35 protein-coding genes and 1 pseudogene are annotated in these 43,029 nt (G+C 71.2%); 9 read left to right on the forward strand and 27 right to left on the reverse strand.

From position 1 onward, the window contains the following. A partial coding sequence (locus CLM62_RS00055; RefSeq protein ID WP_257003593.1) for a protein kinase occupies positions 1-1,037 on the reverse strand: 1,037 nt, incomplete at its 3' end. Between the two features lie 176 nt (positions 1,038-1,213). Next, on the reverse strand, positions 1,214-3,484 hold the full coding sequence (locus CLM62_RS00060; RefSeq protein WP_095747804.1) for a serine/threonine-protein kinase: 2,271 nt from the start codon (positions 3,482-3,484) through the stop codon (positions 1,214-1,216). A gap of 170 nt (positions 3,485-3,654) precedes the next feature. Between CLM62_RS00060 and CLM62_RS00065 the strand changes: the two are divergent. Beyond that, a pseudogene (locus CLM62_RS00065) lies at positions 3,655-4,583 on the forward strand (serine hydrolase domain-containing protein). A gap of 121 nt (positions 4,584-4,704) precedes the next feature. Here the strand turns inward: CLM62_RS00065 and CLM62_RS00070 are convergent. After that, positions 4,705-6,411, reverse strand: a complete 1,707-nt coding sequence (locus CLM62_RS00070; protein ID WP_095747805.1) for a glycerol-3-phosphate dehydrogenase/oxidase — start codon at positions 6,409-6,411, stop codon at positions 4,705-4,707. Between the two features lie 316 nt (positions 6,412-6,727). On the opposite strand from CLM62_RS00070, the gene CLM62_RS00075 reads away from it, so the two are divergent. Beyond that, a complete protein-coding gene (locus CLM62_RS00075; RefSeq protein WP_095747806.1) occupies positions 6,728-7,939 on the forward strand; it encodes a nucleotide sugar dehydrogenase in 1,212 nt (403 codons plus the stop codon). A 699-nt stretch (positions 7,940-8,638) separates the two neighbouring features. Here CLM62_RS00075 and CLM62_RS00080 read toward each other — a convergent pair. From CLM62_RS00080 to CLM62_RS00095, 4 genes are all read right to left on the reverse strand, one after another. Continuing rightward, positions 8,639-9,763, reverse strand: coding sequence for a GuaB3 family IMP dehydrogenase-related protein (locus CLM62_RS00080; RefSeq protein WP_095747807.1), 1,125 nt, complete (start codon positions 9,761-9,763; stop codon positions 8,639-8,641). Positions 9,764-9,889: 126 nt separating this feature from the next. Further along, complete coding sequence (gene guaB / locus CLM62_RS00085; RefSeq protein ID WP_095747808.1) at positions 9,890-11,395, reverse strand: IMP dehydrogenase; 1,506 nt, start codon at positions 11,393-11,395, stop codon at positions 9,890-9,892. 153 nt (positions 11,396-11,548) lie between these two features. Further along, complete coding sequence (locus tag CLM62_RS00090; RefSeq protein WP_095747809.1) at positions 11,549-12,136, reverse strand: sigma-70 family RNA polymerase sigma factor; 588 nt, start codon at positions 12,134-12,136, stop codon at positions 11,549-11,551. Between the two features lie 588 nt (positions 12,137-12,724). Then, entirely contained in the window at positions 12,725-13,336 is a 612-nt protein-coding gene (locus tag CLM62_RS00095) for a response regulator transcription factor (RefSeq protein ID WP_003948568.1), read from the reverse strand. Positions 13,337-13,716: 380 nt separating this feature from the next. Between CLM62_RS00095 and CLM62_RS00100 the strand changes: the two genes are divergently transcribed. Then, positions 13,717-14,046 (forward strand): WhiB family transcriptional regulator, encoded by a 330-nt coding sequence (locus tag CLM62_RS00100; protein ID WP_095747810.1) that lies wholly within the window; start codon positions 13,717-13,719, stop codon positions 14,044-14,046. Between the two features lie 82 nt (positions 14,047-14,128). On the opposite strand, the gene CLM62_RS00105 is transcribed toward CLM62_RS00100, so the two are convergent. After that, positions 14,129-15,034: a LysR family transcriptional regulator gene (locus CLM62_RS00105; RefSeq protein WP_095747811.1), complete on the reverse strand. Its 906-nt coding sequence runs from the start codon at positions 15,032-15,034 to the stop codon at positions 14,129-14,131. A gap of 80 nt (positions 15,035-15,114) precedes the next feature. Between CLM62_RS00105 and CLM62_RS00110 the strand changes: the two genes are divergently transcribed. The 3 genes from CLM62_RS00110 to CLM62_RS00120 all read left to right on the forward strand — a co-directional run bounded on the left by CLM62_RS00110 (position 15,115) and on the right by CLM62_RS00120 (position 17,451). Continuing rightward, on the forward strand, positions 15,115-15,783 hold the full coding sequence (locus CLM62_RS00110) for an MOSC domain-containing protein (protein WP_095747832.1): 669 nt from the start codon (positions 15,115-15,117) through the stop codon (positions 15,781-15,783). A 98-nt stretch (positions 15,784-15,881) separates the two neighbouring features. Further along, entirely contained in the window at positions 15,882-16,655 is a 774-nt protein-coding gene (locus CLM62_RS00115) for an SDR family oxidoreductase (protein WP_095747812.1), read from the forward strand. 88 nt (positions 16,656-16,743) lie between these two features. Next, positions 16,744-17,451, forward strand: coding sequence for an ester cyclase (locus tag CLM62_RS00120; protein ID WP_095747813.1), 708 nt, complete (start codon positions 16,744-16,746; stop codon positions 17,449-17,451). A gap of 80 nt (positions 17,452-17,531) precedes the next feature. On the opposite strand, the gene groL is transcribed toward CLM62_RS00120, so the two are convergent. From groL to CLM62_RS00140, 4 genes are all read right to left on the reverse strand, one after another. Continuing rightward, positions 17,532-19,157, reverse strand: coding sequence for a chaperonin GroEL (gene groL / locus CLM62_RS00125; protein ID WP_095747814.1), 1,626 nt, complete (start codon positions 19,155-19,157; stop codon positions 17,532-17,534). Between the two features lie 114 nt (positions 19,158-19,271). Then, positions 19,272-19,580, reverse strand: a complete 309-nt coding sequence (gene groES / locus CLM62_RS00130; RefSeq protein WP_095747815.1) for a co-chaperone GroES — start codon at positions 19,578-19,580, stop codon at positions 19,272-19,274. Positions 19,581-19,964: 384 nt separating this feature from the next. Beyond that, the gene (locus CLM62_RS00135; RefSeq protein WP_095747833.1) at positions 19,965-20,753 is read right to left on the reverse strand and encodes a polysaccharide deacetylase family protein; all 789 of its coding nucleotides are present in this window, start codon (positions 20,751-20,753) and stop codon (positions 19,965-19,967) included. Positions 20,754-20,785: 32 nt separating this feature from the next. Beyond that, entirely contained in the window at positions 20,786-21,715 is a 930-nt protein-coding gene (locus tag CLM62_RS00140; protein ID WP_179381878.1) for a polysaccharide deacetylase family protein, read from the reverse strand. A 90-nt stretch (positions 21,716-21,805) separates the two neighbouring features. On the opposite strand from CLM62_RS00140, the gene CLM62_RS00145 reads away from it, so the two are divergent. Then, entirely contained in the window at positions 21,806-22,966 is a 1,161-nt protein-coding gene (locus CLM62_RS00145; protein WP_095747816.1) for a methyltransferase domain-containing protein, read from the forward strand. Between the two features lie 11 nt (positions 22,967-22,977). Here the strand turns inward: CLM62_RS00145 and CLM62_RS00150 are convergent, their stop codons facing one another. The 6 genes from CLM62_RS00150 to CLM62_RS00175 all read right to left on the reverse strand — a co-directional run bounded on the left by CLM62_RS00150 (position 22,978) and on the right by CLM62_RS00175 (position 31,952). Further along, positions 22,978-26,358 (reverse strand): NACHT domain-containing NTPase, encoded by a 3,381-nt coding sequence (locus tag CLM62_RS00150; protein WP_095747817.1) that lies wholly within the window; start codon positions 26,356-26,358, stop codon positions 22,978-22,980. A gap of 85 nt (positions 26,359-26,443) precedes the next feature. Beyond that, on the reverse strand, positions 26,444-27,742 hold the full coding sequence (locus CLM62_RS00155) for an RNA polymerase sigma factor (protein ID WP_095747818.1): 1,299 nt from the start codon (positions 27,740-27,742) through the stop codon (positions 26,444-26,446). Positions 27,743-27,786: 44 nt separating this feature from the next. Then, on the reverse strand, positions 27,787-28,140 hold the full coding sequence (locus CLM62_RS00160; protein WP_095747819.1) for a YciI family protein: 354 nt from the start codon (positions 28,138-28,140) through the stop codon (positions 27,787-27,789). 148 nt (positions 28,141-28,288) lie between these two features. Then, complete coding sequence (locus tag CLM62_RS00165) at positions 28,289-29,344, reverse strand: LCP family protein (protein WP_095747820.1); 1,056 nt, start codon at positions 29,342-29,344, stop codon at positions 28,289-28,291. Positions 29,345-29,437: 93 nt separating this feature from the next. Then, positions 29,438-30,790, reverse strand: coding sequence for an endo-1,4-beta-xylanase (locus CLM62_RS00170; protein WP_095747821.1), 1,353 nt, complete (start codon positions 30,788-30,790; stop codon positions 29,438-29,440). Between the two features lie 91 nt (positions 30,791-30,881). Beyond that, positions 30,882-31,952, reverse strand: a complete 1,071-nt coding sequence (locus CLM62_RS00175; RefSeq protein WP_095747822.1) for a LacI family DNA-binding transcriptional regulator — start codon at positions 31,950-31,952, stop codon at positions 30,882-30,884. Between the two features lie 122 nt (positions 31,953-32,074). Between CLM62_RS00175 and CLM62_RS00180 the strand changes: the two genes are divergently transcribed. Continuing rightward, positions 32,075-34,387, forward strand: a complete 2,313-nt coding sequence (locus CLM62_RS00180; RefSeq protein WP_095747823.1) for a glycoside hydrolase family 3 N-terminal domain-containing protein — start codon at positions 32,075-32,077, stop codon at positions 34,385-34,387. Between the two features lie 33 nt (positions 34,388-34,420). Here the strand turns inward: CLM62_RS00180 and CLM62_RS00185 are convergent, their stop codons facing one another. From CLM62_RS00185 to tsaB, 4 genes are read right to left on the reverse strand one after another with little or no spacing between them, the layout of a single operon-like run. Then, positions 34,421-34,678, reverse strand: coding sequence for a hypothetical protein (locus CLM62_RS00185; protein ID WP_095747824.1), 258 nt, complete (start codon positions 34,676-34,678; stop codon positions 34,421-34,423). Next, a complete protein-coding gene (gene tsaD, locus CLM62_RS00190; protein ID WP_095747825.1) occupies positions 34,675-35,760 on the reverse strand; it encodes a tRNA (adenosine(37)-N6)-threonylcarbamoyltransferase complex transferase subunit TsaD in 1,086 nt (361 codons plus the stop codon). The genes CLM62_RS00185 and tsaD overlap by 4 nt, the downstream gene beginning before the upstream one ends. After that, the gene (gene rimI, locus CLM62_RS00195) at positions 35,753-36,226 is read right to left on the reverse strand and encodes a ribosomal protein S18-alanine N-acetyltransferase (protein ID WP_095747835.1); all 474 of its coding nucleotides are present in this window, start codon (positions 36,224-36,226) and stop codon (positions 35,753-35,755) included. Before rimI ends, tsaD begins: the two co-directional genes overlap by 8 nt. Before the next feature lie 35 nt (positions 36,227-36,261). After that, the gene (tsaB, locus tag CLM62_RS00200; protein WP_095747826.1) at positions 36,262-36,918 is read right to left on the reverse strand and encodes a tRNA (adenosine(37)-N6)-threonylcarbamoyltransferase complex dimerization subunit type 1 TsaB; all 657 of its coding nucleotides are present in this window, start codon (positions 36,916-36,918) and stop codon (positions 36,262-36,264) included. 108 nt (positions 36,919-37,026) lie between these two features. Here tsaB and CLM62_RS00205 point away from each other — a divergent pair, with 108 nt between their 5' ends. Further along, positions 37,027-37,581, forward strand: coding sequence for a hypothetical protein (locus CLM62_RS00205; RefSeq protein ID WP_095747827.1), 555 nt, complete (start codon positions 37,027-37,029; stop codon positions 37,579-37,581). Positions 37,582-37,588: 7 nt separating this feature from the next. On the opposite strand, the gene CLM62_RS49635 is transcribed toward CLM62_RS00205, so the two are convergent. The 5 genes from CLM62_RS49635 to CLM62_RS00225 form a co-directional block, all read right to left on the reverse strand. Then, a complete protein-coding gene (locus tag CLM62_RS49635) occupies positions 37,589-37,765 on the reverse strand; it encodes a hypothetical protein (protein ID WP_179381879.1) in 177 nt (58 codons plus the stop codon). A 197-nt stretch (positions 37,766-37,962) separates the two neighbouring features. Further along, a complete protein-coding gene (gene tsaE / locus CLM62_RS00210; protein WP_095747828.1) occupies positions 37,963-38,475 on the reverse strand; it encodes a tRNA (adenosine(37)-N6)-threonylcarbamoyltransferase complex ATPase subunit type 1 TsaE in 513 nt (170 codons plus the stop codon). Next, a complete protein-coding gene (locus CLM62_RS00215) occupies positions 38,441-39,688 on the reverse strand; it encodes an alpha/beta fold hydrolase (protein ID WP_095747829.1) in 1,248 nt (415 codons plus the stop codon). The genes tsaE and CLM62_RS00215 overlap by 35 nt, the downstream gene beginning before the upstream one ends. 171 nt (positions 39,689-39,859) lie before the next feature. Next, on the reverse strand, positions 39,860-41,017 hold the full coding sequence (alr, locus tag CLM62_RS00220; protein ID WP_095747830.1) for an alanine racemase: 1,158 nt from the start codon (positions 41,015-41,017) through the stop codon (positions 39,860-39,862). A gap of 320 nt (positions 41,018-41,337) precedes the next feature. Continuing rightward, complete coding sequence (locus CLM62_RS00225) at positions 41,338-42,771, reverse strand: NAD(P)H-hydrate dehydratase (RefSeq protein WP_095747831.1); 1,434 nt, start codon at positions 42,769-42,771, stop codon at positions 41,338-41,340. Positions 42,772-43,029 lie beyond the last annotated feature (258 nt).

Raw genomic sequence — 43,029 nt, forward strand, 5'->3', positions numbered from 1 at the left:
CGCGCCGCCCTGATGTCCGCACCGGCGTCGACGGCCCTGGGGGCGAGCTCGGACGACGCACCGTCCACCCGGTTCGCCACGTTCGCCGCGTCCGACCCGGCGGCCGGCAATCCCCCGGCCGCCCGAGCCTCGATGGCGGCCCGCCGAGCGGCCTCGGGATCCACCCCGCCGAACCCGATCGCACCGCCGCCCCCGTGCGTACCACCGGACACACCGGGCCCGCCGGACGGACCGTGGCCACGGGACGGACCGGGACCGCCGGGCCCACCGAATCCACCGGGCCCACGGAATCCACCGGGCCCATCGAGGCCACCGCCTGAATGGGAACCACCGTCCCCCTGGGGATCACCATCCCCCTGGGATCCACCGGCGTCACCGAACTCGCCGCCCCACTCCCCCGCCTCGGCCGGCACCGGGTCGTACCCGCACAGTGCCTCCTCCGCCGCGCCGACCGCGAGGCCGGTCAGCATCACGCGGCCGTCGTCGCAGACGAGCACCGTGCGGGCGGTGATGTTCCGGTGCACCCAGCCGTGGGCGTGCAGCACCCGCAGTGCCGTGAGGACGTCGGAGGCGACCTCGGCCGCCCGGTACGGCGTCAGCGGCTCTTCGGCGAGCAGCGCCGCCAGTGGCCGCGCGGCCACCAACTCGCTGACGATCCACAGCGAACCACCGTCGGCGAACACGTCGAAGACCTGGTCGAGCCGCGGATGGTCGGGGATTCGCGCGGCGGCCTGCGCCGCCTCCACGGCCCGCCGTACGGCAGGGTCGGCCGGCCGCCGCGTGCCGATGCGCGCCTGCGGGCGCCGCGCCCCACGGTCCCGCGAGTCCCGCGAGTCCCGCGCCATGAAACCGTCCGGCAGCCCCTCCGCGTCGAGCACCTCCGCCTCGACGACCTCCGGCAACGGCACCTGCCTGACCAGGACTTCCTGCCCGCTGTAGGTGTCGAAGGCCCGGGTCTCGGTGAGTTCGTACTCGTCGGACGGCGGCAGCGGCAGGCGGTAGCGGTCGGCGAGTACCCGGCCCGCATAGTCGTCCACGTTGCCTCCCCCGGCCGCCCGGTTGGTCAATTCCGTTCGCCTCGCGGCCCGTTCCGCATGAATTCCTGGATGCGTACGGTCCGCAAGCACTCACGATACGTGCCGGAGGCAACCCGCAAAGAGAGGATGCGAGATCTGAGGCCCGATCTCAATGTCCGGGACGCCAGACCGATCCCTCACGGCTTCGGTTCGAAGGTCTCCGCCAGCGTCCGCCATGTGTTCTCGCGCAGCTCGCTGTCCCACTTCGCGGCTTTCGCCGTGTACATCAGCGCATATCCGAGTTGGTCGTCGACGACGAAGCCACGGTCGATGGTCCGGTACTTCGTCCCGCTCTCCACATAGGTGAACTCCCAGTCGGCCGCGTTCCAACCGCGGTAGTCCACCTGCTGTATGCGGATCTTCTTGTACTGGGACCGCGTCATGTACCGCTCCTGGTTCTCCCAGTCCGCCACCGGGTCGCCCTTCGGCGTGGACGTCCAGGCGACGAGCAGCCTCTGCCCGTCGGGGCCGGTGAAACGATCCCCCGCCGAACCCGTGGACTGGTAGTCCCATCCCTTGGGCAGCCCGAGCGAGTACCCCTGACTCCCCTTGTGCGTCGAGGCCACCACATTGTTGTCGGATCCGGCGGAACCGTCCGAGCCCGCTCCACTGCCGTCGGACGCGCTCGCCCCGCCACTCGGCGTGCTCTGCGATCCCGATCCCGTCGTCGCGGACTCGGTCGCCGAGCCGTCCGCACGGGTGCCGCCGTTCTCGTCATCCTTGGTGTCGGCACTCGCGCCGGCGCCCGCCGTCACCTTCGTGCCGCCGCCCTTGGCCCCTTCGGAGCTCTTGTCGTCGCCACCGAGCGTGAGCGCCAGCACGGTCCCGATCACGGCGAGCACCACGACCACCGCGATGATCATGAGGGTCCGACGCGGCACCACATCGGTGAGCGGCGCCCTGGGCACGGGCCGCGGCGGCAGATCCGGCGGCGTCATCACGGGCCACCCGGAACTCCGTCCGCCCGACGCACCGCCCGACGCCGCGCTGTTCGCCCCGCCCGTCGACGCGGCACCCGCTCTCCGCGCGCCCGGCTCGCGGCCCTCCGCACCGGAGACCCCACTCGAAGCCGACGCCGTCGACACACTCGACGCGCCCTTCTCCGAGCGAACGCCCCCACCGGAACCCGAGGTCGCCGTACCGGAGCCGGAACCCGAGGTCGCATTACCGGAGCCGGAACCCGAGGTCGCATTACCGGAGCCGGCGCCCGAAGCCGTCGCGTCAGAGCCGGAACCCACAGCGCCCGTACCACTACCGGACCCCGAAGCCGCCGTACCAGAGCCAGCCCCCGAGACAGCCTCCCCGCTACCGGACTTGCTGCGGGTCGGAGCCGAGGACGACGCCGCGGAGGCCGCCGCCCCCGCCGCCCCGGCGGCCTTCCGCACGGAACGCAGCGCCCCACGGAACCGCTCGGCCGCCTCCTCGCCCCGCTTGCTCCCGCTGCCGCCCGAACTCCGCCGGTCCGCACGCTCCTCGGGCGGCACCGGCAGCGGTACGACCTTCGTCGCGTCCAACGGCGGCTCCGGCTCGGCCGTCTTCGGCTCGGGCGCGTGGATCACCGCGTTGAGCATGGTCCGCGCGCCCGCGTCGTCGAGCCGCTTGGCGGGATCCTTGGTGAGCAGGCCGTAGATGACGTCCTTCAGCGGCCCCGCGTTCTTCGGCTCCTCCAGCGGCTCGGTCATCACGGCGGTCAGGGTCGCGATCGCCGAGCCCTTGTCGTACGGCGGTACGCCCTCGACCGACGCGTACAGCAAACCGCCCAGCGACCACAGGTCGGCCGCCGGTCCCGGCTTGTGGCCGCGGGCCCGCTCCGGGGAGATGTAGGAGGGCGCGCCGACGAGCATGCCGGTCGAGGTGATCGACGGGTCGCCCTCGACCTGGGCGATGCCGAAGTCGGTGAGCACGACCCGGCCGTCCTCGGAGATCAGCACGTTCGACGGCTTCACGTCGCGGTGAAGGATGCCCTCGCGGTGCGCGGACCGCAGCACGTCGAGGATGGCCAGACCAACCTCCGCCGCACGCCTGGGCTCCAGCAGGCCGTCCTCCCGGATGACCTCGGCGAGCGACTTGCCCTCGACGAGCTCCATCACGATCCACGGCCGGTCGTCCTCGTCGACCACGTCGAAGACCGTCACCGCGCTGTTGTTGCGGATCCGCGCGATCGCCTTGGCCTCGCGCAGCGTGCGCGTGATCAGCCGCCGTTTCTCGTCCTCGTCGATGTTGGACGGGAACCGCAGCTCCTTGACGGCGACCGTCCGGCCCAGCGTCTCGTCCTCGGCCCGCCACACCGTGCCCATGCCGCCGCGGCCGAGCACTTCACCCAGCCGGTACCGACCCGCGAGGAGACGCCCACGGCTGTCCTGACGAGTCTCCTGACGAGATGTCCCCGCCCTCTCCGCCTCCGACATGCGTCCCCTCATACAACCCGCCCTGACAGAGCCTCCATTGTCCCTCACCCGACAAGTGCCCAACGCCCCGGGTGCCTCTGGCTGCCCCCGGAGTGCTCCCTACGCGGGGTCCCCGGTGAGCCGCCGTTCCGCCGCCCTGCATGATGGGCCGCGACAAGGGAGTACTCGTGGTGCAGCCGCTTCGGACGTTATTGGCCGTCCCTGTGTCCCTGACCCTCCTCTCCCTGGGCTCGGCCGCCTCCTCGGCGCCCTCGCTCCCGCCTTCGGACACACTCCTTCCGCTGCTGGTCGCGCCGGACGGCGCGCCCGCCGCGGCACTGCTGGCCCGCGAGGAGACCGACACCCGCTACGCCCAGGCCGGCCGGGGCATCGCCCGCACCGACCGCTTCCGGGCGGGCAGCATCACGAAGACCTTCGTCGCGACGGTCGTCCTGCAACTGGCCGCCGAACACCGGCTGAAGCTGTCCGACACCGTGGAGCGGCACCTGCCCGGTCTGGTGCGCGGAGCGGGCGACGAGGGCCGCGCGCTGACCCTGCGCGCCCTGCTCACCCACACCAGCGGCCTGTACGACTTCACCGCGGACACCGGGGGCGTCGTCCCCCTCACCCCTCGTCAGGCCGTACGCATCGCACTCACCCACCCCCTGGCCGACCCCGGCCGCTACCACTACTCGAACACCAACTACGTCCTGCTCGGCCTGGTCATCGAGCAGGTCACCGGCCGCTCGTACGCCGCCGAGGCCGAGCGCCGCGTCATCGCTCCCCTGGGTCTGACGGGCACCTCCTTTCCTGGATCCCGCGCGAATCTCCCCTCCCCACACGGCCGCTCCTACGCCGCCGACGGAACCGACGTCACCGAACTCGACCCGCGGGTGGCCGGAGCCGCGGGCGAGCTGGTGACGGGATGTTTCCGGTGAAACTGCCGTGCGGCACCACGGTGTGGGGGCACAACGGCCGGATCACCGGCAGCTACGTGCGCAGCGCAGCCACGGTCGACGGCCGCCGGGTCCTCACCTTCCGCGTGAACACGACGGCGATGGCTGATCCCCGCGTCGAACCGGCCCTGCTCGCCGCCGAGTTCTGCCCTCGCACCCCGTAGAACGGCCGGGTTCCGAACGAAGATCCCGGTTCGCGCCACTCGTTCGAGTGACGTTCGCCCGAGCCCAGGCAGCAGCGGCCGGATCGGCGGGCCGCGCCGGGACGATCTGCAACGGCACGATCTACAACGGCACGATGTCCGGCGCCCCCAGCCTCGCCGCGTCCGCCGTCAGATCGTCCGGCTGCCGCTGCGACTCCCGCTCGGCCTCCACCCGCTTCTGGTAGTGCTCGACCTCACGCTCGATCTGGTCCTTGTCCCAGCCCAGCACCGGCGCCATCAGTTCAGCCGCCTCGCGGGCGCTGCGCGTGCCCCGGTCGAAGGTCTCGATGGAGATGCGGGTGCGCCGGGTCAGCACGTCGTCCAGGTGCCGCGCGCCCTCGTGCGAGGCGGCGTACACGATCTCGGCGCGCAGATAGTCCTCAGCGGCCTGCAAGGGCTCGCCCAGCGAGGTGTCCGCGGCGACGAGGTCGAGCACCTCCTCCGCCATCGCCCCGTACCGGTTCAACAGGTGCTCCACGCGCACCACGTGAAGGCCCGTCCGCGAGGCGATCCGCGCTCGCGCGTTCCACAGCGCCCGGTAGCCCTCCGCCCCCAGCAGCGGAACGTCCTCGGTCACGCACTCGGCGACCCGCAGGTCGAGTCCGTGCACGGCCGCGTCCACCGCGTCCTTGGCCATCACCCGGTACGTCGTGTACTTGCCGCCCGCCACGACGACGAGCCCGGGCACCGGATGCGCCACGGTGTGCTCACGCGACAGCTTGCTGGTGGCCTCGGACTCGCCGGCCAGCAGGGGCCTCAGACCCGCGTACACGCCTTGGACGTCGTCCCTGGTCAGGGGCACCGCCAGCACCGAGTTCACATGTTCCAGCAGATAGTCGATGTCGGCGCTGGACGCGGCGGGGTGCGCCTTGTCCAGGTCCCAGTCGGTGTCCGTGGTGCCGATGATCCAGTGCCGGCCCCACGGGATGACGAACAGCACGGACTTCTCGGTACGCAGTATCAGCCCGGTCGTCGAGTGGATCCGGTCCTTGGGCACGACCAGGTGGATGCCCTTGGACGCCCGTACGTGGAACTGCCCCCGCTCGCCCACCATCGCCTGGGTGTCGTCAGTCCACACGCCGGTCGCGTTGACGACCTGCTTGGCGCGGACCTCGTACTCCCCGCCCGCCTCCACGTCCTGCACCCGGGCGCCGACCACGCGTTCGCCCTCGCGCAGGAATCCGGTCACGCGCGCGCGGTTGGCGACCTTCGCGCCGTACGCCGCCGCAGTGCGCACGAGCGTCGCCACGAAACGGGCGTCGTCCATCTGGGCGTCGTAGTACTGCAACGCTCCGACCAGCGCGTCCTTCTTCAGGGCGGGCGCGACCCGCAGGGCGTGACGGCGGCTCAGATGGCGGTGGACGGGCAGGCCCCGGCCGTGCCCGCGGGCCATCGACATGGCGTCGTAGAGCGCGACGCCCGAACCGGCGTACAGCCGCTCCCAGCCCTTGTGCTGCAAGGGGTACAGGAACGGCACCGGCTTCACCAGATGCGGCGCGAGCCGCTCCAGCAGCAGCCCCCGCTCCTTCAGCGCCTCCCGGACGAGCGCGAAGTCGAGCATCTCCAGATAGCGCAGGCCGCCGTGTATCAGCTTGCTGGACCTGCTCGACGTGCCGGACGCCCAGTCACGCGCCTCGACCAGGCCCGTGGACAGGCCTCGGGTCACGGCGTCCAGCGCGGTGCCCGCGCCGACCACGCCGGCTCCCACGACCAGCACGTCCAACTCGCGCTCGGCCATCGATGCGAGTGACTCGGCGCGCTGCGCCGGCCCCAGTGTCGCTGTCCTCACTGCTGCCTCCCGCTGTCGGTCGCACCGGTCGCACCCCTGGGGAGTGACCCGGTCCGTATCCCCCATGCCCAAAATTCTGACCGGCTTGCCCGAGTTCAGCCACCACGCGCCCCAGCCTGTGGACAACTTTCACGGACCCGCTGGCAGGCGGACACGCCCCTGCGGGAAGGCCGTCACAGACCCGCGGGAAGACACACGTCATCAATCCCACATAACGGTCATATTTACTCCTAGTGTGACATTGCGCTGGTCCATCCTGTCCACTGGGCTTGCGCACCTGTCCCGCTTCGGCTACTGGGAAGGACGGCCCACCGCCATGCCCGCAGATCTCGCCGTCATCGGACTCGGCCCCTACGGCCTGCCCCTGGCCCAGGCCGCCGTCGCCGCCGGCATCCCCACACTCGGGTACCGGACCGGCCCCGAGGCCGGCTCCCTCAGCCCCGCCGAAGTGCGCCGGATGCTGGCGAGCGGCTTCCGGCCGACGACCTCCCCGGCCGAGCTCGGCCGGGTGCGCACCGCGGTCATCTGCGCCCCCACCCCACGGGACGCGGACGGCGGCCTCGACCTCGGCCAGGTGGAGGCCGCCGCCCGCACCCTCGCCGCACACCTGCGCCCGCACACCACGGTGATCCTGGAGTCCCCCGTACACCCGGGCACCACCGAGGAGTACCTCCGCCCGCTCCTCGAAGAGGGTTCCGGACTGCGCGCGGGCCGCGACTTCCACCTCGCCTACTCCCCCAGCCGCGTCGACCCCGGCAACCGCGACTTCACCCCCGCCAACACCCCCAAGGTGATCGGCGGCCTCACCCCCGCCTGCACCGAGTCGGCCGCCACCTTCTACGGCCGCCTCACCGACAAGGTGGTACGCGCGCGTGGACCCCGCGAAGCGGAAACGGTGCAGCTCCTGGAGACCAACTACCGGCACGTCAACATCGCCCTCGTCAACGAGATGGCCGTCCTCTGCCACGACTTGGGCGTCGACCTGTGGGACGTCATCCGCTGCGCGGAGACCAAGCCGTTCGGCTTCCAGGCCTTCCGCCCCGGCCCCGGCGTCGGCGGCCACTCCGTCCCGCAGGACCTGACCGGCAGCCACTCCGGTCGCCCCCTGCGCATGGTGGAACTGGCCCAGCAGGTCAACAGCCACATGCCCCGCTACGTCATCCAGCGCGCCGCGACCCTCCTCAACGAGCACGGAAAGTCCGCCCGAGGCGCCCGCGTCCTCCTGCTCGGCGTCACCTACAAGCCCGACCTCGCCGACCAACAGGCCACCCCCGCCCAGGAGATCGCGATCCGCCTGATGGAACTGGGCGCCTCCGTCAGCTACCACGACCCGCACGTCCCGTCCTGGAGCGTCCTGGACCGCCCGGTCCCGCGCGCGGACTCCCTGTACGAGGCCGCCGTGGATGCCGACCTGACGATCCTGCTCCAGCAGCATCGGATGTACGACCTGCAGGGCTTGTCGGTGAAGGCGCAGTTGCTGCTGGATACGCGGGGGGCTACGCCTACGGGGGCGGCGCACAGGTTGTGAAGGGGGGCGCGTGGGTGGTTGGGGCTCTGGGGCTGGTGGCGCGGGGCGCTCTCAGATCGGTAGCGTGCGAGGGCGGGTCCCGCTGGCCCGGCAGCGGGACCCGGTTACGGGTGTCCGCCCCTACTGCGCTTGGGGGCGGCCGCTCATTGTTCGGAAATCCACCGGATCCGCCTCATCCGGCGCCGCGCCGCCCGACGGCGGATCCGGTACCGTACAAAAAGGTGGAGCCCACCGCAGCGGACACTGCAGCGGGCTCCTAGCCGGTTTACGGGTGTCCGCCCCTAGTGCTCATAGGGGCGGCCGCTCACCAGCCGTAAATCCACAAGATGCACCTCCTCCGAAACTTCACCATCCGAAGACGGATTCGGTCCCAGCGGGTGGGCTTGCGGTGACGCCCCATGAGTGCGCCCCCTTCCATGACGCCGCCCAGAGGCCCGGTGGACGGTTCATCGGATTTCGGGCCGGGCCCCGAGGGCGGGGTCCGGACCGTGTCCTTGGAAGGGGGCGCCCCAGAGAACTGGGTCGCCGAACACGGACACTATCGCCTCGAAACGCCCCTCAGACGCCCATTCGCCCCGAACGCAACCACGCGCCCCCCACCGCAAAACGCGCCCCACCAGCCCCACTTGGACACGCAAAAGGGGCCCGGACCACACAGGTCCGAGCCCCTCGACGCCGTACTGCCTACCGGCCTACGGCCTACCGCCGATGCTGCGAATCCGCCACCGTCACCTCGACCCGCTGGAACTCCTTCAGCTCGCTGTACCCGGTGGTCGCCATCGCCCGCCGCAGCGCCCCGAAGAAGTTCATCGACCCGTCCGGCGTGTGGGACGGCCCCGTGAGGACCTCTTCCAGCGTGCCGACCGTGCCCAGGTCCACCTTCTTGCCGCGAGGGAGCTCCTCGTTGACCGCCTCCATGCCCCAGTGGTGGCCCCTGCCCGGCGCGTCCGTGGCACGGGCCAGCGGGGAGCCCATCATCACGGCGTCCGCGCCGCAGGCGACCGCCTTGGGCAGGTCGCCGGACCAGCCGACGCCGCCGTCGGCGATCACGTGCACATACCGGCCGCCGGACTCGTCCATGTAGTCACGGCGGGCCGCCGCCACGTCGGCGACCGCGGTCGCCATCGGGACCTGGATGCCCAGCACATTGCGCGTGGTGTGCGCCGCGCCGCCGCCGAAGCCGACGAGCACGCCCGCCGCGCCCGTGCGCATCAGGTGCAGGGCCGCGGTGTACGTGGCGCAGCCGCCGACGATCACCGGGACGTCGAGTTCGTAGATGAACTGCTTCAGGTTCAGCGGCTCGTGCGAGCCGGAGACGTGCTCCGCCGAGACCGTCGTACCGCGGATGACGAAGATGTCCACGCCCGCGTCCACGACCGCCTTGGAGAACTGGGCGGTGCGCTGCGGGGAGAGCGCGGCGGCGGTGACCACGCCCGAGTCGCGCACCTCCTTCAGGCGCTGCCCGATCAGCTCCTCCTTGATGGGAGCGGCGTAGATCTCCTGGAGGCGGCGGGTGGCCGCCTCGACGGGCAGGCCGACGATCTCGTCGAGCAGCGGCTGCGGGTCCTCGTACCGCGTCCACAGGCCCTCGAGGTTCAGTACGCCCAGGCCGCCGAGCTCGCCGATGCGGATCGCGGTGGCCGGGGAGACGACCGAGTCCATGGGGGCGGCCAGGAAGGGCAGCTCGAAACGGTAGGCGTCGATCTGCCAGGCGATCGAGACCTCCTTCGGGTCCCGCGTACGGCGGCTGGGGACGACGGCGATGTCGTCGAAGGCGTACGCCCGGCGGCCGCGCTTGCCGCGCCCGATCTCGATCTCAGTCACGTGTGTGGCCTTTCCCTGATGCGTTCCAGCGTCTTCCAGTATCGCCGACGGGTACGACAAGGGCGGCCCCGGATGCTCCGGGACCGCCCTCGGTCGACTCGAACACGCTCTACGCGCGCGTGGCGGTCACTTGCTGCGGCTGTAGTTCGGCGCCTCGACCGTCATCTGGATGTCGTGCGGGTGGCTCTCCTTCAGGCCCGCCGAGGTGATCCGGACGAAGCGGCCCTTGGACTCCATCTCCTCGATGGTGGCGGCGCCCACGTAGCCCATGGTCTGGCGCAGACCGCCGACGAGCTGGTGCAGCACGTTGCCCAGCGGGCCGCGGTAGGGCACCTGGCCCTCGACGCCCTCGGGCACCAGCTTGTCGTCGGCGCCGACGTCGGCCTGGAAGTAGCGGTCCTTGGAGTACGACTTGGCCTGACCGCGGGACTGCATCGCGCCGAGCGAGCCCATGCCGCGGTACGACTTGTACTGCTTGCCGTTGATGAACTGCAGCTCACCCGGCGACTCCTCGCAGCCCGCGAGGAGGCTGCCCAGCATCACCGCGTCGGCGCCGGCGGCCAGCGCCTTGCCGATGTCGCCGGAGTACTGCAGGCCACCGTCGCCGATCAGCGGGATGCCGGCGGGGCGGGCCGCGAGGGACGCCTCGTAGATGGCGGTGACCTGCGGGACGCCGATGCCGGCGACCACCCGGGTCGTGCAGATCGAACCGGGTCCGACACCGACCTTGATGCCGTCGACGCCCGCGTCGATCAGGGCCTGGGCGCCGTCACGCGTGGCGACGTTGCCGCCGATCACGTCGACGGAGACGCTCGACTTGATCTTCGACATCCAGCTGAGCGCGTTGCTGTTGTGGCCGTGCGAGGTGTCGACGACCAGGAAGTCCACGCCGGCCTCGGCGAGGGCCTGGGCGCGCTCCAGTGCCTCGGGGCTGGCGCCGACGGCGGCACCGACGATCAGCCGGCCCTCGGCGTCCTTGGCGGCCCGGGGGTACTGCTCGGCCTTGACGAAGTCCTTGACCGTGATGAGGCCCTTGAGGACGCCCGCGTCGTCGACCAGGGGCAGCTTCTCGATCTTGTGGCGGCGCAGCAGCTCCATGGCGTCGGCGCCGGAGATGCCGACCTTGCCGGTGACCAGCGGCATCGGGGTCATGACCTCGCGGACCTGACGCGAACGGTCGGTCTCGAAGGCCATGTCGCGGTTGGTGACGATGCCGAGGAGCTTGCCGGCGCCGTCGGTGACCGGCACCCCGCTGATGCGGAACTTGGCGCACAGGGCGTCGGCCTCGGCCAGCGTCGCGTCCGGGTTCACCGTGATCGGGTCGGTGACCATGCCGGACTCGGAGCGCTTGACCAGGTCTACCTGGTTGACCTGGTCCTCGACGGAGAGGTTGCGGTGCAGCACACCGACGCCGCCCTGGCGGGCCATGGCGATCGCCATCCGGGACTCGGTCACCTTGTCCATCGCCGCCGACAGCAGCGGGATGTTCACACGGACGTTGCGTGAGATGCGGGACGAGGTGTCGACCGCGCCCGGGAGCACGTCAGAGGCGCCCGGCAGCAGCAGCACGTCGTCGTAGGTCAGCCCGAGTGTCGCGAATTTACCGGGCACTCCGTCGACGTTGGCAGTCATGACACCTTCCCCAAATGGCCTTGATCGGTGCGGATGTCCATGCTAACGGGAAGCAAGGGTCCCGAATTCCACGGTTCGGGGTGCCTGAGGGCTTCGTATGTTCGTACGGAACCGGCGCGTCGCCCGTTCAACGGCGCCGCCTCCCCGAAGGGCCTACTGCTCGGCCAGTGCCCGGAGCCGGCTCAGCGCCCTGTGCTGCGCCACGCGGACCGCACCGGGTGACATTCCCAACATCTGACCCGTCTCTTCCGCCGTCAACCCCACCGCGATCCGCAGCAGCAACAGCTCCCGCTGGTTCTCGGGCAGGTTGGCCAGCAGTTTCTTGGCCCATTCGGCGTCGCTGCTCAGCAGGGCGCGCTCTTCCGGGCCCAGGGAGTCGTCCGGGCGTTCCGGCATCTCGTCGGACGGGACCGCCGTCGACCCGGGGTGGCGCATGGCCGCCCGCTGCAGGTCCGCCACCTTGTGCGCGGCGATGGCGAAGACGAACGCCTCGAACGGGCGTCCGGTGTCGCGGTAGCGCGGCAGGGCGAGGAGGACCGCGACGCAGACCTCCTGGGCGAGGTCCTCGACGAAGTGCCGGGCGTCGCCCGGCAGGCGGGACAGACGGGTGCGGCAGTAGCGCAGGGCCAGGGGGTGGACATGGGCGAGCAGGTCGTGCGTGGCCTGCTCGTCCCCGTCGACGGCGCGATGGACGAGTGCACCGATGGCCCCGTGGGCAGTGACCGCCTCGTCGTCGCGCATCGGTCCATGGTGCCTTGGCGTCTCGCGATCCGTGGCATCGTGCCCGTTGTTGTGCACCGAAGCGTTATGAGCAGGTGCGCCGGAACTCATCCCCTGCGCCCTCCCCTTCCGCTCGACCGACTCGTCCCCGAGGAACTCCACACCTTCAAGGATGCGGCATCCGCGCCGAAACGAGCAGCGGGCACCGAAGAGGCCGCTTGACCAGCCCCGTAACCGCGCCCCGGAAGGGGGCGCGGCCCGTATCGATATGCGGCTCCGCCGTGTGGGCTCGACCAGCCCCACAGCCCGCAGCCCTGTGGCCGCATGACCGGCGGAGCGCCAGGGCCTGTGTCGGAAGTGGCGTCATCCGCCCGGAGGGCGGGCCGGGCGCCCCGCCGCGATGGGGGTTCCCCCGCTCGAGCGAAGCCGAGAGTGGGAGAGGCTGATGACTGCGTTGGTGCGTGCTCTCGGCGTGCCGGGCGGAAGCTCTCGTACCGGATGTACTTGGGCTTTCGCCCGGTGCGGCGAGTGGGGGCACCTCCCGCGCCCTTGAGGCAGCGGGGGAGCGTGCCAGGCGTCGCCCGGCAGGCGCCACTTCCGACACAGGGCCTAGCGCACCAGGCCCCACCGGAAGCCGAGCGCCACCGCGTGTGCCCGGTCCGAGGCGCCCAGCTTCTTGAACAGCCGCCGGGCGTGCGTCTTGACGGTGTCCTCGGAGAGGAACAGCTCGCGGCCGATCTCGGCGTTGGAGCGGCCATGGCTCATGCCTTCGAGGACCTGGATCTCACGCGCGGTGAGCGTGGGCGCGGCGCCCATCTCGGCGGAGCGCAGCCGGCGCGGGGCCAGGCGCCAGGTCGGGTCGGCGAGGGCCTGGGTGACGGTGGCGCGCAACTCGGCGCGCGAGGCGTCCTTGTGCAGGTAGCCACGGGCGCCGGCGGCGACCGCGAGAGCCACGCCGTCGAGGTCCTCGGCGACGGTGAGCATGATGATGCGCGCACCGGGGTCGGCGGACAGCAGCCGCCGGACGGTCTCGACGCCGCCCAGTCCGGGCATGCGTACGTCCATCAGGATCAGGTCCGAGCGGTCGGCGCCCCAGCGGCGGAGGACTTCCTCGCCGTTGGCCGCCGTCGTCACGCGCTCGACGCCGGGCACGGTCGCGACCGCGCGCCGGAGCGCCTCTCGGGCAAGCGGGGAGTCGTCGCAGACGAGGACGGATGTCATGGCCGCCCTCCGCAGCTGATGCACGTCACCTTGAGCCTCCAGGCTGGTACGAAATCGTCACCTGTGCGGTCGACTGACTCGGACGCCTGCCCGAGCACTTGTTGTTTCAACCGCTCCACACTCTCAACGACGGTCACTCGAAAGAGTTACGGGGCCGTGTGCCATCTTCGGCACTCTACGTGAGGGGTTGGACACGGTGCAGACATGCGCCACGGACCCGCAACGTTTCACCACAACCCATGCCCCATTCAGCCCCATTTCTTCCCATTTACCAGCATCTGAGGCTAGATTCGCAATGAGTCATATTTTCATCTTCTTAGACCGTAGATGTACGGTTGTGGACACCGTATCCGCCCAGAACGGCTACAAGGGGTCACGCAATGGCAGATTTCTCCCGCCTTCCCGGACCGAACGCGGACCTGTGGGACTGGCAACTTCTGGCTGCTTGTCGAGGGGTGGACAGTTCGCTCTTCTTTCATCCGGAGGGCGAACGCGGTGCGGCTCGGAGCGCTCGTGAGAACTCGGCCAAGGAGGTCTGCATGAGGTGCCCGGTGCGCGCGCAGTGCGCGGCGCACGCGCTGGCGGTCAGGGAGCCGTACGGCGTCTGGGGCGGACTGACCGAGGACGAGCGCGAGGAATTGATGGGGCGGGCGCGCCACCGGCTGGTGTCGGCGTCGTCGACCGTCGGGGACAGCGTCCCGAACAACTGAAGGAACGTTTCTTCAATGGTGGGCACGCGCACGCGTGCCCTTCACTTGTGTCCGGGGCCGTCCCGTCGGCCGCCGTCTCCCGTCAGCGGCTCGCCGCCCGCGCCAGCTGCTCCAGCGTCGCCGCCACCGCCGGCACCTGCGCCAGGTCGGGCAGGGTGAGCGCGACGATCTCCCGCCGCACCGCCGGTTCCAGCGTCACCGTGCGCACGCCTCGCGGCCGTACGGACTCCACCGCGAGCTGGGGCAGGACGGCGACGCCGAGGCCTGCGCCCACCAGGCCCACCACCGCCGGATAGTCGTCGGTCGCGAAATCGATGCGGGGTGTGAATCCGGCGCCCTCGCACACCTCGACCAGCTGGCCGCGGCAGCGCGGGCAGCCCGCGATCCACGGCTCCCGGGCGAGTTCTCCGATGGCGACAGACCCCGATGACCCGGTGCGGGCGAGCCGGTGCCGTTCGGGTACGAGGGCGACGAGCCGGTCGGTCAGCAGGGGCCGCACCACGAGGTCGTTCCACTCCTCGGCGCCCGGCGCCCCCTCGTACCGGAAGGCGAGGGCCACGTCACAGTCGCCCTCGCGCAACAGTTCGACCGACTGCGGCGGTTCGGCCTCCTCCAACGAGACGCGGGTGCCGGGGTGATCGGCGCGCAGGGCGGCCAGGGCGGTGGGCACGAGCGTGGAGCTGCCGCTGGGGAAGGAGACCAGCCGGACGCGGCCCGCGCGCAGGCCGGCGATGGCGGCGACCTCCTCCTCGGCCGCGGTGAGTCCTGCGAGGATCCCGGCGGCGTGCCGGACCAGGGCCTCGCCGGCCTGGGTCAGCCGCATCTCACGTCCGCTGCGGATCAGCAGGGGCGTGCCGACGGAGGCCTCCAGGGCCTTCATCTGCTGGCTTACGGCGGGCTGGGTACAGCCCAGTTCGCGCCCCGCCGCCGAGAAGGAGCCGGTGGCGGCCACGGCGCGCAGGACGCGGAGATGACGGGCCTCGATCACATGTCGAGCATAAGCGCACCTTGGGGGCTCCGCAGAAAATGCCGTCGACACTTTGGGTCGTGGTCGCCTACCGTGCGCTCATGAAGCTTCTCTCGGTGAATCTGGGCCGCGCGACGGCCGTGCCGTACGCGGACCAGCCGGAAGGACTGACCGGCATCGACAAGCGGCCGACCGACGGGCCGGTGCGGGTGGCCGCGCCCGGGCCCAAGGGGATCGGGGCCAGCGGGCTGGCCGGCGACTCCGTCTGCGACACCCGGCATCACGGCGGCGACGACCAGGCCGTGTACGCGGTGGCGCGCGAGGACCTGGACGACTGGGAGCGTGAGCTGGGGCGGCCGCTGGCCAGCGGGGCGTTCGGCGAGAACCTCACCACTGAGGGCCTGGACGTGTCCGGCGCGCGGATCGGCGAGCGCTGGCGGGTCGGGGCCGAGGTGGTGCTGGAGGTGACCTCTGGGCGGATTCCCTGCCGGACCTTCCAGGAGCACGTGGGTGAGCGGGGGTGGGTGAAGCGGTTCACGCAGAAGGGGGCGCCGGGGGCGTATCTGCGGGTGATCCGGCCCGGTGAGGTCCGGGCGGGCGACCCGATCGAGATCGTGCACCGGCCGGACCACGACGTGACGGTGGCCCTGCAGTTCCGCGCGGTCACGACCGAGCGGCAGCTGCTGCCGCGGCTGCTGCCGGCGGGCGAGGCACTGCATCCGGAGGCGCTGGAGGCGGCGCGGAAGTACGTGGCGAAGCACGGGGTCTGACCGGCGTTCTCCGGGAGCGGTGTTCGCCCGGTCTTCACTCAGCGGGAGGCCCTGCGCGGAGAGCGGACGGACACAGTCCGGGTCATTAACCTTGCGCCATGACAACGGCTCTCATCACGGGATCGACCGCGGGCATCGGCGCCGCGTTCGCGCGAAGGCTGGCGGCGGACGGGCACAACCTCGTCCTGACGGCACGCGACACCAAGCGGCTGCGGGAACAGGCCACCGAACTGCACGACCGGCACGGTATCGAGGCGGAGGTGGTCACCGCCGACCTGGCGACGGACGACGGCATCGAGACGGTGGCCGCCCGCCTGGCCGACCGCAAGAACCCCGTCGACCTGCTGATCAACAACGCGGGCTTCGGCAACAAGGGCCGCTTTCTCGACGTATCCATGGACGATGAGCTGAAGATGCTCAAGGTGCACTGCGAGGCGGTGCTGCGGCTGACGTCGGCGGCGGCCGAGGCGATGCGGGAGCGGGGGCGGGGCGGTGTCGTCAACGTGGCGTCGGTCGCGGCCTTCGTGCCGCGTGGGACGTACGGGGCGTCCAAGGCGTGGGTCGTGCAGTTCACACAGGGCGCGGCGCGGGATCTGGCCGGGAGCGGGGTGCGGCTGATGGCGCTGTGCCCGGGCTTCGTGCGGACGGAGTTCCACCAGCGGGCCGGGATGGGGACGGACAACGTCCCCGGCTGGATGTGGCTGGACGCGGACAAGCTGGTGGCGGTGGCCCTTTCCGACCTCGCGCGCGGGAAGTCGGTGTCGATTCCGGATCCGCGGTACAAGGCGCTCATGGGCGTCGTGAAGGTGGTGCCCAGGGGGCTGCTGGGCGGGATCTCCTCGAAGACGGGGCGCAAGTACGGGCCGCAGTGAGCCCGCGTGAGCGCGGTGAGCGACGGCGCCTCCGGTGGGAAAATGGGCGTGACGGAAGACCGGACTCAGGGGGGCCGGAGGCGGCGTCATGACGTTCGTACAGCTCATCGACTGCAGGACCAGCCGGTTCGACGAGATGAACCGGCTGATGGACACGTGGGTCGAGCAGACCCAGGGGAAGCGGACCGCGACGCATGCGGTGGTCGGCAAGGACCTGTCGGACGCGTCGCACTTCGTCGAGATCGTGGAGTTCCCGTCGTACGAGGAGGCGATGCGGAACTCGAACCTCCCGGAGACCGAGCGGACCTTCCGGGAGATGGTCGCCCTGTGCGACACGATGCCGACGTTCACCGATCTGGACGTGGTGCGGGACGAGCAGTTGTACGCGGCCAACGCGCGCAGGCTCTTCGACACCTTGGGCACCAAGGGGGAGCTGCCCCCGCTCAACGATCTGCTCGTGGAGGGCTACCACGACCACGATCCCGCCAACGAGCAGGACGTCATCGGCCTGGACGCGTTCAGGCGCGAGGTCGAGATGTGGCGGGCCGGGTTCGACTTCACGTTCACCGTCGAGGACCAGATCGCCCAGGGAGACCGCGTGGCCAACCGGTGGACCTGGAACGCGACCCACAAGGGCGAGTTCCTCGGGATCGCGTCCACCGGCAGGAACGTCACCATGACCGGGACGACCATCCACCGGTGCACCTCGGACGGGAAGATCGCCGAGGGCTGGTGGCAGTACGACCGGCTGGGGCTGATGGGGCAGCTCGGGGCGCTCGACGCGCTGGAGAAGTGACCGCACAGACAGTGACCTCTGTACGGGGGAAGCCCCCGTTCCCTGCGCAGGGAACGGGGGCTTCTCGGTGCGTCGGTGCCTCAGTGGGCGTGGCCGTGACCGTGGCCCGCGGCGGCCGGCTCCTCCTCTTCCTTCTTCTCGACGACCAGGGTCTCGGTCGTGAGCAGGAGGGAGGCGATGGAGGCGGCGTTCTCCAGGGCGGAGCGGGTGACCTTGACCGGGTCGATGACGCCCTGCTTGATCAGGTCGCCGTACTCGCCGGTGGCGGCGTTGAAGCCCTGGCCCTTGTCGAGCTCGGCGACCTTGGAGGTGATGACGTAGCCCTCCAGGCCGGCGTTCTCGGCGATCCAGCGCAGCGGCTCGACGACCGCGCGGCGGACGACGGCGACACCGGTGGCCTCGTCGCCGGTCTTGCCGAGGCCGCCCTCGAGCACCTTGGCGGCGTGGACGAGCGCGGAGCCACCACCGGAGACGATGCCCTCCTCGACCGCGGCGCGGGTCGCGGAGATGGCGTCCTCCAGACGGTGCTTCTTCTCCTTCAGCTCCACCTCGGTGGCGGCGCCGACCTTGATCACGCACACGCCGCCGGCCAGCTTCGCGAGGCGCTCCTGGAGCTTCTCGCGGTCCCAGTCGGAGTCGGTGTTCTCGATCTCGGCCTTGATCTGGGCGACGCGGCCCTGGACGTCCTCGGACTTGCCGGAGCCGTCGACGAGGGTGGTGTCGTCCTTGGTGACCGTGACGCGGCGGGCGGAGCCCAGCACCTCCAGGCCGACCTGGTCGAGCTTGAGGCCGACCTCCTCGGAGACGACCGTGGCGCCGGTGAGGATCGCCATGTCCTGGAGCATCGCCTTGCGGCGGTCACCGAAGCCGGGGGCCTTGACCGCGACCGCGTTGAACGTACCGCGGATCTTGTTCACGACGAGGGTGGACAGGGCCTCGCCCTCGACGTCCTCGGCGATGATCAGCAGCGGCTTGGAGGAGTTGGCCTGGATGACCTTCTCCAGCAGCGGCAGCATGTCCGCGATCGCGGAGATCTTGCCCTGGTGGATCAGGATGTACGGGTCGTCGAGGACGGCCTCCATGCGCTCCTGGTCCGTCACGAAGTACGGCGACAGGTAGCCCTTGTCGAAGGCCATGCCCTCGGTGAAGTCCAGTTCCAGACCGAAGGTGTTGGACTCCTCGACGGTGATGACACCGTCCTTGCCGACCTTGTCCATCGCCTCGGCGATGAGCTCGCCGACCTGCTGGTCCTGGGCGGACAGCCCGGCGACGGCGGCGATGTCGGACTTCTCGTCGATCGGCCGGGCCGACGCCAGCAGGTCCTCGGACACGGCGGCGACGGCGGCGTCGATGCCCTTCTTCAGGGCGGCCGGGGAGGCGCCGGCGGCGACGTTCCGCAGGCCCTCGCGGACCAGCGCCTGGGCGAGCACGGTGGCGGTGGTGGTGCCGTCACCCGCGATGTCGTTGGTCTTGGTCGCCACCTCCTTCACCAGCTGGGCGCCGAGGTTCTCGTACGGGTCGTCGACCTCGACCTCGCGGGCGATGGTGACGCCGTCGTTGGTGATGGTGGGGGCGCCGAACTTCTTGTCGATGACGACGTTGCGGCCCTTGGGGCCGATCGTCACCTTGACCGTGTCAGCGAGCTTGTTGACGCCGCGCTCGAGGGCGCGACGGGCGTCCTCGTCGAACTTCAGGATCTTCGCCATGGGAGCGTAGCCCTCTCGGAAAATGGAGATGAACGAACTGCGCCCCGGGCGCCCGGCTGATCAGTTCGCGGGGGGCCAGGGGCGCAGATCGAAGAAAACGTGCGGTGAAGCGGATTACTTCTCGATGATCGCGAGCACGTCGCGAGCCGAGAGGACGAGGTACTCCTCGCCGTTGTACTTCACCTCGGTGCCGCCGTACTTGCTGTACAGCACGACATCGCCGGTCTTGACGTCGAGCGGAAGACGCTCGCCGTTCTCGAAACGGCCCGGGCCCACGGCCAGGACGACGCCCTCCTGGGGCTTCTCCTTGGCGGTGTCCGGGATGACCAGGCCAGAGGCCGTGGTCTGCTCGGCCTCGACGGCCTGGACCACAATGCGGTCCTCGAGCGGCTTGATGGCAACCTTGGAGCTGGCGGTCGTCACGATCCGACCTCCCCCTTCGGAGATCTCACGGGGTTAACTGTCTGAGGTGGCGACCAGGTCGATCCGTCGTCGCGGGTGCCGGACCTGCCCGTCGCGTTGTTGGCACTCTCCAGGGGGGAGTGCCAGAGCTGAGACTATGACCGTGATTAGCACTCGGTCAAGCGGAGTGCCAGTGCCGTGCGGCGCTGGGGCGGGTTTTTCAGCTGGCGTTCGTTTGAGGGGCGCCCGGCGTGGGTGTGGGCGTCTGCTGGGGGCTGCCGCCCCCAGGCCCCCGCTGTCGGCCCCGAAAGGGCCTCGTCCTCAAACGCCGGACGGGCTGAGTTTGCTGGACGGCGCTGGAAGGCTCAGCCTCCTCAAAGGCATCAGCCCCCTCACAGGTAGTCCTCACAGGTAGTCCTCCAGGCGTCCCACAGTCAGCCCCCTCCCCTGCACCTCCCGCAGCAGCCTCGCGGTTCGTTCGACGAGCGTCGGGCCTGTCGCCTCCCTCGAGGCCACCGACACGATGTCGCCCGCCCGCAAGCGGCTCTCGCCGTGCGTGAACGTCAATTCGGTGCCCTCCATCGACGCCCGCCACAGGACGACCGCCGCGATGCCGCAGTCGGCTGCCGCGCGGAGTGTCGTCGTGTCGTACGTGCCGTAGGGCGGGCGGAAGAGGCGGGGGCGGACGCCGAAGCGGGAGTTGAGTTTGTTCTGCTGGCCGCAGATCTCGGCGCGCTGGCCGGCGTAGGGCAGGCCGCGCAGGGCGGGGTGGTCGAGGGTGTGGTTCTGGATGCTCGCGCCGACCGACCGCAGGCGCGCGAAGTGGCCGTACCCCGGGCCGACGACACTGTCCGTGAGGAACATGCTGACCGGGAGCCGTAGCTCACGGACCATGTCGACGAACCGCGGATCCTTCTCGGCGCCGTCGTCGTAGGTCAGGAAGACGACCTTGTCGGACGTGCGGATGTGACGGACCACGGGTGGGAGGGCCGGGCCCGCCGCGCGGGCGGCGGGGGGCCGGACGGCCGGCTTCGGGGCCGGGGGGAGCGGGGCCTCGAGGCCCCAGCGGCGGTACGGCTGCGCACCCGCCCCCCGTTCGCCGGCCGATCCATCGGATCGCACCCGCTCGGCCGCCTTCTCGCCCGGCCGTTCGACGGAGTCGAGGGCGCAGCCGGTCAACAGGGCGGCGGCCATCAGCGTCCCCGCCAGCGGGCCCCGCAGTCGCCTCACAGGTAGTCCTCCAGGCGGGCCACGGCGTACCCCCTGTCGGTGACCTTGTTCAGGAACCGGCGGATCATGTCCGGCATTGTGCCCTTCCAGTCGTCCCGGCCCCGGAAGTGACTGAGGACGATGTCACCCGGATGGAGGTCCCGGTCCCATTCGCGGTACTCCCAGCGGTCGACGAAGACCTCCTCGTTCCACAGGGGCACGTACCTGATGCCGCAGGCCTTGGCGGCGCGCAGGGTGTCCTGGTCGTAGTTGCCGAAGGGCGGGCGGAAGAGGGTGGGACGCTTGCCGTAGCGCCTCTCGATCACGCGCTGCATGCCGCAGATCTCGCGCTTCTGGCCGATGTACGACAGGCCCGGCAGGTAGGGGTGGTGCAGGGTGTGGTTGTTCAGGACCACTCCCCGGTCCTGCATCTTCTTGAAGTAGCCGTAGTCCTCCTTGACCAGGTAGTCGCTGAGGAAGGCGGTGTACGGGATCTTCAGCTCGCTCATCATCCGCAGGAACGCCGGGTCCTTCTCGGCGCCGTCGTCGATGGTCAGGAAGACGACCTTCTGCCGGGTGGGGACGGTGGTGAAGACCGGGGGGAGGTTCCATTCCCGGTGACCGTCGACCTCGAAGCCCTCGCGGGTGGTGATCCTCGGTTTCACGGCGGGGGGTGAGGGGGCCGTCAGCGGGACCTCGGCCAGACCCCAGCGCTTGGCCGCCGCGACGCGGGCCCGGTGTGCGGCGTACAGCCTGCCGGCGTACCGGTCGAGGGCTCGGGCCGGGGGTGCCTCCAGGTTCTGCTGACCGGGAGCCGGCCGGACGTCGGGCTCGAAGCCCTGCGCGCAGCCCGCGGCGAGAGCGGCGACGCCCAGCACGGCGAGGCCGCCGCGGACAGGAACCCGGCACACCACACCCTTTTTGTCATTTTGTCGTACTAGTCGCATGGTGCCGGATCTTCGCAGGACGCCGTCGCGAACCCGGGCCGACACCGCCGCCGGAGGCGTACCGTCCACCGACTGGCCCACAATGAACCGGTGAACGACCTCGCTCCCCTCCTCACCCCCGAGGGCCGCGCCCTCCTCGACGCGGTGCGCGGCACCGCCCCCGCCGACGAACTCGCCGTCGCCACCCGGCTGCGCCGCGAGCATCCCGCCGAGCTGGTGTCGGCGGCGCTCGGGCAGGCGCGGCTGCGGCAGCGGGCGGCGGCGAAGTTCGGGGCCGCGGACGCCGAGCGGATGTTCTTCACGCCGAACGGGGTCGAGCAGTCGACGCGGGGGAGCGTGGCGACGTATCGGGCCGAGCGCTTCCGGGCGCTGGGAGTACGGTCCGTCGCCGACCTGTGCTGCGGGATCGGCGGGGACGCGATCGCGCTGGCGCGGGCCGGGATCCGGGTGCTCGCCGTGGACCGGGATCCGCTGACGGTGGCGGTGGCACGGGCGAACGCCGAGGCGCTGGGGCTCGCCGGACTGGTGGAGGTGCGAGAGGCGGATGTCACGGGGGTGGAGACGGCCGGATACGACGCCGTGTTCGTGGATCCGGCGAGGCGTGGCGGTCGCGGCCGGGTCTTCGATCCGGAGGCCTACTCGCCGCCGCTGTCCTGGGCGGTCGAGGCCGCGCGTTCGGCACCGCGCGCCGCCCTGAAGGTCGCCCCCGGCATCCCGCACGAAGCCGTCCCCGTCGATGCCGAGGCCGAGTGGATCTCGGACGGCGGGGACGTGAAGGAGGCGGTGCTGTGGTTCGGCACCGGGGCGGGGGCCGTGCGGGCGACGCTGCTGCCGGGGCCGCGGACGCTCCTGGGAAGGGGGCTGCCGGATCCCCAGGTCCGGCCTGTCGGACGGTACTTGTACGAGCCCGACGGCGCCGTCATCCGCGCCCATCTGGTCGCCGAGGTCGCCGAACAGCTCGACGGCGGGCTGGTCGACGCCACGATCGCGTACGTGACCTCCGACGAGCTGCGGCCGACGCCGTACGCCTCCGCCTACGAGATCACCGACCGACTCCCCTTCAACGTCAAGAAGTTGAAGGCGCTGCTGCGCGAGCGGGAGGTCGGGATCCTGACCGTGAAGAAGCGGGGGTCGGCGGTCGAGCCGGAGGAGCTGCGAAAGAAGGTCAAGCCCCAGGGCCCCAACTCGGCCACCGTGTTCCTGACGCGGGTCGCGGGGTCGCCGACCATGCTCCTCGGGCATCCCGCCTGACGAGCACCTGGTCAGGGCAGCGGCTCGATCCTGTGGCTGGGCAGGACCCGCACGCGTGCCCGGCGGCTTACGGCATAGGCGGCGGCGTACGCGTCGTCGTAGGGGGACCCCAGGCCGTCCACCGGCGTGATGAGTCGCAGCAGCAGGGCAACGGTCTCCGGGTCGTCCGCCTCCTCGCCGACCGATCTCAGGAGTTCCCCGTAGCGGAAGGCGAAGAATCCGGGGTTCTTCGGCAGGTGGTCCCGGCCGTAGCGGAGCACGGCATGCACACGCGAGCGCGGGACCCGCGCGGGAGGATTGTCGGGAAAATGGTCGGGGTCGCTCCTCAAGTGGACCAGCAAAGCGTCCACCGCGGCTTCCGGAGCGAACGCTTCGAGCCATGAACGCGCGGCCCGGCCCGCGTCATCGAGCGGTTCCGTTTCCGTCCCGTAGGACGAGACGGCCCTGTCGAAGAAGTGCTGGGCCATGCCGATGTCCCCGTACGGCTCCAGCAACCTGCCGAGACGTCGGGAGATCTGCCGCGACCAGATCCGTACGAACTCCGGGCCCCTTTCGTACGACAGGTCCGGTGGGAGGGAGCCGTCCAGAATGGCGGTACGGACGATGTCGAGGCGGAGCGGCGTGCCCCAGGCCGCCGAGGTGGCGGCGGCCGCCACGCGGACGTGCACGTCGGGGCTTTCGAGGAGCGCTTCGAGCTCCGTGGCGGTGCCCGGACTGTGGTCGAGGCATTCGAGGGCCAGCCAGCGCAGTTGCCACGCCGCGGCGGTGTCATCCGCGAGCGCGAGCAGGGCGTCACGCTGTGCCCGGCCGTGCAGCTTGTCGGTGAACTCCGTCAGGGCGACCATCAGGGGGATCTTCTGGAACTCCGTCGCCCGTGGCGACCGTGCGATGTCGAGGAGAACGCCGGCACCGCGATCACCGGCGCTGTCCAGATAGGCTCCGGCCAGAGTCTGGCGTTCGAAGCACCAGTCGTTGTCACGCATCAGCAGCTCCAGTAGCCGCTCCTGCGTCCCGGGATCCCTCACCTGGGCCAACGCATCCCGCACCCCTTCGATGGCCAGCTGGGCGAAATCCCACTCCGCGACGGCGTCAGCCGCGCGCAGAACGACGTCGGCGGGCACTCCGGCGGCACCGGCAGCCCTGATGAGCATGCCCGTCTGAAGGGCGACCGTGTAGGGATCGCTGGAACCGTGGCGCCGCTGAGAGCTCAGCACCTCTTCCAGTTCGCCCAGAAGCTTGGGGGCGGCGGCCTCCACACGGAGTGTGCCCAGCGCACTGATGATCTGCTGACGCAAGGTACCCGTCCGCTCGGACTGCAGAGCGAGCACTCCGAGCAGCCGCTCACCCACCCTCCGGCCGCCGTGGAGCGCCAGTGCGTCCACGAGCGCCCTCCTCGTGGCCAGGTTCCGGCTGTCGTCGCCGACGCACGCGAGCACCTCGCTCAGCTGCGGTTCCGACCCCACCACCCCGACGATCGCCTGTGCCGCGCGCTGCCGCTCGTCCTCGTAGGGCGACCGCTCCAGCAGGTCCCACACCGTCCGGATGATCTGCTGCCGCAGCCGGACGTCGGCGACCCGTGGGCTGCCCGTCAGACAGCGCGCCGCCAGCAGCAGGTCGTTGTGGAACAGATCGTCGTGCCGCAGGCGCAGGACCATGGCGTCGCCTCCGCGGGTACGCCGCCGCCCCGGCTTCAGCCGGAGCACCCCCAGCAGCAGCCCCGTGGCATCCGGCAACGCCCCTGCCAGCAGCAGGATCACCTCCTCCCACCACGGGTCGTACCGCGCCGCCACCGCCCGCTCGATGCCCGCCGACCCCCGCTCCAGCAGCGCGACGGCCGCGAAGTGCTCCTGCAGGGTCAGGTGCAGGAATCCGTACCATCCGTGGGCCTGCGCCTTGAGCAGGCCGTACTGGGCGGCGATCTCGTCGAGGATCGCCCGGTTGTCGGTGCGGGGCAGGTCGATCGTCGGGAGGAAGTCCGCGATCAGGCCGAGCAGGTCGTCCTCGGGGAAGTAACGCTGCCCACGCTGGTGGTAGAGCCAGGCGATCTGCTTGAGGAGGTCCTGTTTGCGGTCCGTCGTGAAACGGCTGTACCGGGTGATCTTCCGATGCGCGTCCCACTCGCGCAGCAGGACCTCCACGCACCGGCGGTAGAGAGCGGCACGGCGTTCGGGAAGCTCCAGGTCTCGCTCGTAGACGATGGCGATCAGACTGAGCAGCAGGGGGTTCGCGGCGAGCGTCTGCAGGCGGGCGTTGGCGGACAGAGCCCGGACGAGACCATCGCGGCGGTGGTCGCGCTCGCCGAACCAGTTGGCGATGAACGTCTCGATCTGCGGCCACTCGAAGTCCAGCGCCTCCAGCACCTGGAACTGGGGCAACCCGCCCTGCCAGCCGTGCCGACGGCAGGTCGTGACGATCAGGGCCCTGGGGAAGCGGGTGGTAAGCCAGGTCAGCTCCTCGGTGACGCGGTGGTAGGCGCCCGCCGCCGCCTCGGCGCTCTCACCTCCCAGCACTTCGTCCAAGCCGTCGAGCAGCAGGGCCAGCGTGCCATCGGTCAGCTTCTCCTCCACATACTCCCGGGCGGCCACAAACCCCTGCTGCCCCCGCAAGAGCGTGGTGAGGTAGCCGAGCAGGGAGTCGTACCCGCTCTCGACGAACCGGAACAGCTCGACGTACGCGGGGAGTTCGGGCAGAGACTCGCCCTCCGACTGCGTGGCCATGCGCAGGGCCAGGTGGCGGAGCATGGTGGTCTTCCCGGCGCCCGGGTCTCCCACGACGACGATGCGCTGATAGCGCTGGAGGGCGTCGATCGGTGCGAAGGTGTGGGACGCTGCCGTCCGGTCGGTGGCGAAGGCCTCGCTGCGGGTACGGTCCTGTGCGCTTGCCGCACGGTTCTGGGCGAGTTCGTCCTCGCGCACGAACCGCAGCGGCTGCTGCTCCTGCACTCGGACCTGGACGTAGAGGCGGTCCAGGCGCAGCGGGCGGGACATGTCGAGAATCTTGAGCGTCGACAACTCCCGCACGAGCCGGGCGCGATAGGCGGCCATCTCCGCGGCCAGGTCGTCGCGGTCGGCGGCCGGCTGATCGGACGCGGGGGCCCGCTCCTGTTCCGCCTCCTGGGCCGCACGTCTGCGCTCGCGCTCGGAGACGCGCTGTTCGTGAGCCCACTCCTGTTCCTTCAGGCTCAGGTCGGCCGTGAGCTGAAGCTGGATCTTCTCCTTCTCCAGCCTCATCTTCTCGTTCTCCAGCCGCCTGGTCCGCTGCGTCTGCCAGACCGCGACCGCGCCCGCGATCATCGCGACCACCACTGCGCCCACGGCTGTAATGACCGACGCGCCGTCCAGCGCGAGGTTCTGCCCCGCGGCGGCTCGAGCAGCCTGAAGCGACACCGCCATTCCCCGAATCCCCCCGGTTTCTCATGCTCTGATCCCCCGTCGATTCTGGCAGCGCTCGCCGCTCGCCGGACCCGTTTGGAGCGGATCAGTCGGCGTCGGCCGCACGGTTCAGCAGCAGCTTCCGTTCCTGTTCGTTGTGGGTCAGCGAGGCGGCGCGTTCGAACTCCGCCTTCGCCTCTGCCCTACGGCAGAGCCGCAGCAGCAGATCCCCGCGGACGCTGGGCAGCAAGTGGTACTCCCGCAGGGCGGGTTCGGCGGCCAGGGTGTCGACGATCTCCAGGGCCGGCCCCGGTCCCAGCGCCAACGACACGGCGACCGCGCGGTTGAGTTCGACGACCGGGGACGGGGCGCGGGCGGCGAGCAGGGCGTACAGGGTGGCGATCTTCGGCCAGTCGGTCTCCTCGTAGGAGTACGCCATGGCGTGGCAGGCGGCGATCGTGGCCTGGAGGACGTACGGGCCGGGGGCGCCGGTGGCTGTGGCACCGGCGCGGTCGAGGGCGGTGATGCCGCGGGCGATGAGCATGCGGTTCCAGCGGGCGCGGTTCTGGTCCTTGAGGAGGACCGGTTCGCCGTCGGGGCCGGTGCGAGCGGCCGCGCGGGATGTCTGGAACTCCAGGAGGGCGGTCAGGCCGTGGACCTCCGGTTCCTTGGGCATCAGGGCGGACAGTACGCGGGCCAGCCGTAGGGCGTCCTCGCACAGGGCGGGGCGCAGCCAGTCGTCGCCCGCCGTGGCGGCGTATCCCTCGTTGTAGATCAGGTAGATGACCTCCAGGACCGAGCCGAGGCGGGCCTCGCGGTCGTGGCCGTAGGGCACCTCGAAGGCGACGTTCTTCTTCGCGAGGGTGCGCTTGGCGCGGACGATGCGCTGGGCGACCGTCGGCTCCGGCACCAGGAAGGCGCGGGCGATCTCGGCCGTGGTCAGGCCGCCGAGCAGACGCAGGGTGAGGGCGGTGCGGGCCTCGGCGGACAGGACCGGGTGGCAGGCGGTGAAGACCAGCCGGAGCAGGTCGTCGTCGATGTCGTCGGGGTCGGCGGGCTCCTCCGGCGGGGCCACGTCCGACAGGTCCCGGCCCATCTCGGCCAGCTTGCGGGCGTAGTTCTCCCGGCGGCGGATCAGGTCGACGGCGCGGCGGCGGGCGATGGCCATGAGCCAGGCGCCCGGATTGTCGGGCGCCCCGTCCCGCGGCCACTGCTCCAAGGCGGCGACGAGCGCGTCCTGCGCCAGTTCTTCGGCGATCCCGACGTCCCGGACGATACGGGCGACACCGGCGATGATGCGCGGCGACTCCACGCGGAAGACGGTCTCGACGGTGCGGCGGGGGTCGGTGGCGGACGGTCGCGGGCCCTTGGAGGGCCGCGGGTCTTTGGGGGGCTGTGCGCTCACAACCCCCCATGCAACACCCGTGGAACCCCTGGGCCAAGGAGGACTCAGCCCTCGGCGATCTGCCGGACCTCGCAGGTCACCGTCCAGTGCTCTTCGTGGATCCTCAGGAACCGCTTGGTCCACTCGATCGCCTCGGCCATGTCCTTGGCCTGCAGGATCGAGTACCCCCCGATGACCTCCTTGGTCTCGGTGAAGGGCCCGTCGGTGACGGAGATCTGCCCGCCCTCGTAGTGCACCCGGTTGCCCTGGGCGGTCGGGGTGAGCCCGGCGGTGTCGAGCAGGACCCCGGCCTTGGTCATCTTCTCGATCAGCTCACCCATCCGCCGCATCAGCTCGGGGCTGGGGCCCTGAGCGGCGGCCGACTCGTCGATGCGGACCATGGAGAGGTAGCGCGGCATGGTGACTCCTCGTGTCGTACGTGTCGCATGTGTCATACGTGTCGTACGTGTCGTACGGCCGGGCTCTTCCCGGCCTCTCACCCCTGCGTCGAACGGGAGACCCCCGGATCGACACGCTCGCCGGATTTCTTCGAAGAATCTTCTCGGATCACCGCAGTGACGCCCACAACTCCCTGGCCTCCGGCTCGTCCGCCACCACCCGGTTCCGGTCCGACGGCGCCGGCAGCACCGGCATCGTCACCGTCGTCACCCCGTCCGTCGGCAGACCCCGCAGGCTCTCGCCGAGGCGTATCAGCTCGGTCAGGGAGTCGAGGCCGGTGTCGGTGGTGAGGCTGCCGGTGACGGCGTCGGCGACCCGGTACAGCTTGGCGGGGTCGGACAGCAGGTTCGTCGCGGAGATCTGCTCCAGCAGCGCCTTCACCAGCTTGTGCTGGAGGCCTATGCGGCCGAGGTCGCTGCCGTCGCCGATGCCGTGCCGGGTGCGGGCCAGGGCGAGGGCCTGCGCGCCGTCGAGGTCATGGGTGCCGGCCTCCAGCTTCAGGTGGCTGTCCTCGTCGTCGATGTCCTCGTCCGTGGTGACGGTGACCCCGCCGAGCGCGTCCACCAGCCGCGCGAAACCGGCGAAGTCGATCTCGATGTAGTGGTCCATGCGCACGTCGGTGATCGACTCGACGGTCTTGACCGCGCACACCGGCCCGCCCACCGAGTACGCGTTGTTGAACATGGAGTTGTACGCCACCGACGTCGACCCCCCGGACGGCAGCGGGCAGGACGGGCGGGTGACGAGCGTGTCGCGCGGGATGCTGACCACGGTCGCCTTCGTACGGCCCGCGTCGAGGTGCACGACCATCGCCGTGTCGGAGCGGGCGCCCTCGCTGTCGCCGCCGCCGAGTGCCTGGTTCTCCTTGCCGCTGCGCGAGTCCGAGCCCAGGACCAGGATGTTCAGGGACCCGGTGGGCAGCGGCGAGGCGGAGACCGTACCGGACGGGGTCGGTGTCGTCACCGCCTTCGGCGGGCGGTCGTCGCCGAGCGCGTTGTTGATGTCGACGCTCTTGATGTTGCTGTTCAGGTGCCAGTACGCCCAGCCCGCCGCGGCGGCGCCCAGTACCAGTGCGCCCGCGAGAGCGAGACCGGCGGCCTTGAACGCTCTCGACCGCCGGCCCCTTCGTCTGCCCTCGTCGCCGTTCTCCGCGTGTCCGGTCACGAGAGGAACGTAAGTCCGAATTATTAGGAGAGTGTTAGGGACGAGATCGCGAGACTGTTTTCTTCGGAAATTCTCATACTTCTCCGGCCCCACTCACCCCAGGGTCACCGCCGGCACCGGATTGCTCCCGCTCCACGACCCGTTGAACCCGAAGGTCACCGACCCGCCGTCGGGAACCGTCCCGTTGTACGAGGCGTTGGAACAGGTGACCGCCGCCCCCGACTGCGTACAGGTCGCGTTCCAGGCCTGCGTGATCCGCTGCCCCGCGCCGAAGGTCCAGCCGGCCTTCCAGGACGACAGCGAGGCACCCGAGCAGGCGATCCTCACCTGCCCCGTGAAGCCGGTGTTCCACTGACTGGTGACGCTGTACGTCGCCGTACAGGCATCCGTCGGCGGTGTCGTGGTCCCGCCGAGGGATTCGGCGATCGCGTGGTAGGCCGGTTTCGGCGCGTAGTTCTCGTCGTACGGCGTCGCCGCGCCCTGACCCGGGAAGGTGTCCGGGATCCAGGAGTCGGAGTCGGTGAAGCCCCAGACGGTGACACCGACGCACCGCGTCACCGCCACACACGCCGAGAGCACCGACTTGTAGTCGGTGGCCTGTTGCGTCAACTTGGCTTCGGTCGCCGGGAGTTGCATCCGGATGTCCAGCTCGGTGATCGCCACGTCCACGCCGAGGTCGGCGAAGCGCTGGATGTTCTGCTGGAGCGTGGACGGGACCTGACCCAGGATCAGATGGGCCTGGAGACCGACCCCGTCGATCGGGACGCCGCGCTCCTTCAGGGACTTGACCAGGTTGTACAGGGCGGTGCTCTTGGCGTTGACGCCCTCCACGTTGTAGTCGTTGATGTAGAGCTTCGCGGACGGGTCGGCGGCGCGGGCGGCGGTCAGGGCCTGGGCGATGTAGTCGGCGCCGAGGCCGTTGTACCAGAGCGTCTGCCGGTAGGTGCCGTCCTCGTTGAACGGCTCGTTCACCACGTCCCAGGTGGCCAGCCGGCCCTTGTAGCGGCCCACTTCCAGTGCGATGTGGTCGTTCATGAGCTGGCTGAGCTGGGCAGGGGTCCAGCTGCCGTTCGTCAGCCAGCTCGGATTCTGGCTGTGCCAGACCAGAGTGTGGCCGCGCACCTGCTGGCCGTGGGCCTCGGCGAAGTCGACGATTGTGTCGGCCTCGGCCCAGTCGAAGTTCCCCCGGGTCGGTTCGACCGAGCCCCACTTCATGGCGTTGCCCGGGGTGAGCGCGTTGAACTCGCGTCCGGCGATCTCGCCGTAGGTGCCGGTGAGTTTGGAGCCGGTGACCGCCGTGCCCATGACCTTGCCCTTGGCGTCGGCCAGGTCACGCAGGGGTGCGTCGGCGGCGTGCGCCGCGGGTGCGGTGACCAGCAGCGTGCCCAGCATCGCGACGCCGCTCAGGAGTGATGCCAGGGATAAGCCCGTTCTCAGAGATCTCATTGCGGGTGCCTCCGAAAGTTTCGGTTGAACAACCGACTGGCTTCGGAGCAGTGTGGGGGGACTCACCACACCCGTCAATACAAGAACACGCCTACCTCGGCGGCGCCCCCGTACTCGCACGCACCACCAGACTGGTCGCCAGCTCCACCCGCGTCGCCGTCGGCGTCCCCTCCTCGCGCCCGAGGTCGAGGACCAGTTTGGCGGCCGCCTCCGCCATCTCCGTCAGCGGCTGCCGTACGGTCGTCAGCGGCGGCCCCACCCAGGGCGCCACCGGCAGATCGTCGAACCCGACCACGCTCAGGTCCTCCGGGATCCTGAGCCCCAGCTCGCGCGCGGCCTCGTACAGCCCGAGCGCCTGGAGGTCGTTGCCGGCGAAGACGGCGGTGGGCCGGTCCGGGCGGCGCAGCAGTTCCAGGCCGCGCCGGTAGCCGGCCTCGTGGTGGAAGTCGCCGGCCGCGACCAGCTCGGGGTCGACCGGCAGCCCGGCGGTCTCCAGGGCGGCCCGGTAGCCGTCGATCCGGGCGCGGCTGCACATCATCCGGGAGGGCCCGCTGATCGCGCCGATCCGCGTGTGCCCGAGCTCGACCAGATGCCGGGTGGCGGCGAGCCCGCCCTGCCAGTTGGTGGCGCCGATCGAGGGCACGTCGGCGCCCGGGTCGCCGGCCGGGTCCATCACCACGAACGGGATGGAGCGGCTGTTCAGCAGGGCCCGCTGGGACTCGTCGAGGCCGGACAGCACAAGGATCACGCCGTGCGGCCGACGGGCGGCGACCTGGTCGGCCCAGGTCCGCCCCGGCGTGAGCCGCCCGGCGCTCTCGCTCAGCACCACGCTCAGCCCGGCGTCCCGGGCCACGTTCTCCACACCCCGGATGACCTCCATCGCCCAGGCGCTCTCCAGCTCGTGGAAGACCAGGTCGATCAGGGGCGAACGGCTCGCCTCGGCGCGGCGACGCCGATAGCCGTGGGCACGCAGGAGCCCTTCCACACGGCTGCGGGTCGCCGGGGCGACATCGGCACGACCGTTGAGGACCTTCGAAACTGTCGGCGCGGACACGCCGGCCTCACGGGCGATCTCGGCGAGCGTCGCGGTCTGCGCGGACCGTCCTGCCGTCGGCCCTGTCGACTGCGTTGTCCGGGTTTCACCGGGCTCCGGGGGTGTCATGGCGGCGATCGTATCCCTGCACGGCCTCTTGACGAACCCTTCTCTCCGCCCTAGGTTCCCAAAACATTCGAATCGTATCTCGAAACATTCGCGAGAGGGCCATCCACCCCGACAGGAGTTTCATGACCACCGCGCCCTGGCGTGACCCCGCCCTGCCCGCCGCCGCCCGCGTCGACGACCTCCTCTCCCGGATGACCCTGGAGGAGAAGACCGCCCAGCTGTACGGCGTGTGGGTGGGCGCCACCACGGACGGCGACGAAGTCGCCCCCCTCCAGCGCGAAATGACCGCCGATTACGACTGGGAAGAGCTGATCTCCCAAGGCCTGGGCCAGCTCACCCGCCCCTTCGGCACCGCTCCCGTCGACCCGGCGCTGGGCGCGCAGGCGCTGGCCCGCGCCCAGCGCCGCATCACCGAGGCCGGCCGCTTCGGCATCCCCGCGATCGCCCACGAGGAGTGCCTGGCCGGCTTCACGGCCTGGCAGGCGACGGCCTATCCGGTCCCGCTCGCCTGGGGCGCCACCTTCGACCCCGCCCTGGTCGAGGAGATGGCCCGGCGTATCGGCCACGACCTGCGCTCGGTCGGCGTCCACCAGGGCCTCGCCCCGGTCCTGGACGTCGTACGGGATCCGCGCTGGGGCCGGGTGGAGGAGACCATCGGCGAGGACCCGTACCTGGTCGGTACGGTCGCCGCCGCCTACGTCCGCGGCCTGGAATCCACCGGCATCATCGCCACCCTCAAGCACTTCGCCGGGTACGCCTCCTCTGCCGGCGCCCGCAACCTGGCCCCGGTGCGGGCCGGGATCCGCGAGTTCGCGGACGTGACGCTCCCGCCGTTCGAGCTGGCCCTGCGCGAGGGCGGCGCCCGCTCGGTGATGGCCGCGTACACCGACACGGACGGCGTCCCGGCGTCCGCGGACCCCACCCTGCTCACCGAACTCCTGCGCGAGCAGTGGGGTTTCACCGGCACGGTGGTGGCCGACTACTTCGGCGTCGGCTTCCTGCAGACCCTGCACCGGGTGGCGGGAACCGAGGCGGAGGCCGCCCATGCGGCGCTGACGGCGGGCATCGACGTGGAACTCCCGACGCTCAAGTGCTACGGCAAACCGCTGCTGGAGGCGGTCCGGACGGGCGAGGTCCCGGAGTCCCTGATCGACCGGGCGGCCCACCGGGTCCTGCTCCAGAAGTGCGAACTGGGCCTGCTGGACGAGGGCTGGGAGCCGGAGCCGACCGGGGCCGTCAACCTCGACTCGGCCGCGAACCGCGCACTGGCCCGCCGCCTCGCCGAGGAGTCGGTCGTCCTGCTGGACAACCCGGACGTCCTGCTGCCGCTGGCCCCGGACACTCGTATCGCGGTGGTCGGCCCGAGGGCGGCGGACGCGTTGGCGATGCTCGGCTGCTACTCCTTCCCGTCCCACGTCCTCGCCCACCACCCCGAGGTCCCGACGGGCATCGACATCCCCACCCTGCTGGACTCCCTCCGGGCCGAACTCCCGGACGCGAAGGTCACGTTCGCGGAGGGCTGCGGGGTCTCGGACCCGGACACCGCTGGCTTCGAGGAGGCGGTGGCGCGGACGGCCGAGGCGGACGTGTGCGTGGCGGTGCTGGGCGACCGGGCGGGCCTGTTCGGGCGGGGCACGTCGGGGGAGGGCTGCGACGCGACGGACCTGCGACTTCCGGGCGCGCAGGCGGAGTTGCTGGACACGTTGGTGGGGACGGGAGTCCCGGTGGTCCTGGTCCTGCTGACCGGCCGTCCTTACGCGCTCGGCCGCTGGGACGGCCGCCTCGCCGCCGTCGTCCAGGCCTTCTTCCCGGGGGAGGAGGGCGGCCCGGCGGTCGCGGGAGTGCTGTCAGGCCGCGTGAACCCGTCGGGGAGGTTGCCGGTGAGCATTCCCCGGGTCCCCGGCGGCCAGCCCTGGACGTACCTCCAGCCCCCGCTGGGCCTGCGGGTCGAGGTCAGCAACCTCGACCCGACACCGCTGTACCCCTTCGGCCACGGGCGCGCGTACACGGACTTCGTGTGGGAGGACTTCACGGGCGGCACCGAGCCCGCGGAGATCGGCACGGACGGTTCGTACGACCTCTCGCTGACGGTCCGCAACGCGGGCGACCGCACGGGCGCCGAGGTCGTCCAGCTGTACCTGCACGATCCGGTGGCATCGGTGACCCGGCCGGATGTCCGCCTGATCGGTTATCAGCGCGTGGAGCTGGCGCCGGGGGAGACGAGCCGGGTGACCTTCCGCTTCCACACAGATCTCTCGGCGTTCACCGACCGCTCAGGCCGGCGGGTGGTTGAGCCAGGCGCCCTCGAACTACGGTTGGCGGCGTCCAGCGCGGACGTACGCCACACGGCACGGCTCAGACTCACCGGACCTCTCCGGGTGCTCGGCCCCGACCGGAGGTTGCGGTGCGGGACGGAGGTGTCGGGGGTGGCGTGATCCGGCACGGCGAGTTGCTGCTGGAGCTCTCGGTCAGCCGTCGGCCACCGGCTCGAACCGCCACCGATGCACCGCCCGGGTGACCAACTCAGCGTCTGGCTCGGGCAGTTCGGGCAGCTCGGCGTCGTATGGCGCGTCCCACCAGGTGATGACCAGGACCCGGTCCTGCGGCGCCCGGAAGGTCTCCCGGCGCAGGGGCTTCCCGGAGAGCTCCTGCGCCCGGATCCAGGCCAGCAGCTCCCGCCCCCGCCCTTCCACAGCCCGGGCCTCCCACATCAACGCGACCGTCACGAGTACAGGTTCTCCTTGCTGACCTCGTGCACGTGATCGTGGCCGGGGACGTGCGGTTCCGTCACCGGCAGGGACGAGTCCGCCGGCAGGTCCCAGCTGGACGCGGGCCGGTTCCGCGCCACCATCTCCGCACCCAGCGCGGCCACCATCGCCCCGTTGTCCGTGCACAGCTTGGGCCGCGGCACCCGCAGCCGGATCCCGGCCGCCTCGCACCGCTCATCGGCCAGCGCCCGCAGCCGCGAGTTGGCGGCCACGCCGCCGCCGATCATCAGGTGGTCGACGCCCTCGTCCTTGCAGGCCCGTACGGCCTTCCGGGTCAGCACGTCCACGACCGCCTCCTGGAAGGAGGCCGCCACATCACGCACCGGGACCTCCTCCCCCGCCGCCCGCTTCGCCTCGATCCAGCGGGCCACGGCCGTCTTCAGGCCGGAGAAGGAGAAGTCGTACGCGGGGTCGCGCGGGCCGGTCAGACCGCGCGGGAACGCGATGGCCGAGGGATCGCCCTCGCGCGCGTACCGGTCGATGACCGGCCCGCCCGGGAAGCCCAGGTTCAGCACACGGGCGATCTTGTCGAAGGCCTCCCCCGCCGCGTCGTCGATCGTCGCGCCCATCGGCCGTACGTCGGAGGTGATGTCCGAGGACAGCAGCAGCGACGAGTGCCCGCCGGACACCAGCAGCGCCATCGTCGGCTCCGGCAGAGCGCCGTGCTCCAGCTGGTCCACGCAGATGTGGGAGGCGAGGTGGTTGACGCCGTAGAGCGGCTTGCCCAGCGCATAGGCGTACGCCTTCGCCGCCGAGACGCCGACCAGCAGGGCCCCGGCAAGGCCCGGACCGGCGGTGACCGCGATGCCGTCCAGGTCCCGCGCGCTCACCCCCGCCTCTTTCAGCGCGCGGTCGATGGTCGGCACCATCGCTTCGAGGTGCGCCCTGCTGGCCACTTCCGGCACGACCCCGCCGAAACGGGCGTGCTCGTCGACGCTGGACGCGACGGCGTCGGCCAGCAGGGTGTTGCCCCGGACGATGCCGACGCCGGTCTCGTCGCAGGAGGTCTCGATGCCGAGGACGAGTGGTTCGTCAGCCATGGATCTCGGTTCCTTGTACTGAAGTGGAAGGGTCGGTCAGGCGCATCACCAGGGCGTCCACGTTGCCCGGCTGGTAGTAGCCGCGCCGGAACCCGATGGCCTCGAAGCCGAAGCGCTCGTAGAGCTTCTGGGCGCGGACGTTGTCGATCCGGCACTCCAGCATCACTTCGGCGCAATCGAAGGCCGTCGCGGCCCGCAGCAGCTCGGTCAGCAGCCGTCCGCCGAGACCGGTGCCCTGGTGGTCGCGGGCGACGGCGATCGTCTGGATGTCGGCCTGGTCCCCCGAGGAGGCCAGACCCGCGTACCCCACGATGCGTTCGCCCTGCTCGGCCACCAGGTACCGCCGCGTCGCCTCCGGACCGCGCGCGTGCGCCAGCTCGGACCAGAACATGCCCCGCGACCAGGTGTCCTCGGGGAAGAGGTCCCGTTCGAGTTCGAGCACGGGGTCGATGTCCCACCAGCGCATCTCGCGCAGCCGGGGGGGCACGGTCGTCGATTCGGTCACTTGGGGGTGACCACCTTGTAGTTCTTGGGGACCTGGGCGTCCGGACGGCGGAGGTACAGGGGCCGGGGCGCCGGGAGTTCCTCGCCGGCGGCCAGTCTCTCGGCGGCCAGAGCCGCCATCGCCGCGGCCGACACGTGCTCGGGCTCGTGGGCGCTGGGGAAGGTGTCCGGATACAGCAGCGCGCCCGCGCCGACCGCGGGCAGTCCGGCCACCTGGTCGGCGATGTCGGCGGGCCGGGCGACGGCCGGGTCGGTCAGCCGCGTGCGCGAGTCGGCGTACTTCGCCCAGTAGACCTCCTTGCGGCGGGCGTCGGTCGCCACGACGAAGGGGCCCTTCTCGATGTCGGCCGCGTACGCGAGGCCGTCAAGGGTGCACACGCCGTACACGGGCACACCGAGCGCGAGCCCGAAGGTGTCCGCGGTCATCAGGCCGACGCGCAGCCCGGTGTAGGGGCCGGGGCCGATGCCGACGACGATGCCGGTGACGGCGTCCAGCTTGAGACCGGCCTCGGCGAGCACACGGTCGACGGCAGGCAGCAGCAGCTCGCCGTGCCGGCGCGCGTCCACCTGGCTCGACGAGGCGATGACGTCCGTACCGTCGTGCAGGGCGACGGTCACGGCGGGGGTGGCGGTATCCAGAGCGAGCAAGAGCACGCAAACAGCCTACGGCTCATCAGGCCGCGGCAACGCCGCCCAGGTGAGGCGGTCACCTGCTGCTACCGTCGCCACGAAGCAAGGTGTACGACGACGAGGTGGGCGACCGTGGCAAGCAGCAGCGCCGGATTCGTGACGGGGCTCACCGTGGCGGCCCTCGCGACCGTCGGCTTCCTCGCCTACCAGGCCACGGCGACCGTCCCCGCCGACCTCGGCAAGCCGCGCGCGGGCAGCCCGCCCGCGGTGTCCGCCTCGAAGGCGCCCCGGACCGGGCAGAACCCCGCCGCGCCGCCCGCCGGGTCCGGTACGGGCGAACGGGTCGTGTACTCGGTGGGCAAGGACCGGGTCTGGCTGGTCGGCCCGGGCGAGAAGGTCACCCGCATGTTCGACGTCACCCCCGGCACCGTCGACCCGGCGCCGGGCACCTACACGGTCACGTCCCGCTCGAGCGCGGTGACCGGCACCGACGGCACCCCCATCGTGCACGTCGTCCGCTTCACCACCGTGAACGACGTGACCATCGGCTTCAGCGCGGCGGTCGACGGCTCGATGCCCGTGCCCGACCCGGCCGTGCGGACGGGCGGAATCCGCGAGTCACGGGCGGACGGCCACGCGATGTGGCTGTTCGCGACGGTGGGCGCGAAGGTCGTCGTGATCCGCTAGCCAGGCGCTACGCGGCTTTCGGGTGCTCCGCGGGCCGCTCGACCGTCCCGGGGTCGGGTACGCGCGGCGGCGTCGAGATCACGTGCGCGGCGGCGCACGACGCCAGCAGGTCTCGCATGGATACGCCGGCGACGACCGCATACGGCTGCGGCGGTGACTGCGGCTTGCTCTCGTTGGCCGACATGGACGCCTCCTGAAGTTCGGGGGCGGGCGTAGTTAGGTACACCTAACTACGGACTGGATACCATGTGACCACGGCCAAGACGCCGAACGCAACATCTTGCCGACGCCTTGTCGGAACATTCATGGGTCCGTCCCATTCATGAGTCACCCTCATGAGTCAGGCGGAGCATTCCTGAGTCAGGCGGAGCATTCCTGGAGTCAGGCGGACAGCACGCTCAGGTCCACCGCCGCCCACCGCTCCCCCAGCCCGGTGAGCGTCACGTGCCGTACCTCGTCCGTGGTGTCTCCGACGGCCCGGTGGATGACGACCTCCAGCCGGTCGTCGGTCAGCTCCTCGACCTTGCCCTCGCCCCACTCCACGACGATCACCGACTCGGGCAGCGAGACGTCGAGGTCGAGGTCCTCCATCTCGTCCAGCCCGCCGCCCAGGCGGTACGCGTCGACGTGGACCAGGGGCGGGCCCTCACCGAGGGAAGGGTGCACGCGGGCGATCACGAAGGTCGGGGAGGTGACCGCCCCCCGCACCCCGAGGCCCTCGCCCAGTCCCCGGGTCAGCGTCGTCTTGCCCGCGCCGAGCTCCCCGGTGAGCATCACGAGGTCACCGGCGCGCAGCAGCTTGGCGAGACGTCGTCCCAGGTCACGCATCTGCTCGGGGGAGGTGACGGTCAGTTCGGTCTCAGCCGGGTCGTGCGGTGCTGCTGGTGCTTCCATAACCACTTACCGTAGCCCCTGCGGGCACGGCACCCGCGCGGGTGAGCAGGTCGGCGAGGCGGTCGGTGACCACTTCCGGGTGTTCCAGCATCACCAGGTGCCCGGCGTCCGGCACGAGGACCAGTTCGGCGTCCGGCAGCAGGTCGGCGATGGCCTCGCTGTGCTCGCTGGGCGTGACGAGGTCGCCGACGCCGGCCAGCACGAGCACCGGGACGTCCCCGAAGTGGGCGAGGGCCTCGGCCTTGTCGTGGTCGTTGAACGCCGGGTAGTACTCGGCGACCACGTCGATCGGCGTGCCCTCGATCATCCGCTCGGCGAACCGGGCGATGGCCGGATCGACGTCCCGGGACGAGAAGGAGTACCGCTTGATGATCCCGGCGAACAGATCGGCGGTGGCCCGGCGTCCCTTCTCCACCAGCGCGGCCTGCTGCCCCAGCGCCTTCAGCACCCCCGGCAGCACCCGCCGTACGGCATTGACGCCGGCGACGGGCAGCCCGAAGTTCACCTGGCCGAGCCCTCCGGACGACGTACCGACGAGGGCGACGGCGACGACCCGGTCGCGGATGAGCTCCGGGTACTGGTCGGCCAGGGCCATGACGGTCATCCCGCCCATGGAGTGCCCGACCAGCACGATCGGCCCCTCCGGCACGGTGGCGTCGATGACGGCCTTCAGGTCGCGGCCGAGCTGGTCGATGGTGACCGGTACGCCGTCCTGGACCTGGGACACGCCCCGCCCGGACCGGCCGTGGCTGCGCTGGTCCCAGTGCACGGTCCGTACGACGCCCCTCAGCGCAGCGCGCTGGAAGTGCCAGGAGTCCTGGTTGAGGCAGTAGCCGTGACTGAAGACGACGGTGACCGGGGCGGGGGCCTTGCGGCCGAAGAGGCGGCGCCGGCGGGGTGCCGGTCCGCCCTCGGGTTCGACGTCGTCGACCTCGTAGTACAGCTCGGTGCCGTCGTCGCCGTACGCCTTGCCGGGCGTGCCGCGCAGCGCGCCGTACGGTCCCGCCGAGTCCAGTGCGAGCCGGGCCTTCTGGCGCATGCCGCGGCCGACGGTGAGCCGCTCTATGGCGACGCCGGCGGCCGCGCCCGCGGCCACCACGCCTATCGCGACACCCGCGATGCCGGTCGCCCGGCGCCAGCCTCCGGCCTCCCCCGTGGCGGCCGCGACGGCCGCGGCGGCGTCCCCGACGGCCTCCGCACTGCTCTCGCTCACGTACCGCTCCTCTTCGCCGGACCACTGGGTTCGCCGGGTCGTTGTTCGTTGTTCGCTGTTCGCTGTTCGTGGTGTTGCCGGTGATACCTGTGTTGCCGGTGGGGACGGACTGCTTGCCTCTGTGGGCCCCGTTCGGGTTACCCGTCCCGTCCCGCTCTCACCCGGCGGTTGTTACTCATTCACATAGACGCGGGGAACACGCGTTCCGATCCGGGTGACGATTTCATACGCGATGGTCCCCGCGGCCTGCGCCCAGTCCTCGGCGGTAGGCTCGCCGCGGTCGCCGGGCCCGAACAGCACCGCCTGAGCACCCGGCCCGGGCTCGTCGCCGCCCAGGTCGACGACGAACTGGTCCATCGCGACCCGCCCGGCGACGGTACGCCACTTGCCGTCGACCAGCACAGGGCCGGTCCCGGAAGCGTGCCGCGGAATGCCGTCCGCGTAGCCGACGGGAACCAGGCCGAGGGTGGTCTCGCCCGGCGTGACGTAGTGATGGCCGTAACTGACGCCGTGGCCTCCCGGCACGTGCTTCACCAGCGCGATGGACGCCGACAGCGTCATCACCGGGCGCAGTCCGAAGTCGGCGGGGCTGCCGATCTCCGGGTTGGGCGAGATGCCGTAGAGGGCGATCCCGGTCCGTACGAGGTCGAAGTGGGACTCGGGGAGGGTGAGCATGGCAGGCGAGTTGGCGATGTGCCGCACCTCGGGGCGGACGCCCCGGCCCTCGGCGTACGTCACCATCTCCCGGAAGCGGGTGAGCTGGGCGGCGATGGAGGGATGCCCGGGTTCGTCGGCGCAGGCGAAGTGCGACCACAGGCCGGTGACCCGGACCAGCCCCTCGCGCTCGGCGCGCAGCGCGGCGCCGACCAGTTCGGCCCAGTCCTCGCCCGGCTGGCAGCCGCCCCGCCCGAGCCCGGTGTCGGCCTTGAGCTGCACACGCGCGGGCGTACGGGCGTCGCGGGCGGCCTCGGTGACCTCGCGCAGGGCCCACATTCCGCCGACCGACACGTCGAGCCCGGCCTCGACGGCCTCGCGCCAGGGCCCGCCGGGCGTCCACAGCCAGCACATGATGCGCCCGGTCAGCCCCGCGGCCCGCAGCGCGAGCGCCTCCTCGGGCGTGGCCGTACCCAGCCAGCTCGCCCCCGCCTCGACCGCCGCGCGGGCGCACGGCACCGCCCCGTGGCCGTACCCGTCGGACTTCACCACGGCCATGACGGCCGCCCCGGGCGCATGGGCGCGCAGGGTCCGCACGTTGGCCCGCAGGGCGGCCAGGTCGATCTCGGCACGGGCACGCAGGGGCGCGGTCCGCGGGGCAGCTGTCTCATTCATGGCGCCCCCAGTGTCTCAGAGGGGTCGGACAGTCCCGTGGACGCCTACTTTCCGGGCCTACGGCCCCACACGTACACCTGGTCGCCGGGGACCAGTCGGGGGCCGTGAGGGAAGATACGTCTGCTGATCATGCGATCAGAGAAACGCGGGGACGGCCTGCGGAGGGGGTGACGCGCGGCGGGGTCACCCGTTTTGACGAGGGCCGCACAGGCAGGGTCCAGGGGGCGGAGCCCCCTGGCGGGGCTCACAGGGGCGGAGCCCCTTCAGATGGGACGGGTAGGGGCGGCGGGGGCGAAACCCCTCAGCACCTCCACCCGCCCTCATACCGCCACGACATCCCGCCAAGCCCTCCCCACAGCCGCCGCCACATCACTCGCCCCCACCGGCGCCCCACCCGCCGCGAACCTCCCCGCCAGCCCATGCAGATACGCGCCCACACTCCCCGCGTCCACCGCGGAAAGCCCCGCCGCCAGCAACGACCCCGCCAGCCCCGACAACACGTCCCCACTCCCCGCCGTAGCCAGCCAGCCGGTCCCCGTCGCGTTCACCCGCACCGCCCCACCCCGGGAATCGGCCACCAGCGTCGTCGACCCCTTCAACAGCACGGTCGCCCCGTACCGCCCCGCCAACTCCCGCACCGCCCCCAGCCGAGCCCCCTCGACCTCCTCGCGCGCCACCCCGAGCAACGCCGCCGCCTCCCCGGCGTGCGGAGTCATCAACGTCGGCGCCGTGCGCGCCCGCACCGTCCCGACCTCCGCCAGCCGCAGCCCGTCCGCGTCGATCAGCACCGGCACGTCCGCCGCCAGCACCTCCGCCACGGTCGCCGCGTCCTCCCCGGCCCCCGGCCCGACGACCCACGCCTGCACCCGCCCCGCCCGCTTCGGCCCCTGGTCCGACACGAGCGTCTCGGGAAAACGCGCGATCACGGCGTCCCCGGCGGGCCCGACGTACCGTACGGCCCCGGCGCCGCCCCGCAGCGCCCCCGCCACGGCGAGTACGGCGGCCCCCGGATAGCGCGCGGACCCGGCGGCGACACCGACCACGCCACGCCGGTACTTGTCGCTCTCCACGGCCGGCACCGGCAGCAGCCGGGCCACATCCGCGTGCTGCAACGCCTCCAACTCGGGCTCGGCGGGCAGCTCCAGCCCGATGTCGACGAGCCGCACCGACCCGGCGTACTCCCGCGCCGGATCGATCAGCAAGCCCGGCTTGTGCGTCCCGAAGGTGACGGTCAGGTCGGCCCGTACGGCCGCCCCGTGCACCTCGCCCGTGTCGACGTCCACGCCGCTCGGCAGGTCGACGGCGACGACGGCGGCCCGCGAGCGCTCCGCGGCGGCGGCCAACGGCACCGCGTCCGGCCGCAGTCCGCCCTTCCCGCCGATGCCGACGATCCCGTCGACGACGAGATCGGCCCGGCCGATCAGCTCCTCGACGGCTGCCGTCCCCACCGCACGGCCCCCCGCCCGCCGCAACGCCGCCAGCCCCCCGGCATGGGCCCGTTCGGGCGCGAGCAGCACCGCAGTGACACCCGCACCCCGACGCGCCAGCCGGGCTCCGGCGTACATGGCGTCGCCGCCGTTGTCCCCGCTGCCGACCAGCAGCACGACCCGGCTGCCGTACACCCGCCCCAGCAGGTCCGCGCAGGCGGCGGCGAGTCCCGCGGCCGCCCGTTGCATCAGCGCCCCGTCCGGAAGCCGTGCCATCAGCTCCCGCTCGGCCGCCCTCACCGTCTCCACGCTGTACGCAGTACGCATGGAATCGAGTCTCTCGTAGATCGCGTCTCGTATCAGACGACGAAAGACCGAACACGTCCCACCCATTGACGCTTTGCCACCCCTTTGCCAAACTCACCGCCCCCCACAGGTGAATCGATTCAGTCGAATCGATTCGACGAGAGGACGCACCCGCATGCGACCCAGATCCACACTCCCCGCCCGATCCGCCCGACCCGCCCGCCGCCTGGCCACCGCGGCGGCCGCCGTCGCCCTCCTCACCACCGCGGGCGCCCTGAC

This window comes from Streptomyces sp. SA15 (genome assembly GCF_002291145.1).
Taxonomy (GTDB): Bacteria; Actinomycetota; Actinomycetes; order Streptomycetales; family Streptomycetaceae; genus Streptomyces.

What these genes read in the sequence shown, in the direction of transcription:
- CLM62_RS00175 (WP_095747822.1), bottom strand. Translation starts at nt 31,952, where the DNA reads ATGACACCCCCGGAGCCCGGTGAAACCCGGACAACGCAGTCGACAGGG.
- CLM62_RS49635 (WP_179381879.1), bottom strand. Translation starts at nt 37,765, where the DNA reads ATGTCGGCCAACGAGAGCAAGCCGCAGTCACCGCCGCAGCCGTATGCG.
- CLM62_RS00135 (WP_095747833.1), bottom strand. Translation starts at nt 20,753, where the DNA reads ATGGCCGCCGCCCTGTTGACCGGCTGCGCCCTCGACTCCGTCGAACGG.
- CLM62_RS00120 (WP_095747813.1), top strand. Translation starts at nt 16,744, where the DNA reads ATGACGTTCGTACAGCTCATCGACTGCAGGACCAGCCGGTTCGACGAG.
- tsaE (WP_095747828.1), bottom strand. Translation starts at nt 38,475, where the DNA reads ATGGAAGCACCAGCAGCACCGCACGACCCGGCTGAGACCGAACTGACC.
- CLM62_RS00075 (WP_095747806.1), top strand. Translation starts at nt 6,728, where the DNA reads ATGCCCGCAGATCTCGCCGTCATCGGACTCGGCCCCTACGGCCTGCCC.
- CLM62_RS00180 (WP_095747823.1), top strand. Translation starts at nt 32,075, where the DNA reads ATGACCACCGCGCCCTGGCGTGACCCCGCCCTGCCCGCCGCCGCCCGC.
- CLM62_RS00150 (WP_095747817.1), bottom strand. Translation starts at nt 26,358, where the DNA reads ATGGCGGTGTCGCTTCAGGCTGCTCGAGCCGCCGCGGGGCAGAACCTC.
- CLM62_RS00060 (WP_095747804.1), bottom strand. Translation starts at nt 3,484, where the DNA reads ATGTCGGAGGCGGAGAGGGCGGGGACATCTCGTCAGGAGACTCGTCAG.
- CLM62_RS00140 (WP_179381878.1), bottom strand. Translation starts at nt 21,715, where the DNA reads ATGCGACTAGTACGACAAAATGACAAAAAGGGTGTGGTGTGCCGGGTT.
- guaB (WP_095747808.1), bottom strand. Translation starts at nt 11,395, where the DNA reads ATGACTGCCAACGTCGACGGAGTGCCCGGTAAATTCGCGACACTCGGG.
- CLM62_RS00110 (WP_095747832.1), top strand. Translation starts at nt 15,115, where the DNA reads ATGAAGCTTCTCTCGGTGAATCTGGGCCGCGCGACGGCCGTGCCGTAC.
- CLM62_RS00160 (WP_095747819.1), bottom strand. Translation starts at nt 28,140, where the DNA reads ATGCCGCGCTACCTCTCCATGGTCCGCATCGACGAGTCGGCCGCCGCT.
- groL (WP_095747814.1), bottom strand. Translation starts at nt 19,157, where the DNA reads ATGGCGAAGATCCTGAAGTTCGACGAGGACGCCCGTCGCGCCCTCGAG.
- CLM62_RS00100 (WP_095747810.1), top strand. Translation starts at nt 13,717, where the DNA reads ATGGCAGATTTCTCCCGCCTTCCCGGACCGAACGCGGACCTGTGGGAC.
- CLM62_RS00115 (WP_095747812.1), top strand. Translation starts at nt 15,882, where the DNA reads ATGACAACGGCTCTCATCACGGGATCGACCGCGGGCATCGGCGCCGCG.
- CLM62_RS00090 (WP_095747809.1), bottom strand. Translation starts at nt 12,136, where the DNA reads ATGCGCGACGACGAGGCGGTCACTGCCCACGGGGCCATCGGTGCACTC.
- CLM62_RS00095 (WP_003948568.1), bottom strand. Translation starts at nt 13,336, where the DNA reads ATGACATCCGTCCTCGTCTGCGACGACTCCCCGCTTGCCCGAGAGGCG.
- tsaD (WP_095747825.1), bottom strand. Translation starts at nt 35,760, where the DNA reads ATGGCTGACGAACCACTCGTCCTCGGCATCGAGACCTCCTGCGACGAG.
- CLM62_RS00170 (WP_095747821.1), bottom strand. Translation starts at nt 30,790, where the DNA reads ATGAGATCTCTGAGAACGGGCTTATCCCTGGCATCACTCCTGAGCGGC.
- rimI (WP_095747835.1), bottom strand. Translation starts at nt 36,226, where the DNA reads ATGCGCTGGTGGGACATCGACCCCGTGCTCGAACTCGAACGGGACCTC.
- CLM62_RS00225 (WP_095747831.1), bottom strand. Translation starts at nt 42,771, where the DNA reads ATGCGTACTGCGTACAGCGTGGAGACGGTGAGGGCGGCCGAGCGGGAG.
- alr (WP_095747830.1), bottom strand. Translation starts at nt 41,017, where the DNA reads ATGAATGAGACAGCTGCCCCGCGGACCGCGCCCCTGCGTGCCCGTGCC.